A 57,671-nucleotide genomic window follows, 5' to 3' on the forward strand; every position below is an offset into this window, starting at 1 on the left:
ATGAACCTTAGCATGTTGCGACAACAAGAACGTTTGCAGGAAAAAAGCGACGGCCTTTTGCCTGAGGATCAAGAACTGATTTTTCGACATCCACAGGAAAGTGTCCAGCAGCTGATGACAGTCGGTGTGAAAGATGAGCATTGGCTGACTTGGATATTGCATCATCATGAGAACGAAGATGGTACTGGGTACCCTCTGAAAAAAAAGAGTGCGGAGATCCCCCAAAATTCGAAAATCATTTCGATTGCGGATCGTTACTGCGCCAGGGTATGTTCTCGCAGCTATCGTAAATCGATGTTACCAAACGCGGCGCTACGTGACATTCTTATCGGCGGAAAAACGACTGTTGACCTAATGTTGGTGACCTTGTTCATTCGTGAGCTTGGAACCTACCCGATTGGTACCTTTGTAAAACTAGAGAGTGGTGAAATTGGTGTGGTGACGAGTAAGGGTGCAACGACGACGACACCCAATGTGCACTCGCTGATTGGCCCGCGTGGCGCACCTCTGCTCGCGCCAATAAAACGTGACACTCAAAAAACCTTGCATGCGATTCGAGAAGTATTGCATCGAGATCAAGTTCAGATTCGATTCAGTATGCGGCAGCTTTGGGGTGATGTTGCATCACAATAATAGAGTGTCACTACGTTAAATTCACTTAAATCGAGAATTCAATGAATCAAGACATGGAAAATCTACAGGCGCCCGATGAGCCTGAGCGAGACGAAGCAAATGGGAAGACATTTACTAAGAACCCTGAATTAGTTTATGTGTATTCTGCGGATTTGCTATTGGGCAAAGAATTGACCCATGCTCTGCGTTTTTACAATCACGAAGTCATATGTTTCAGTGATTTGGCAGAGTTTAGATCCGCCATTATCGTAAGGCTCCCTGCTGCGGTGATATTGGATATAGATTCTCCGGAAGGGCAACGTGCAAAAAAAGCAATGGCAGAACGCATTTTAGTGAATTTCCCGGCGATCTATGTGTCGGCGAATGACAACTTCAAAGATCGCTTAGAAGCCGCACGTGAAGGGGCTGAAGGCTATTTCATTAAGCCACTTGACATACAAGCACTGAGCACCCGCATTGATGAAAAAATTGCTAAAAATACGGTGCATTCCTATCGCATTTTGGTTGTTGACGATGACGAGTTTTTTTTGGATTTCTTTAATGCAGTCCTTAGTAGTGCGGGCATGCATGTGAGAACACTAATTGATCCGACACATATTTTGGATGAGATGAAAAAATTCAAACCAGAATTGGTTTTGACGGACTTCCATATGCCGCAATGTAATGGTGTTGAGATGTCGAAAGTGCTTCGTCAAAACAATCATTATCTTGATATTCCCATTGTTTTTCTCTCATCGGAAATCGATATGCAGAAACAACTAGGTGCATTGGAAATTGGTGCGGATGATTTTCTGACCAAACCCATCGATCCAGAAAAATTAATAACATCTATCTCAAGTCGGGCAGAGCGTTATCGTAACTTGCGCAACAAAATTTAGCGATTTAGTCCATTCCTCTATTCTGCATTTACAAATTGCTTGGGAGGCTTCCTGGAGTTGCAATTCATTAGCATGTCCTATTTTGGGCTTAAGAAACTCAGCACATTGACGCGCGCTTTTTTAATATCATGCATCTCGCTGCACCCCATACCCGACATAAAACTCTCTGCAGGGAGTTGAACCTCACGGAAAGTTTAATTTAGGTTGAAATCAAAACGCCTGATTTTACTCTATGCTAAGCTTCGCTGATCCCCACAATAAGCAAGGCACCGCCATGTTAGAACTACGCCCCAGCTGCGAACACTGTAACAAAAGTTTAGCGCCAGACGCGACCGATGCGCAAATTTGTTCTTACGAATGCACCTTTTGTGCCAACTGTGTAGAACATGTATTGCACAATGTATGCCCCAACTGTGGCGGTGGATTTACGCCTCGTCCGGTTCGCCCAGCACAAAATAGACGGAACGAAAACTATCTTGGCAAAAATCCTGCCAGTACTAAGCGCGTATTCAAACCGGTCGATCCAGAAGTACACGCGGCCTTTATCAAAGACCTGGTAACAATTCCAGCACACTTACGCTAAATATTGCCCCAAGCTTGCAATGACCATGAGCCAAACCCAACTTAGTCCTCGCCACATACTGACCGCCCTCGTCGTCATTGTTTTGTGGGGTATGAATTTTGTCGTCATTAAAGTAGGTTTGAAGGGAATGCCACCGTTGTTACTAGGCGCCTTACGTTTTGTCTTTGTCGCTTTTCCTGCCATCTTTTTTTTAGCTAGACCTAAGGTCGAACTCAAGTGGTTGATCGCCTATGCCGCGACCATCAGTTTTGCACAATTCGCATTTCTATTTTCCGCGATTGCCGTCGGTATGCCGGCTGGATTGGCTTCGCTAGTCTTACAAGCCCAGGCTTTTTTCACAGTAGGTTTATCCGCACTGGTATTCGGTGACAAACTCAGAACCAGCAATGTACTTGGTATGCTCTTAGCTAGTGTTGGGTTAGCTTTACTCGGCAGTGCAAGCATAGGCGTTCAAGCAAACGCAAGTCACGTTAGCCTGGCTGGATTCGTCCTAACCTTATGCGCAGCCTTATCTTGGGCTTGCGGCAATATCATCAGTAAAAAAATGGGTCAAGTCGGCATACTCAATCTCGTAGCGTGGAGCGCCCTACTCCCCATCATTCCTTTTGTAATCATGTCCTGCTTGATTGATGGTAGTGACGTCGTAATGAACAGTCTGCGCAATATCAACTTAAACTCAATATTGGCGATTCTCTACCTATCAGGCGCTGCCAGCTTAATTGGTTACACGCTTTGGGGGAAATTACTCACCACCCTACCGACTCATGTGGTGGCACCGATGACTTTATTGGTGCCAGTAGTTGGCTTGTCTTCTGCGTGGATACTGTTGGGTGAAGCACTGAACCATATCCAGATCGCTGGTGCCCTTGTTGTCATGGCCGGATTATTATTGAATGTATTTGGCTACAAAATATCTATTTGGTTTCGCGAAATGATCGCTAGCAACAAAACCTAAACAAGACATTCGATTTTGCATTCACCTTATGACAGCTACTGCATTAGCTGCAGCAACTGACACAATTAAATACGTACGCCATCACTTCAATAATTAATTCGTAAGATTCATCTTTAAAACACTGTATTCAGAGCTGATATACAAGGTATTTGGCGCTACAAATTGAATGTCATTGATGCGGCCTAAAGTGTTCGGGAAGGTACTTAGTCCAATTCCAAATTTGCCTGCGACGCCAGCGATAGTTGTTACGACGCCTGTTGGGCTAATTTTGCGTACGGTGTGATTTTTGCCGAGCACGTAGGTATTTGTACTATCCAACTTATAAGGTGATGAGTCTGCAACATAGATATTTCCTGACAAATCAGAAGTAATCGATCCAGGCTCATCTAATCTTGCATTCGTACCAGCAGCATCAATCACACCAGCTTCTCCGAATCGCCCGGCAACCGTAGTTACATTGGCAGAAGTATCAATTTTTCTTAAGACGTTTTTATCAGTCACGTAAATGCTGCCATCACGACTCACATGCAGACCATTAATTTGACTAAATCGAGCGGCTGCTCCGTTTGCGTCTATATACTCACTTTTCCCAATCTGACCCGCAATCAGAATTGCTCCAGTCTCTGGGCTGAAACGAAAAACAGCATTAGCAATCGCAAAATACAATCGATCTTGTGCATCGATAGCGAGTTCAACTGGCGCTTCTGAGTAATTCAAAGTCATTAATGCAATCGCTGTACCGGAAGGTCCGATCCGATAAATTTTGTCGATCGATGCTAGATATAAATTTCCTTTTGTATCGGCGACAAATCCTCTTGTTGGAGGATTATCTAAATAATCAAAAGAATCTCCCCGAACTCCCGGCAATCGGGTTAACTCGCCATTTGCAGATATCCGACTAAATATCTTATCGCGTACAACCCCAGCGGGTACTTCGTAGCTAAACAGCTCCCCATTGCTTGCAGCTAACTGCGGCGGATAATAAAACTGAGCATTTACACCAATGCCGTCAAATGGGATCAAGCTTGGTGAGACGAGTGAATTAGGGTTGGGCTTAATTGCGTTATACCAACTCCTAATATGGCCTGCAAATGGTCTCACTTCAGCATAATTGCTTTGTACATTAATAATCATCACACGATGATTTCGTGTGTCTGCAAGAACTATTTGGCCGTTGTCGCCTATCGCAATCTTGGCAAGTCCTATACTCGATAGGTCCATTTGCGTATCCAAGAAGTTTGCCTGCCCATTCTTACTTAGTCGACGCAGCGTTAAGCCTGCCCCACCAACATTCGTGACAAAAACATTCCCCGCGGGATCAATCGCAATTCCGCCCCCCTTAGACCTTGCTGGTGCGAAGTCCAGAGTTGTTACTTGCCCTTCAGGTGTGATTTTACGGATAGCCACGTCATCTAGTACAAAGAGATTATTCTCTTTATCTACAACAATTCCTTCCAGGGAAGTGAATCTGGCGTTGCCCCCTTTTCCATCTAACAAGCCCAATTCGTTTGATTTTCCGGCGAAAACACTTAACTCACCTGACTTAGTAATTCGATGGATCAATTCATTTTCCATCACAAACAAATTACCTAAGCTATCCACTACAAGATCTTTTAACTCGGCGTCTGCTTTCAAGGCGATTTGCGTGGGTAAAGTGCTAATTACGCCTTGAGATGTAATACTACGAATTAGCTTATTTTTACCGTCAATGACATAGAGTTTGCCGTCTCTATCAACCGTCAAAGCGCGTGGTGAATCAAAAGCCGCAAAGGTCGTTACAACACCTGCAGTGGTGATTTTACGTATTAGTCCATTTCCGGTATCGCAGACAAATATAGTCCCATCTTTATCCACGACCAGATTCTTAGGCAGGTTAAAACGTGCTCCCGCTCCAACCCCATCGATGTTACCCATTCCACCGATATCTCCAGCAACAAACTCTATGCGAGCACGTGATTGAATAGGCAAAGTCAGACTTTGACTCACACTGCCTATACTCGCCGTTATGGTGACTGAATTTGCACCACCTAGGCTTTGTGGCGATGGTGGAGTGTATTGGATAGTGTCGCCGCTAGTCGCACTCAAACTACCCAAACTCGAATTATTTAAGCTCCAATTGACCGTGCCGCTACCCTGCGATTTGCTCACGGTCAGTGAGACAGGCACACCGCCCGCATACACTTCATTGCTAGTAGCAGAGATAGTCAGCGACACGGTACTCGTGCCAGGATTAGTGCTCGGTGATGCGGAGCCACTAGAGGACCCACCGCAGCCGCTTAACAAGCTCAGGAGAATTGCCGAAAAGACAAACGTTGGTAGATTTAGTTTAAAAGATGGTCGATAAGCGGAGAACGGTATTTTCATTATTAATCAAGTTTAAATTACATGAAAGCATGCGAAATTGATTACGGAGGATAGCATAATCTCATACTATCAATTTGGGAATTTCTCGCTGACAAGACTAACCAACAGAAATCCAAGCACAACAAAATCTATTCGCGCATGCGAACTAAACCTGACTATTTGGTTTGATCGTCTGGCCTAAATCCCCATTGCGGACTGAGCAAAATTGCCAACACAGCGGCTACAGCAATCAAGACCGAGAGCCAAAAGGCGATAGAACTGTCAGCGACACGGTGCGGATAAATCTTCACCACGGCACCGAGGCCAATGACATTTCCCCCCGCAACCAACACGGCGGACGCATAGTCATGAAAACGTCGCGCCTTATTGGCGCCGATTGCCCATTTTTGATGGGTGTTATAGCTAGGTAAGCTTTCATGGGCATCACCTAATTGCTCTAAAGCCGATAAAAAGCGCCGCAAATTGGTAATCGCCCGCTCCGCTTTGTAATTCAAAAATGCCAGACTGAGTGAGGCAACCGGGAAGCCTAGCATCAGCCATTCGACGGGAACTTCACCACGCGACTCTCCTGATTTGAGTGCGACCAATGCCGCTAATAAGCTAACTACCAAGGTGACATACAAAGCCAGAGCTTGCTGTCGTTGTGTGATACGAGCGTTCACTTCGTTATAGGCGGCGATGAAACGGTAGTTGGCATCAACGGAAGTAGTTTTAGACATGGTCGCGCTTTCAAAAGTGAGAGTGACGGCAGATTAATTAGGCAACGCGAAATTATAAACGTCATAACATCCACGTGCGCTGCTATCCGCATTTTGAGGCGTCGTCAGCAAGATTTTTTCAAACCTTCTATAATTTCAGTAATTCGTGAAAATTCAGTAATACCTGCAATTTAAGCAATTACTAATAAAATAAGGAAAGACTATGGATAGCTTAAGCCCGCTCACCCAACGCTTCATTTTGCACTTCGGTGAAATGGGCAGCCGCTGGGGCATTAATCGGACCGTCGGCCAAATGTATGCCCTGCTCTACGTGCTGGGCAAACCCTTGAACGCAGATGAAATTGCTGAGCATCTCTCTTTTTCACGTTCCAACGTGAGTATGGGCCTTAAAGAATTACAAGCCTGGCGCCTGGTGAAATTGATGCATAAACCGGGTGACAGGCGCGAGTATTTCGAACCGCCCAAAGATATCTGGGATATTTTCAAAGCCTTACTTGAAGAGCGCCGTCGTCGCGAAATCGAACCGACTTTATCCATGCTGCGCGACGCCTTACTCGAAAGCCCAGCTTCCGAGGAGGACAAACTAGCGCAAGAACGCATGCGTGAAATGTATCAATTGATCGAGCTGTCGACTTCTTGGTTTGACGACGTGCAGCGCCTTTCACCGGAAACCTTAGCCTCATTAATGAAGATGGGTTCAAAGGTTGGCAAGCTACTCGACATCCGCGACAAGTTCCGTTTCAGTGACGCTGAAAAAGACGAAAAATAATACAAAACCGCGAGATGAGCATGCTAGCGATCTTAAGAAAAATCACCAACAAAAGTAAACATACCGGGCTTCCACTTTGGTTGGAAATCAGCCTGATTCTTTGCCTGAAACTGTTAGCGATATTTATCTTATGGAAGCTGTTCTTTTCGCAGCCTAGCACCAAAAAAATGCGCTTGCCGACACCCGTGGTTGAGCAACATCTATTATCAAAACCAACACCGCCTGCGCAACAACACCACAAAAAAACAAATTGAAATCCTTTACAGAGAGCCGAGGAAAACCATGAATCCGATAGAGGAAGTCGTCAACCTATCACGACTGCAGTTCGCGATTACCGCCATGTATCACTTCTTATTTGTACCTCTGACACTAGGCCTGTCGTGGATACTCGTGATTATGGAGTCGGTCTACGTGATGACAGGGCGCGAGATTTATCGCGATATGACAAAATTTTGGGGCAAGTTATTCGCCATTAATTTTGCCATGGGTGTCACAACGGGCATTACCTTAGAGTTTCAATTTGGTACCAATTGGTCGTACTACTCGCACTATGTGGGCGACATCTTTGGCACGCCGCTGGCAATCGAAGGCATGATGGCTTTCTTTTTGGAATCTAGTTTCGTTGGACTGATGTTCTTCGGTTGGAACCGTCTGTCTAAACAAGCTCACCTCGGCGTCACCTTTTTGGTCGCGCTCGGCTCCAACCTATCCGCGCTTTGGATATTGATCGCCAATGGCTGGATGAATAATCCTGTCGGTGCCGAATTCAACTATGAAACCATGCGCATGGAACTGGTGAGCATGACGCAAGTTATTTTCAATCCCGTCGCGCAAGTCAAATTTGTTCATACCGTTGCTTCGGGTTATGTAGCGGCATCTCTATTTGTATTAGGCGTTTCTTCATACTACTTACTCAAAGCGCGCGACACTGCATTTGCGATTCGTTCATTTGCTATCGCTGCGGCATTTGGCTTGGCCTCGACCTTGTCAGTGATTGTATTGGGTGACGAGTCTGGCTATACCGCCGGTGAGGTGAATAAAATAAAGCTCGCGGCGATTGAAGCAGAATGGCATACTGAACCTGCACCAGCGGCCTTCACGGTCATCGGACTGCCAAACGACGAAAAGGAACACACTGACTATGCCATCAAAATTCCCTACCTGATGGGCATCATTGCGACCCGCTCTACCGATACGCAAGTCACAGGCATCAAAGATTTGAAACAAGAGAATCGCCTGCGCATCATTAACGGCATGCAAGCCTATGCCAAGTTGACTCAACTAAAATCAGGCGCCCTCACTGGGGAAGCTTTAGAAAAAGCACGCGCCGAGTTCAAAATTTTGAAACCTGATTTGGGCTATGGCTTACTGCTCAAAAAATACACGAACAACGTTGTAGACGCCACGCCAGAACAAATCACAAAAGCTGCAAATGACTCCATCCCCAAAGTCGCGCCGCTGTTCTTAGGATTTCGTCTGATGGTGGGCTTAGGTATCTTGTTTTTGTTCATTTTTAGCGTTTCATTTTATTTCTTAATACGACGTCGTTTAGCCAAGCATCGCTGGCTGCTCAAGTTGGCCTTATTTAGTATTCCTTTACCTTGGGTGGCGATAGAAACGGGTTGGTTGGTCGCTGAGTACGGCAGACAGCCGTGGACGATTGCGGGTGTATTACCAACACATCTTTCCGCCTCAACCCGTACCGTCAATGATCTGTATTTCAGTCTAAGCGGCTTTGTCATTTTCTACACGCTGCTCTTAATCGTGGAACTGTATCTAATGTTCAAGTATGCACGACTTGGACCTAGCGCTTTACATACGGGTAGATATCATTTTGAGCTAGCGCAGAATGCTGACCCCAAATATGAACCTACGGCTAAAACATAAGCGCAAAAAAATAAATTCTAGAAAAAGGACATCGTATGTTTGACTATGAAACGCTCAAAATTATTTGGTGGTGCTTTGTTGCAGTTTTGTTGATCGGATTTGCTTTAATGGATGGCTTCGATTTTGGGGTCGGCATGCTGCTACCCATCATAGGAAAAAGTGACGTAGAAAGACGCATTATGCTCAATAGCATTGGCCCCACCTGGGAAGGTAATCAGACCTGGTTCATCGCTGCGGGTGGTGCCTTATTCGCTGCATGGCCACTTGCGTACGCCGCCGCGTTTTCAGGTTTTTATGTGGCCTTGATGTTGCTCTTGTTTTCGCTATTTTTTCGCCCTGTCGGTTTTGATTACCGTAGCAAGATCGCGGATACTCGTTGGCGTTCGACTTGGGATTGGCTCTTGTTCATAGGCGGTTTCGTGCCACCACTTATTTTCGGTGTGGCTATTGGTAATTTATTACTCGGGGTACCGTTCTTTTATGATGGCGACATGCGTCTTGCTTATGAAGGCGGCCTCATCGAATTACTCAATCCATTTGGCCTACTCGCCGGTGTTTTAAGCTTGGCTATGCTATGTATGCACGGCGCTGCATTCTTGATCACAAAAACAGAAGGCGCTTTAGCTCAACGAGCAAGAAGTAGTCTAATCATTGCCGCTAGCGTAACCGTGGTTTGTTTTGCGATCGGCGGTGTACTGATTGCAAAGCAGGTAGAAGGATTTCGTATTGTGAGTATGCCAGACACTAATTCTGCTTTTATGCCAGTCGCCAAAACAGTGAGTCGTGCCACGGGTGCATGGCTAGATAATTACACACACTGGTCGTGGTTGTGGTGCGTTCCCGCCAGTGCATTTATCGCCGCAATGGCGAGTGTCTTTCTAACGATACGTGGCCATGCTGTAGGCGCGTTTCTTGCCAGTGGTGTAGTCGTCACTGCGATTATTCTTACGGCAGGCTTATCAATATTCCCCTTTGTAATGCCCTCCTCCATCAATCCGAATAGCAGTTTAACTGCGTGGGATGTCGTCGCCAGTCATAAGAGTTTAGGCATCATGTTTTGGGTAGTGGTGATTTTCTTGCCGATTATCGTGATGTACACCGCGTGGATCTACCGCATTATGCGCGGCAAGGTTAATGAGCAGCACATTGCAGATCATCAGCATTCGGCCTATTGATCTAGATCACTTTGCGAATAACAAAAAAGGAGTCACTATGTGGTATTTCAATTGGATATTAGGTATAGGTTTGGCGCTGGCTTTTGGCATTATTAATGTCATGTGGCTAGAGGCAAATTATGCATTTGGCGAGCGCGATGAGGCTGCGACACAAGAGCGATTTGAGTTATCGCGTCAGGACGAAGAACGTCAATAAAAAAGAGCCCGACGAATGGCAATGCGGTTCAATTAAGCTCACGACATCGTGACGTCATCCCTGCGTAGGCAGGGATCTAGTGTCTTTCGACAGTGACGCCGCTGGATTCCCGCCTTCGCGGGAATGACGAAAAATGAGATCAGAGCTTAACTGATCAGTATCTGCCGGCGATTACTTTATGCCAGCTTTACTACGAATATCTGCAGGAATTGCATCCTTATGTACCATGAAGTAGATGGTCTTCATTTTCACGTAATTTTTACTCATGTGCAGGTGGCCTTCGAAAGGGCCGCTGCTAATACCATAGCTATTTTTGGTTAAGAAAAATTGATTACCTTTTTCATCTTTGCTCAAACCAACGATATGCATGCTGTGATCGTCTGTGCTGCGCCAGTCATCAAAGGCTTCTTGACGTGATACCTGAGTCACTTCTTTCGCATCATCTTCTAACATGGCATAGCCTTCTTTCACATTAAAACCTTTTTCACTGGTATCGCCGCCCCAAGAGATACTAAAGCCCTTGTTCAAGGCATTCGTCATAATGCGTTCCATATCGGCCAAAGGCACATTCAAATAGCGATTATCGTGTGACCAGTTGTCGGGAATTTCTAAACGCATACGCTGATAAAAGGGATGATGACTAAAACTCGTCACTTCCACATAATCTTCCGGTTTCAACTTTAAGACCTGATCACGAAACGACTGTGGCGTGTACACCTTACCTTCAAAAATAAAATTCTCAGGCGGCTTACCAATATAAGCATCCAAGATTCCATTAAACGCAGCGCGCCAGGACTTACTTGGGCGCCCCCCCTTAATTACCGCATCCAGAAATGCTTTAGAAGTCAAGGCCAACTCAGCATGATCAAGGCGAGACTCGTCTTCTTTCAGGCCAGTGAAATTAACTTTAGGCACAGCACCATAGAGGCGCAACATTTCCATGGCATCGTGATTATTGCCACCTTCCCAAAACGTCGCTTTTCCCTGCACGCGCAAATAAGCATCCGCTTTGAGTGGGTAAGCGTGACGCACGCCAAATACTTCAGACAATTCAATTAATTTACCACCTAAACGCACTACCTCGCTTTCCATAAAGGACGCTGTTGCAAAATTCCAGCAGGTATTGGTTCTCGCCTGATCTTTCGCAACAGTACGCTGTGACTCAACTTCGATCGCAAAAGTTTTCTTTGCGGTATTCGTAGAAGCATTGTTTGCAGGCACAGCTTGCTGTGACAAGGCCACAACTGAAGTCATACACAATACGCCTATCAAGGCAACTGTCTTCATTTTCTTCATGTCTCTTACTCTTATTGTGAAAGGTGGAAAAACGCTATGATAAAGACATCACACTCAGACGGCTAGTCCACTCAACAGAAAACACTATAGACAAAAATCTCTAGAACCTATCCTAGCCTCCCACAATTACCGAGATCAGCAGCTGTCCGAAACTATTCTGTTGCAAGCATTGATTCCTTGCTAGAATCCGAGATAACATCACCTACCCCGAGTCAAAAAATATGAAAAAAGCTCTTGGATTTTCCTTACTAGAAGCGATGGTCGCTGTCGCTATCATTGCGATCTTAGCGGCGATGGCAGTTCCTTCTTACTTATACAAAATTGTCCGGGAACAAATTGAATCCACCATGCCATTAACTGATGTGGCAAAGACACCTATAGCCATCGCGTGGAAAACCGAACAGATTATGCCTGCCGATAATGCTGCAGCCGGAATTCCGGTGCCCGATAAAATCGTGAGTAACCTAGTTAAAAGCGTAGCGGTAGAAAATGGAGCGATTCACGTCACTTTTGGCAATCGTGCCAACGGCGCTCTAAAAGACAAAATTTTGACGCTGCGCCCAGCTGTCATAGAAGATGCGCCTGTTGTACCTGTGACGTGGGTATGTGGTGAAGCGGAAGCCCCAGAGAAGATGGTAATAAAAGGTTCAAACCGCACTACTTTAGAGAAGCAATATCTGCCACCTATGTGCCGTGCTCGTAGTAATAAGTGACCCCGCAACCGCATCGCGGGTAGCAATTAATATCTAGCCAAATCGCTTTAGGTATCCAAACATAAAAAAATGCCGCAGAACAGACTTAGTCTGTATGCGGCATTTTTGCAGCCTATCTTGAGTCAAATTTCGACTATATAGTAATTAAGCTTAGAACTTATATTCAAAATTAACACGCACAGCCACATTGGTCGGGGTTTTATTAGTACGAACCAGAGAGCCCGTCGCGTCAGTATAGGTGCTGGAAGATACATTATCCTGATGCAAAGCATTGCCCAAAGCGACACGCAAATTAGTCTTAGCATCAAACTTCCACAACGCATAGACATCTACCACGCGTTTTGGAATACCGTAGCTACTTTGATTCACAGAAATACGCACAGGGCCAGCGCTTTGGAAGCTAAGGTTACCGCCCAAAGTCAAAGGCACGTCATCCAATTTGTAATCCATACCAAAGTTTGCACTAACTGGTGTTTGCGCATCTAAGCGGTTATTCGGGCCAGGTACCGAATTCACTGTCGATGAATTGAATGCTAAATTCGCGCGAAAATCGATTGCCGGTGCGTCATCGATCAGTGTACGTAAAGGGAACTTCGCGTCAAATTCAACGCCACGAGTATTTGCCAAACCATCATTGGTTGGCATTGCAACCCAGCGACCATCATTCACAATCGAGGTACGAGTAAAGTCGTCAATACGGCGCAAGAAGAAATTGACACTCAAAATGCCGCCATCCGACAAATAGTGTTCAAATCCGGTATCAATACCCCACGCCAATTCTGGCTTCAGATTTGGGTTACCCATGTTGTCAGGGCTGGTCGCAGAATTGTTCGTAGACAAAAAGCGACGTGGTATCAAGTTACCAGTGTCCGGCGCTTTGTAAGTGCGCGTCAAACCGAAGCGAATCTGGTCGTTTTTACTACCCGGGATTTTATACAAGGTTTGCAAAATCGGGCTCAAGACGCTAGAGCGATTATTAATTTCCGCATAGGTATTACCCTTACTCGTCGTATCAATACCTTCCCAACGCAAGCCCGCATATATTGATAAAGCTTTAGAATAATTCCATTCATCTTGTACGAACAAAGCCACACGATTTACTTTGGCGTCAAAATTTTCATTAGTATTGTAGGGAGTGATCGGACCGATTCCAACTATCGCGTCACGGCGCACATTGTCCTCACCGCGTTTACTAAAACCACCATCCCAACCTGCTACTAAAGCGTGATTTTCGACAAACGGAGCAGTGTATTTACCTCCGTATGTAAAACCATTATCGGTACTGGCGGAATTGTACGAGCGTGCCAAAGTTTGCGAGACACCTTGCGCATTGGAGTTATTTTCACTTTCGCGTTTATTATAGTTAGCGCCAAAACGGACATCGAGTTTGGCACTATCGGCTAGTTTGTGTGCCCACGTTAAATTGGTACGTAATGAAGTACTGTCAGAAACAGTTTTTGCATTTTCTGTCAAAAACAATGGGCGTTCGCCTATTAAGGTCGTTGTATCAGACAGATTGCGACTATTAAAACGATTGGCGTTCAAAAAACTTTGCGATGTCAATATATCGCCATTCTCTAACATCCAATTGACGCGCGGAGAGATACCAACGGAAGAAAAAGCACCGTTACTTTCAGTCTTGGTTTGCCGCGCTAAGGTAATGACACCTTTATTATTGGTGAATACTTCATCACTGACTGAAGGACGCTGAAAATCGCCATGAAGCAAGTTGCCGGAAATTGAATAAGAAATCTTTCCAATTTTGTCTGACAATTGCAGGCTGACATTCCCACCATATCGACCATTTTCTTCGCTACCGCCGAGTTTCAATTCACGCTGTGCGGTCACGATCGCTTTTTTCAAAACGATATTGATCGCGCCAGCAATTGATTGCGTACTCAATTCCGCGGTGGCAGAGCGTATCACTTCGATACGCTCGATATTATCAGGTGACAAAGAATCCAGAGAAAAACCTGGAGGACTAGGCTCACCATTCAACATAATTTGTGTGTAACCAGCGCCCAAACCACGCATACGAATTGCACCGCCACGACCTTGCACACCACCTATCGTGACACCAGGCAAACGCTTTAACACGTCGCCAATATTCGTGTCGCCATAACGCACAATATCTTCTTGCGTGACGACGATTTTACTAGCGGTATCTTGACGACGCTCGTCGTAACCTTTAGCACCACTGATCTCGACTTTTTGCACAGCGACTGGCGCAGCTGGCGTAGTAGCTTTTACAGGCGCTGGTACTGCTTGCTTTGGTTTAGTTTCTGCTTCTGTTGTCGTTTGCTGCGCCATTGCACTTGAACCATACGCCAACATGAGCGCCAGAGGAATTGAAGCTAAACGAAATTGTGTTGATGCTAGGGACATATAAATACCAAAAAATGATTAATGATGGTGCTTCGACTTGGCGCCCGAGAAGAAAGTTCAGCGTGATACCGTAAAGGAAACACTTTGATACAAAAGCGATTGAGATTGCAACAAAGCGGCTAATACCGAAACATAGAATGGCAACAGCTCGCATTATTCATGCGTTTTTTACATTTAGGAAAACACTAACCATGCTTGAATTGAATAACCGCGGCGCGGATTATACCTCGTTCCGAAAAACGCAGTTTTATACGATCAGCTTATTAGCAGACATGATCTAGCTAAGTGCGACTAAGGTAATTGCTTCAAAGCCTGCAATAAAGGAATGCAAGCGTCCGCCACGCGATCAATACTCTGCTCGCGCAAGGCGTTTAAATCGACTGTTATTTCACTCTCCAAGCCCGCCCATTGCAATATGGCTTTGCAAGCTTCAGGATGGTCAAATAAACCATGTAGGTAAGTACCAAGAATTAAGTTATCAGGGGAACGTGTACCCTCTTCCTCGCCATCAACGATAAACGCTGGCAAGGTATCACTACTAGCGTAAGTGACGCCCATATGGATTTCATAGCCACTGACTTTGGCTGCTGGCATATCACCAAAGGCACAAGTACCTGCCACTTGTTGAAGACGCTTTTCCTTCGTCAATTCGGTCGTAATATCAAGTAATCCTAAGGCAACTGAGTCACCCGACTTACCTTCAACACCGTGCGGGTCACTGACGATTTGTCCCAGCATTTGATAGCCGCCACAAATACCAATGACCTTGCCACCATAGCGTAAGTGTTTTTCTAATACTTGTTGCCAGCCGCGTTGCTTTAAGAACGCTAAATCGTCACGGGTATTTTTACTACCCGGCAAAATGATCAGATCGGCAGGCGGAATCGGATGATCCGGGCCGATAAACTGCAAATCAACATCAGGATGCGCGCGCAATGCATCAAAGTCGGTGTGGTTTGCAATTCTAGGGATAGCTGGAACGATGATACGAAATTTTCCTGTACTGTTTTGCTTAAGTTGTATCGCATCTTCCGCATCTAACATCAGTCCGTGTAAATACGGCAGCACTGCTAACACGGGCTTCCCCGTTTTTTGCTCCAACCATTCCAAGCCTGGCTCCAACAAACTGATATCGCCGCGGAAGCGATTAATGACAAAGCCGATAATTCGGTTTTGCTCCGACTCAGACAAGCAAGCCAAGGTACCAATAAAATGGGCGAATACACCGCCACGATCTATATCCGCCACCAAAATTACTGGACAATCGACCGCTTCGGCGAAACCCATATTCGCAATATCACGCGCACGTAAATTCACCTCGGCTGGGCTACCCGCGCCTTCAACAATAATGGCATCGTATTGCGCTTGCAATCGGGCATAAGATTCCAATACTGCCGACATAGCGACAGTTTTGTATTGATCATAATCGCGGGCATCCATATCTGCGCGGACTTTGCCATGCACGATGATCTGCGCCCCCGTATCAGATGAGGGCTTGATCAACACCGGATTCATATCGGTATGGGGCGCTACACCTGCAGCTTGAGCTTGCAAGGCTTGTGCTCGTCCTATTTCACCACCGTCTTCGGTGACTGCGCTGTTGAGTGCCATGTTCTGGGGTTTCATTGGAACCACTTTACGAGCTTCTCGCTGCAACAATCGACACAAAGCTGCCACTACAGTGCTTTTACCAGCGTCAGAAGTCGTACCTTGCACCATCAGGGTTTGAATTTTCATACGGAAATCGCTTGATTAATTGAACTAATACTGTGGCAAAAAGAAAGCTGCGCTGGCAGCCGGATTGGAAGGGAAATAAGCATGAAAATACGAAGCATGTAAGCCATTTTTGCGATAGATTGCCTCACCTCGTTCTTGATTACGTTGACGAACAGTCCAATCTGCTGCGGGGAGATCTGATTCAAGTTTAGAGTAATGAAACGTATGGCCACGCAACTCACCCGCTGGCGAATTCATCGACTGCATACCCAGCGCGGCCAAACGCTTTTGCATCGTAATTTTACCTGGCAACAATCCCGCCATCGCCCAAGTTTGCTCGGCACTATCACTAAGAATCTCAACCAAGCTCAACATACCACCACATTCTGCATAAATTGGTTTTTGTGCAGCGTGAAAAGCCTGTATCGAGGCTATCCATTGCTGCGCCTCGCTTAAGCATTTTCCGTGCAATTCAGGATAACCACCGGGCAGATATACTGCATCAGCCTGATCAGGAATTGGCTCGTTAGCCAAAGGAGAAAAATACACAAGACGCCCACCCATCTCTTGCAGACAAGTTAGATTTGCAGGATACAAAAACGCAAATGCAGCATCCCGCGCAATCGCGATCACCTTGTTCTCTAATAAGCGTGGCAAGGCAAGCGCCTGCATTTCCTCTTCGGCGAAACGGCTCACCGGTAATTGCGTCCAAATATTATCCTGTAACAGCACTTGAGCCGCCAACTCGTCCAATATGTCATCGATATGTGCGACTTCACTTGGCAACACCAAACCGAGATGTCGCTCAGGTAAAACTTTTTCTTGGCGCGGCAAACTGGCCAATAAAGGAATATCACCCAAGGCACTCTTGATCATCTGCAAATGCCCGTCCGAAGCAACCCGATTAGCAATCACGCCCGCCATCTTGACTGGACCAAAATCGCGTAAGCCCATCACCACGGCACCCAGGGTTTGTGCCATCGAAGAAGCATCCACCACCGCCATCACAGGTACGCCAAAGGCGTTTGCCAAATCGGCCGAAGATGGTGTGCCATCATACAAACCCATGACGCCTTCTATCAAGACGATATCGGATTCAGCAGCAGCTTGTGCCAGCAAGCGACGGCAAGCGGGCAAGCCCAATAGCCATAAATCTAAAGACAAGACAGGAGCGCCGCATGCCTGTGCCAAGATCATAGGGTCGATAAAATCAGCGCCGGTTTTAAAGACACGGACGCGCTTACCTCGATTAAGCAGATGTCGCGCCAATGCAGCGGTCACTGTGGTTTTACCTTGACCTGAGGCAATGGCTGACACCATCACTATCGGTGCTGAAATAGGTGTTGAGACTGCGTTATCTGCCATAAAAATTATTCATAAATTCTTCTATCTATTCTTTATGTCACTTTGGCTTACTTCACGCTCGGCAAATACAAAGTTTGATCACCATGCACAAAACTTTCTATAGGGTGACCGAGACAGAGACTCAAATTCTGCGCTGTCATAACCTGTTCTTTAACACCAGAAATATACGCACCACCTGGCATCATTAACAAGGCGTGGGTTGCAATGCCGTATGACAAATTCAAATCATGGCTAACCATCACGACAGCCTTATTTTTTTCAACACACTCGCCGGCTAGCAATCGCATCACACTAACTTGATGGCTAAGATCTAGCGCATTCGCAGGTTCATCTAACAGCATCAAGCTAGCATCTTGTGCCAACAACGCCGCGATTGCCACACGCTGCCTTTCTCCTCCAGACAAACTGCGCACATCACGTTGCGCCAACTCTTCCACGTCTAATAGACGCAAAGCCTGCATAGCAATATCTTGATCTTGCACTGACTCCCAGTAATGGGTGTCATGATAAGGATGGCGTGCGCTCAATACGGTTTCTATTACGCGGTAAGCAAAAGCATCTACACGCGATTGCGATAAAAACGAACGTTCGCGCGCCAGCTCCTCTATGCCCCACGCTTGCAAATCTTTGCCGTCTAGTTGTATTGATCCACTATCGCTATCGCGTAGATTGGCAATACATCGCAGCAAACTACTTTTACCAGCACCATTGCGACCAATCACACACCAGCACTCACCTGCCAGGACTTGCCAATTCAGATTCGCCAATAAGATTTTGTCACCTGCTTTTAAGCTTAAAGCATGGGTACTTAGCACATTGCGCACAATCATCAACGCCTCCGCAACTGATGCAACTGCATCAAAAACACCGGCACACCAATCAAGGCTGTGATAACACCGACTGGCAATTGATGTGGCGCAACGACAGTACGAGCTAAGGTGTCCGCAATGACCAGAAAGCTGCCGCCTGCCAAACTCGCAACGGGCACTAATAGTCGATGATCAGGTCCCAATGCAAAACGACAGGCATGCGGAATAATTAATCCCACAAAGCCTATGCTACCGGCGGCACTGACCGCACTGGCAGTCAATAAGGCCGCGGAGATAAAAAGTAATTGACGCAAACGCCCAATATGAATGCCTAGTGTCGAAGCATTATCCGCATGCATCGCTGCGATATTAATCGAACGCGCATGCTTCATCACCACAACTAGAATCACTACCAAAATCACCCAGGACAAATAACGCGGTTGAGTGTTAGACAGATCACCTATCATCCAAAACACCATACCACGCAAACTGCTATCTGGCGCGATAGACAAAAGCAAAGTGACGACGGCACCGCAGCCGGCGGCGACGATCACCCCAGTCAATAAAAGCAAGGGCGCGCTTCCTTCAGAACTACCGGAACCGCGCAGATCGCGATAGGCCAATATAAATAGCAAGAGCGCTACTGCAGTCGCACCACCGAAAGCGGCAATATCGACCCAGATTCCAAGTCCGAAAAACAAGATCGTAGCCAAAGCGCCAACAGAAGCGCCGCCGGACAATCCCAGAACATAAGGGTCGGCCAAAGGATTACGCAATAAAGCTTGCATCAACACGCCGGAGAGCGCCAGACTTGCTCCCGTCACAAAACCGGATAAAGCACGCGACAAGCGTAGATCCAGCACACTACTCGCGAGCGTGCTGGTTTGTCCTTGAACTACATCAAGCAATGCCTGCCCTAGCTCAGCAAAAGACAAAGCAACTGAGCCAATCATGCAGGCAAAAATTAAACTCGCCAACGACAGCAATCCCATCCCTACGATCAGAGATACTGCGCGCTTTTGAGCATTTGCAATTGCCATCGTTGTCCTTAGTTTAGGTAAGTCTCATTACCGCAAAAAACAAACCGCAGGCACAGCATCATGCCTTGCGTTCATTTAGAAACGGACAACGATCTTATTTAAAGCCGTAATTCAAACCCAAATAGAAGTTAGAGCCGGGCGTGCGGTAATTTCTAGCCAACTCATAGTCTTTGTTAGCCATGTTATTCCAACGACCCAAAACCGACCAATTTGCTGCTACTTGATAAGTTGCGACAAGATTGACAATGCCGTAACCAGGCAAACGGTTTTTATTCGCTGCGTCGTCAAAGCGCTCATCCGACAAGACCGTTTCCAAACCTAAAGTCAAATCAGACAAACGATAATCGATACCAAAACTCGCATGCTGTTTCGCACGACGCGCCAAACGCTTGCCAGTGGTTTCATCTTTAGGATCTTGAACATCGACGGTAGCGCGCAAACTAAATTGCGCGATTTTGGTTGAAGCACCGAATGTAAAACCAGACAAACGCGCCTTGTTCACATTAAATGCGCAGCCATACAAATGAGTCGTTTTTTCAACCGGACATGGGTTTGTGTTGACCAGCAAATCGGTGATTTTATTATCGTAGTACACGGCGCTGATCTGCGTCACAGCATCGTCGTAGTACAAACCGATCTCCGCATTTTTTCCAATTTCAGGCTTGTTGGACGACACTCCAAAACCAGGGTAATACAGTTCATTAAAAGTCGGCGCACGGAAACTAGTACCGTAGCTGGCATTTACACGCAGCAAATCACTCAAATGATAACCATAAGCGATACTGCCAGTTTCATGTTTGCCATATTGTGAGCTATCGTCCAGACGGGCACTGATGCTGGCCTGATGTGCGTCATATCTCGTCACATAAGCCAAAGCGTACGACAAGGTGTCGCGCTTGCCACCAAGACCTTTGGTAGTCGTACTTACGTCTTCTTTTCTATCTTCAACCACAAATTGCAAAACGTCTTTGCCGAAGCTGACATCGTTTTGCCAAGTCCAGCCAGTTTGCTTAGTATCTGCCTGACTCTTACCGTAGGAAGCATCGCTAAATACACGATCATTGGTACGGGCGAACTGTAAGCTAGAATTCCAGTTACTAGTAGGTTTAGTCCTGATAAAGCTTACCGCGTTATCAAACTTTTGCTGGCCCCGATCTCTGTAATTTAAGCCAGCATCAAAATCTACATCCAAGGTACTCTGTACAAAATTGACGCCGACGCTAACATCAGGCGCGACTTTCCAAGACAAATTACCGTTGAAACTTTTTTGTGAGTAGCCATCACGATCAGGATTGTAAGTAAAGCTACCTGCACCTGGTTTAGATGCAGAGAAGCCATCACTACTTTCTTTTGCGACATTCAAACCATATTGAAAATCATTGGTGTTGGAACCAAAAACACCTGCTTCCCATTTACGCAAACCTTCACTACCCACGCCAACACTTAAGCTGGTGTGTGCTTTAGAACCCGATTTTTTTGTGAACAACTGAATTACACCACCCATGGCATCCGCGCCATACAGGCTTGATAAAGGACCGTAGACGATTTCTATACGTTCGATCTGACTTAGAGGAATGCTGCTCCAGGTAGCGCCGCCCGTCGTTGAAGAACCGATACGTACACCATCGACGAACACCACACTTTGTGCATTGGCGGCGCCGCGAATGAAAATAGAAGACACCGAGCCTGCACCACCGGTACGGGAGATTTCAATACCACGTTGCTGTTGCAGTAAATCGACGATGCTGGTCGCACCCGATTTCATAATTTGTTCTGCGGTAATGACAACATTGTCTGCGAGCACATCTTTGGCTGCCTGCACTTGGCGCGTTGCCGTGATCAAAACATCACTAGCATTTGTTTCATTATTGTCGCCAGCGATAGCAACAGTGGTTACAGAAGAAAAGCAAGAAGCTACAGCTATGCTGAGCATAAGAGGTTTGTATTGTTGGATCATGATTGAATTCAAAAAGCTAAGCTGGCCGCAAGGCGCAAAAAAATCGCCCATGAAAAATGTGCACAGCTAAACGCAAGCTACCGACGTCCCCGTTGGCTACTTGAATACAAAGTATGATGAAACCGGAAAACCGGATTTAAAAAAACTGAATCAATAAACTGAAGCTACACGCAGTCCATTGTTAAGCTGTTTTCAAGCGATTTTATGTTGGCTATTTGCTTTAATTGAGAAAACCAATGTCAGAAAATCATAGCCGAACTTCCCCGTTCGCCATACTTCACTTATTTTGGCCGGTATCCGGGCTGACAAACTTCACCATTACACCTTCCCATGCAGTAGCACAGTGGTTATGAAGAATGGTTAATGATCAAAACTGAGACCAGGCGTTTGTACACCGTTGCGGGGGCAGCACACGTATGCAAAAGCATCATGTTTCCCGTTTAACCGCCGACATGATTATGTCCGCGAGCACCAAAACTCCGGCATTTTAACGTCTATCAGACCAAGGAACAAGAAAAAGCATATCGCCGCCGCAAATTAACTCTATGCAATGAGTTTAATCAGGCACGTTTATTCATAAGGCCAAGCTCTGAACAATGATTTAATGACGAGACAGTTTTGTTTATAGTTCAAGCTATTTAGGATCAAACTTGCTCACTAGCGATACCCAAGCATTAATTAAATCGCGATGAATACTAGCGATGTTCACGAACTTCACACCGACACGGAAATGCTCACCGCTCAACACACTATGTGTTTGTATCACCGTGCAGTTAACTTGGTGCATCGCATTAGGTAGGTTATCAATATTTGGTACTTCTAATATTAGCTGATATTCACAATCAGCCAATAGTGCCTTAGGGCATAGAAGCAAAAGACCATTATTGCTAATATTAATAATACGTATAGGGACAAGTTTTGCGTGATCAAATTTAACAGCGCCACGCCAAGTCACATTAATTCTAGGAGCCTTACGAAGTTCAAACATAGCAAATTAGCATCCAAGTAAATATCAGTGTTTCAAGAAGAGAATTGATACTTATCTTGACGCTTTCATAGTATTAAAATTAATGCCACATTTTACGATACTTTGCCACGTTTTCCCCATTTACATGCACTTATTAAAGCCAAAACCAACAAATTGGTTTCGTCAATTGCTAGTAAGTTTTCCACCGACCATAAATCAAACCTGCCACACCAGCTATGAAAGCCATCTCGAATTGCAAAGAGATACTACTCAAACTCGCTACACAGTTAAAGCCAAGTAGGTCTAACATCGGGACCGTTGTCGCTTGAGTCGCGAGATAAAGCGTGAATAAGTATAAAGACATAAAAAGTTTTTGAAGTATTAGAGGTTTTCCCTAAAAAATTAGCGGCCACACTGATACTGACAACAGCACGATTAACATCGCCATTTTTTCCCATTAGATACGGCGTATTTTCAAACAAAATAGCAGCACCAACAGCGAAGAGAATCATCGGGCATAATTAATAGCAACATATAGACAAGAGCACCAAGCCAGCAACTCAATGGGAATAGGCCATTTCTGACTGGCGTCGCCGTTATGACATGTCCAATACCACTACGAATATCTTCAACGATACGTCCACGTAAAAAATAAAACCCGATCAGCGCCAACAGAAAGCTCAACAAACTCGCGCTTCCCATTGCCAAAGCCGAACTGGTATAGAGTACCTATACTGCGTTAAGACAAACTGCAAAAAAGACGGTTTAGCTCGACAAAATGATGATTGGAAAATCACAGCGCACAGGTTTCCCATATTAAAAAACACAATGCATTGGCAGGTACACTGACATCTCAAGCAAGCCTAAGTACTAATTCAGAAAAAGCAAGCACCGATACAACATTTCATTCAATAATCATCAAGAAAAATAGACGCATGCGGGACAAAACAAGCCGAGTATGATTGAATCGAATAAATTTCCCAGAGCGTTACACCATGCCTAATGCCACATCTCGCTTTTTTGAACACGATTTTTTTGGACGACGCTTACTCGGACGGATGTTGCCTCTGATCGTATTCATCGGCACTGGTATTGCCACTGAACTGATCCTATTTGAAGAACAACGTCGTCAGACCAGCGTTCATCAATTACAATTAATCAGTGCATCAGGTGAAATTCGCGCCATCATAGAATCGGAATTGAACGCCACGATCCACCTCGCATCAGGTTTAGTCTCCTTCATTCAAACAAAAAATGGTCACTATCAAAACAGCGATATTGTCCCTTGGTTAAGCAGACTCCAAGTGCAAGAACGTAGCATCCGTAATATCACGTTGGCCCCAAATAATCGTATTCAGACTATCGTACCGCTACAAGGAAATGAATCAGCCATAGGCATTTATTTCCCTGACATGCCAGAACAATGGCCCGCCATCGAACAAATCATCATCAGTCAACGCCCTGCTTTAGTCGGCCCCTTCCAACTTAAACAAGGTGGTTTAGCGCTGGCCTATCGTGTGCCGGTATTTTTAGATAACAATGACTATTGGGGTCTGGTCACCACAATTCTTGATGCCGAATTGGTGTTCCGACTCGCGAAACAAAGAGCAAATGAATTAAGACTTGATTTTGCCATTTTTGATCTCGACCGAGTTGAATCGGGCACCGCTATCTATGGCAAGCAAGACCTCGGGCGTCAGCCCACGGCTGCTCTAAGCGTCAATATCCCGGGACGTCATATTGAACTACATACCAGAATTCAGGAGGACAATGCATTTCCTGTTTTTAGTTCGGCGCAACGGGCCATAGGCTGGCTATTTGCCGCACTCTTAAGCTTTTTATTGGCGCGCACTTTTGCAGCTTATCGTCGGCAAGCCAAGACCTACTTTGCTTTGAACGAGAGCCAACAGCGTTTCTTGAGTGCTTTCAATACCGCACCACAAGGTATGGCATTGATCAATGATGAAGGTCACTGGATCAGTATAAACCCTATGCTGTGCGATATTTTAGGCTATGACGAATACACCTTATTGAAAATTCCTGTGATTCAATTGGCTGAGAATTTGGCCATTGATCTTTTACACAAACGTTGGGTGGAGCAAGGCGAAGATAGCCTACAGTTTGAACTTGCCTTACGCCATTCAGCGGGCCACCACGTTACGTGTCTGATCAGCCTTGCGCACGTCGCACATGAACGACCAGAAAAAACTTATTGGATCTTTCAGGTAATCGACATTAGTCGTCGTATCGCGGCAGAGAAAAAATTACAGGCCAGCGCAGAATATACGCAAACAATATTGGACAACGTCGCAGAAGGCATCGTGAGCACCACACTAGATGGCACACTGCGTTCTATCAATCCAGCGGCAATCGCCATTTGGAAACAAAACGGACATATTTTCCGCAACACCAACTTCTTTCATCTGTTGGGCGGACAAAGCATCGCAAAAGAGATTGAAGAATTTGTACACGATGTCAAAGACTATGGCGCTAGTCAACTACCTTGCATGATACGAGAAAGCAGTATCCTCGACCAAGAAGGCAATAATGTCGCAATAGAGTTTCGTATCTCTGCGACGGAACAAAAAGGTGAGATAGAACTGATTATCGTCATACGTGATATCAATGAACGTAAACGTTTAGAGCAAATGCAAAGTGAATTCGTCTCTATTGTCAGTCATGAGCTAAGGACGCCGCTTACCTCGATTATTGGCTCCTTAAAGTTGATAGAAGGCGGTGTGTTTGGGGCACTTCCAGACTCACTGGGAAGAATGATACGCATTGCGCTACAGAATAGTCAGCAGTTAGCGCTGATTATTAATGACATACTCGATATGGACAAACTAGTCGCCGGAAAAATGTCTTTCAAGATTGAAGCCCTACCGATTATGCCTTTGATAGAACAAGCCGTGGAAAGCAATCTTAGCTTCGCCAAACAGCATCAGGTCGAGATCGTCGTCATAGATGAATTGACTGAATGTACAGTAATGACCGATGCTATGCGTCTCCAACAAATTTTATCGAATTTACTTTCCAATGCTGCCAAATACTCTCGCGCAAAAAGTAAAATCGAGATTCATTTAGATCAATCAATGAGCCACGTAAAAATCTCCGTACAAGATTTTGGAGAAGGCGTTCCTAAGGAATTTCAATCTCGTTTATTTAAGAAGTTTTCGCAAGTCGATAGTAGCAGCACGCGGCGCAAAGGTGGCACTGGATTAGGGCTATTCATTTGTAAAGAAATGGTAGAGCATATGAATGGAGAAATAGGATTCGAATCAACCGAAGGTGCAGGGTCACTATTTTATTTCACGATGCCTTTGTCATCTGAAGCCGAAAGCACAGCAAGTGATCCGACTGAAAACCCAGAATAGCAATAGACCTAAAAAACAAAAGGCACTTCAAAAAACATTCTGAAGTGCCTTTTCGCAGTAGCTTCTTTAAAAATCGATATTAAGAGAGACTTTACAAACCCGTGTGTTTGACAATATAGGCTTTCATTGTCTCCACATTCGTGCTCATGACTTCAAAACGTTGCGCCAAGGTCTCAATGTTTTCAAAACCTGCTGGACGCTCAGCATCTCGTCCCAGTGCCTCTTGAATAGTTTCATTGAATTTTGCAGGTAAGGCAGTTTCCAGAACGATCATGGTGACATTTTCTTGCCAATGTTCGAGCGCAACTTTGATGCCGTCGGCAGTGTGCGTATCGACCGTAATACCGTATTGTTTCTCAACTTGACGTATCGTTTGCAAACGATCTGCATGGACTGATTTACCGGAAGCGAAACCGAATTGTGAGATCTTTTTAAACTCATTACCATCACTACCTGGCGCACCGGACAGATCAAAACCGCCTTCAGTTTCCACCTTTTTAAACAGCAATTTGACGCGCGCAGTATCGCCATCTAACAAATCACAGATGAAACGTTCAAAATTTGACGCTTTAGAAATATCCATCGATGGACTGGTGGTGTGGTAGGTCTCAGCTGATTTGCGAACACGATAAACGCCAGTTCGGAAAAATTCATCGAGCACATCATTTTCATTCGTCGCCACCACCAACTGTGCAATCGGCAACCCCATCATACGTGCGATATGACCAGCACAGATATTGCCAAAATTACCGGACGGCACAGTGAAAGAGACCTTTTCATCATTGCTACTGGTCGCTGCCAGATAACCACGGAAATAATAAACCACCTGTGCTACCACGCGTGCCCAATTGATTGAATTAACAGTACCAATCTTTTGACGATTCTTAAATTCCAGATCATTCGACACGGCTTTTACCATGTCTTGACAATCATCAAATACGCCTTCTACCGCAATATTGAAAATATTCGGATCTTGCAGGCTAAACATTTGCGCCGTTTGAAATGCGCTCATTTTTTTATGCGGAGACAACATAAAGACACGAATTCCTTTTTTGCCACGCATCGCATATTCAGCAGCACTACCTGTGTCACCAGACGTTGCACCAAAAATATTTAATTCCGCACTATTTTTCGCCAATGCATACTCAAACAAATTACCCAGCAATTGCATCGCCATATCTTTAAATGCCAACGTCGGGCCATTCGACAAGGCCTGTAAAACCAACTTCTTGCTATTCTTCTCTTCTAAAGTACGCAAAGGTGTAATCGCCTGAGCCGACTCATCGCTACGCGCGTTTTTATAAACATCCGCCGTGTAAGTTTTAGCGGTAATCGCTTTTAGATCCGCTTCTGGAATATCCGTCGCAAATTTGCGTAAAACTTCAAACGCTAAATCGGCATAACTTAAAGAACGCCATGCATTCAATTCCGCTGGCGTTACTTGTGGGTAGGTTTTAGGCAAATACAAACCACCATCGGGCGCTAAACCACCTAGTAAAATTTCAGAAAATTGAATGGAAGAATCAGAGGATGCTGCGTAACCACGGGTAGACAGGTAATGCATGATTGAGAATGAAAGATAAAGTGAAGATAAATAAGAAAAGTCGAAATTCTTCTTAATTATATCTTGCAATGCAGCAGAAATTTCAGAGAGAACCGAATTATTACGAAACTTCAGGCGAATTTTCAATGGGGAAATCGTTTTTCAGCGTTTTCTTGCTTTGCACCAATCTGAATACTCGGCGTTAAGGCAAGACTATTGCACTATCTACAAATTTAGCTCATGTTATTAGATAAATTACTTATTAACTATCAATTCATAAAGCCCTAAGCGATCATGCTGAGTATTTCAGGCTCAAATGGCACTCCCTCGGCTTTAAACTGATCAAAATAACGCCTCGCATCGGCTTTCCCCATCTCAATTAGTTCTGCGTGCGTTGTACTGCCAGTATATAAAGCGGTATCGAGTGGCAATGGCCGTGCCGGTTTAATCAGATGCAAGGTGATGGGCTTATTGTGGCCATAAACAATTTCACCCTTGGCAATACGTGCATTGATTTCTTTTATTTGCAGCAGCTCTTTAATTAAGGCGCCATTGGCACTCATTTCTAGCATTTGCACGTATAAATTGATCGGATTTTTTCGATATTGTTTGATATTGCCCATAATCCAAATCAACCATAATTCATTCGCTCCACGCTTCACGGCATCCAGCAAATTCACATCTTGAATAAATCCGGAATCGAGAAAAACTTCGTCATTGATTGTGACTGGTGGCAAAGTGCCTGGCAAGGACATACCTGCCAACAAAAAATCCTCGGTAATATCTTGATGCAAAATCAACTGATTCATTTTTTTGCCAAAATTACAGACATTAAAGCTACCCTGCACACCGGTCGCCGCGCGGATCTTATCGAAATCAATACCCAAATGTGGGTAGACTTTTTGTCTGAAGCCTTTGGCAGAACTGGATGCCACGAATTGAGGCGGCCATAGATAATTCAGAATGGGCATGAACGAAATCGTATTGCGCATCTTCATACTACGCCAGCGTTCACACATCTCATCGACATTTAGGCCCGATAGCAGCATCGCTAAATTCAAAGAGCCGCCCGACGTCCCGTCCATCAATTGAAACTTTAAATCATGCGCAAAAATCTCAGTCAAGGCGCCAGCTGCGTAAGATAAACGTAAACCACCGCCAGGCAGTAATAAAGCTCGGGGAGTAGTCAAAGACTGATCTCCTGCAGCGCCCTGCGGAATATGTGCTAATGCCATGAATTTTCTCTTTTTCTTTTCTTTTATTGCGGTGGGATTGGGGCGTCTGGCGGCGACAACCAAGCTTCACTCTGCGTCAGATTGATGACCGATTCAAAGCCTTCAGGCACCTTCTTGGGCAACTCATCAAAAGTCAAAAACCAGCTTTCAATACGATCATCCAATATTGCCGTGATTGAAGGTAAGTAAACCGTTGCCATCGCGGCCCCTATATTCAATTCCTTCATCGCTTGCAATCGTGGATGGTCACCAATCACAAAACGCGCTTTGGCTTTACTAAACAAATTAAAACCAAAATTCGTATTTAAAAAAATGTCTGACTTCATTAACATACCGCGAAACGAACAGTAATTCGATGCTTGCATCTTGATCGGCCACGACGTGCTTGTGGGCTTGTCGATTTCTACATAGGTCACTAACTTTCCATCTAAGTCATACTGACTACTGACGGTGCGCTCGTTGATCTTAAAATTCAAATGACCTTGATGTTTAGGCATACCCCAAATACCTTTGCCTCCCTTCACGGAGACCTCAGAAGACACAGGCAGATCAACGACGTACTGACCGGTGTTAAACCATTTCATAAAAATTGCGGGTAACAATCTTGGTGCAGGCTTGGCGCCATGGGTACAGGCGATAGCAATACTGTATTCAATGTACTTACCGATCGGCGTTTCGCGATAATCAATCACCGTCACCACTAATAATCCCTTGCTCCACAAACGCATAGGATGTATGCCCGTAGGTAAAAAATCTTTGGCTTTTTCTGCATCAATAGGAAAAACCGCCATCAATGCCGGTGAATTCACAGCACCTACGGGCAGTTTAAATGGAATACCATCCACCAAAGCAAAACGTCCCATGTAGTCTTTAATGCGCTTTGGAATACCAAACATAAATAGCTCCTAGTTTTTTTCTAACTCAGCAAGAATTAAGGGATAGGTGTCGATAGCCGCCCGCTTACCAATAAACACATCCAGGTGACCGTAGTTAGGTAAGACATGTAGACTGTGGAAATTACTTAGTAATCCATCAAAGTAAGCATGCGTTTTGATTTGACTATCAGGTAAAAAACACAAATTATCCGCACCGGCAAAAAACGCAAATCGTGCTTTTGTTTTAGGTGCTTGCGCGACGAAGCTGACAGGTAAATCCGGTAAGTTTTGTACCGATAACAGATGTCCTGCGCGGACGCAGCGTGTGATCTGTTTAAAGAATGTCAGAGGCACCGCCGCGAACTCATGTACAAGCCAATCCCCGTGTGTCGCCTCATTTAGGTTTTCGTGACTCCACAAAGCAGGAAAACCACTCCCATAAGTAAAACTGACTTGCTTACATACTGGCCGATCGCATTCATGATGCGTGAGACTAATCAGCCCAGAAATGAGTTTCGCAGGAACAGTAGGCGCATCAATACCCCAGTGCGGATTGAGGTACTTGGTCATCGCTGCCACCATAGGCAGCATCCAATTAAGTTTAAATGCTGACCATGTGGGAACGACAGGATGTAAGGACACTGCGTTACTCACAATCACATTCACTTCGGGTACCAGGCCAGCGACGGCCGACATCATAAAACTGGTCGATCCCTGGCAATGGATAATCGCCTTAATGCTACTAGCACCAGTTTCTGTAATGACCTTTTTCACGGCCTGCGGATGATCGTACAAAGCCGCCTGATCAAGCGTCCATTCATTTTCAGGAAAATCAATACTGGCGCGCCAATTTTCTAACCAGACGTCATAGCCATCCGCGACTAAAGCGTCAACAAGATTAGTCTCAACGGGCGCACGAAAAATATTGGCTCTCACACCAGCACCATGTACCAGCAGAACTGGACCTTTGGTGGGCGCCTGACTAGCATGTCGGACATTGATTAAATTGAGCGGAAAACCGTCACCTGCATTAAATGGGATCACTCGTTCATGATAGTTTCTTGACTCGTTCTTCACTTGCGTCGTCATAAAGCATCCTTGGTTCAAATATCAACTGAAATTTCTTAGGATTTAAGCCCGCCAACGCACGCTGCCGTCTTCACCTAACAGTGCCTCGTTTATATCAGCGCCATCTAGAGTTACGACCGCATAACCATTCAAAACGCGTTCAGGATAATTGGGATCGCCAGCGAGTTCAGTTTCATACCAAACCACGCCCTCATCCGCCTCAAGTTCACTTGCTACACCACAGGGAATCGCTCCATGACCAACGCAACGACCTTTGAAATTACCTACCGTTTGATAGCAGATACCATTATGCAAATGTCCCCAATACCAATAGTCAGGCTCTCGCCCCAATGCTTGCTCGACTTGTTGATACAAGGCAGTTTTATCGTTACCGAGTGCTGAATACGCTTCGTGATGGCTCAGCACGAGTACCCGCTTATCCTTAGGAAGTTGTGCCAACCAGGCCAGTTGCCCGGCATCCAAGACGCCCTCCATATACATGTCTGCGCATTTTGAAAAATAGGCGCTGTCTAACCCTACCACCATCCAAGAGTCATTTTCCAAGGCAAAATAGCTACAGCCATTTTGCAAAGGAAAACTACGCGCTAGCTCCGCAAAGTAACCAAACGCGCCGTTATACATTTCATGATTTGAGTTCAAAGTAAAACTACCGCGTGTTCCCTGAGGCCAATCGCGCATATTGTTTTGCTCTTGTTCATCCGTTCCGGCGTAATAGACATCGCCCAAGTGAATACTAAAATCAGGCTGTAGTTGCGCAACTAAGTTTGCGATTTTGCTGGAAGGTGCATTCGTTTCGAAAGAACCTGTACCCCAGTCACCGACGATGGCCAACTTCAATTGATTTGGCACTTTCAGCACGGTCGGCTTATGCGAAAATGGTGCCCGGCACAACCAATGCTCTAGCCACTCGACCAAAGCTTCAGCCCAACGCGGATCAAGCAACTCCCATTGTCTGCAACCTAGTAAAGTGCCGTCAGAACGAACGATAGTGGGAAATTCTTCAGGTGTTTTAGGTAGCGCCTTAGCGCCATTTAACAGACCTAATGCATCTAAGCCATGCACCATTTCCCAAGGTAGTTCGTTTTTCTCACGCACTGCATTTGGCAGCATTGCCCTCTCTGCTTGCTGGTGCGCTCTTTGCAATAAATCCAATATCGCCGCCCTCTGAGTGATATCTTGTCTAAGATCGTTGCTCACATCAGTTCTAAGTTTATCCAAGGCTGTGCGCGCTCTTTGCTGCAATCCAAACAAGTGCGACTCCAAACCAAAAGCAATACTTTTCAGTTCTGAGAATGACATGATTACTCCGAAAGAATTAGATTATTGGATAAAAATACAGCGTTCAAAATCAAGATTTCTCATCCTGCTTGCCAGCCAAAATGCCACCATAGTTTTCCCAAAGGACACCGGCAAAATACTTGCCAAAACGCGCAATCGCGGCGATGCGCTCTTGTTCATTCTTTGCATTCGACACTTTCATGGTCGTCATTTGCTTCACGAAATCGCTAGGCTGTATATGCAAGACGCCCGAACCAAGCACTTCACCACGTTTATCGATACCACGATAAACCGTGACATATAAAGTACTAGTGTCATGCCAAATTTTGAACGGGCTATGATCACTAGGAACTGACTTAAATGCGCTGAAATAATAGTTGTTGCCATCTTCGGCAATCGCGCGCATGTTGTAGTTCATGTGTCGCACACCAACTTGTTCTGGGTAGACTTCAAATAAATTAAACACACCATGCGTCACGGTCATGGGTTTGGCTGATAGAGCTGGCGCCGTTAAAGTGCCCGCCATCGTGGCTGGATGCTTAGGATCGCTAATCAACTTCTCCAAGTCATCCGAATCGACAGTAATCGTAAAGCTCATCGCGGAGTCATCCGATTTACCACGTTGATAGGCTTGCTCATACAAAGGCAAATTCGTACTCGCCGCTTGTGTGAAGGCAGTCGAGAAATAGCCGGTCATGGTTTCAGTAAACTGTATGCCCAATTTATCTTCAACAACCGAACGTTTGGGTGCAGACGGCAAGGTGTAATCAATTGCCCACCCTCGATCTTGTGCCAGCAATTGCATTGCACGTTCTGAAATGGCAGAGATGGTGAGCAAGGGATTGACCGCCAACGACGTCGGAATCACGGAACCATCGGTGACATACAAATTATTGTAAACCGCAGTACCGCTCTTTCCAGAAAACACCTGTCCTTTATGATTGACGACTGCTTGAGCTGCATCCTCACCCATAACACAGCCGCCCAAAGGATGAACTGAGACGATCGCGTGTTTAAATAAATCGCTCCAGATTGGGTTCGGCACATAGATCCCATCCAATGCTTTCGTCGCCGCATTCAGACGTGCATTGCCTACCTCTACATTTTCTGCTGTGCCGACACCAGGCCAGTCTATTCGCAGTTGGTTTTTAGCATCTAACACCATGCGACCTTTAGAATCGTCATGGCTCATAATCAGATAAGTTTGTGTGTTTTGAATTGCGCCAAAATAAGGTCCACGCCATAAACTGGCCCAAGAGCGGGCTTTTTGTTTGACCCTATCCATAAAACTAGGTGCATCATTTTTTCCGATCAAGTCGCCCGTCGTAGACAACATCGGCAACATGATCTTACCAATCGCCCCCGGAATAGAACCTTCTTCGATCACCATGCGATGTTCATATTTGGTCTGGTCTCGCAGATCTATAACAGAAGTAATACAGGGACCAACAGGCAAGCGATCCGCTGGCTTACTGTCGCCAAAACCTATGCCATTGATTTTTTGTGTCGTATTAAAACCAAACCCTAAAATATCGCCATTGCCACTAAAGTGATGTCCAAGCTGATCGGATAAAGGCAGCCCCTTCTGTTGAGAACGCAGCATAATTTCGGTGGATCCCAAAGTTCCGGCCGAAACAATGACGATATCCGCTTTAACAAACTGCGTCGGCGCATCAAATTTTTCACGCCCTGTACCCACGTACTGATAATGCACAAGCCAACCATCTGCCGCTTTTTCTATATGACTGACCGCAGTCTGGCAAAAGATCTCGGCGCCGTGGTTCCATGCATCTGGCAGATAATTCATTAAAGTCGTATTTTTAGCTTTGTTATTACAGCCGGAGACACAGTCACCACAATTATTACAAGGGAGCTGTTCGACGCCGACATGATTTTTATTGTTTGGAAGAGACTCAAAATTGACGTTAATCGGTGTGCGATAGAATTCTTTCACTTGTCCCATTTTGTTGGCGGAATGTTGGTGTGCTGCCATTTTCGCTAGAGGAGCATTCGTTTCCGGATACGGATTAGGTTTCAGCATTTCACGCGCTCGGGCGTAACCGTCTCTCAGTAAAGTATCGCGGTGTTCACGAATAGAAAGTGGCCAACGAGTATCGTCAAACACATCAGGCTTGGCTTCTAATGAGACGTTGGCATTGATCAAGGAGGTGCCGCCCAAGCCACAACCCACCAACACGTTTTGCTGTTCATTCACGTGAAAATCAAACAGACCAGTACGTGAACCTATATGTCCATTCGGCTCGTGCAGTTGAAATTGTTCCGCGGCTTGGACCAAAGTATTAGGATAGTCTCCAGGCAGAATTTCTTTACCACGCTCTAACAGACCAACACGACGACCCGCACGTGCCATACGTGAAGCGGCAATGCCACCACCATAACCGGAGCCAATTACAAGCACCTCGTAATGTTGGGCAATTTGGTCTATAGGCGAGGCAATTCTACTCATATCGATCTCCGTTCGTTGTGGCAATTGTTTTTTTTAAAAAAACATTAGTAATTTTAAGTTACAAAAAAAGAATAACTTTGAAAGAATACCACTTTAATATTACAAATACTTAGTTGTTAATATTTTTACGATTAAAAGACAACACTCTATTCAGAAATAAAAAATAGCACTAGTCAATAAGTAAAATGTTTACAATACTTAAAACTCAAACAAATCTGGCAAAGGAAAGCTAAGGATGAAACCAACATTACAATTCGATCAACTGTATATCGTCTCGGATCTGCATTTTGGTGGTGAGCCTGGTTTCCAGATTTTTGGTTCGCAGGCAGAAATGATTTGGCTGATTCAACATTTAACTCAGCTCGATAGCGACCAGCAAATTGGTTTAGTAATTAATGGCGACTTTATTGACTTCCTAGCAGAAGCGCCGTCTCGGCATTTTGACCCTGATGGTGCGATTAAGAAATTGGAAAGAGTCGCGCTACAAGATCCTACATTCGGGCCCATTTTCAAGGAACTCAAAATCTTTTTGAGTACCCCCAATCGTAAGTTAATCATCAATTTGGGCAATCATGATTTAGAGCTAACCCTACCGTGGGTACGTGAACGATTGATTGAAATATTGACCGATAATAATGAGCAGGCACGAGCAAGACTCAATATGATATTTGACGGATCCGGTGTGTTTGCCAACGTTGGTAACAAATCTGTGCTCTGTGTACATGGAAACGAAGTCGATGCATGGAATCCAGCTGATTTTGAAAAACTCCGACAGATAAGTCGTGACTACCAGTTTGGTCGTCCAGTAGAAAATTGGATCCCGAATGCGGGCTCGAAAATGGTCATTGACGTCATGAATCCAGTCAAGCGTAATTACCCTTTTGTCGATCTGCTCAAGCCTGAAGCCGAGGGCGTGGTACCCACCCTGCTCGCCTGCGACCCAAAACAATTAAGTAATCTCGACAGCGTATTGGGACTAGCGGGTGCAGCGGGCTCGTGGCTACAAACTAAAATATCAAAACCAAGGGGTATGCTTGGAGAAGAAAGAGAAAACGTAGCTGCAGCTGGAAGTGTCGCTGGTAATTCCACTGGTCTGACGCAAGCACTGATCAATCGTAATTTTCCTAGCAATGGCAGAAGCATTAGTACCGGCAATATAGCTGGCAGCGATGCGGCAAACATGTTGCTCGCGGCAGAACAACAAACGCTAAGCGGCGTCAATCCCTTAAATTTGGTACAAGGCAAACAGGCTGAACAGCTCGGTGGTTTGGGCGCCTTTATCAGTTGGCTCAAAGACAAATCGCCTTCCGAAGTACTACGCGAAGCCTTGGACAAACTCGATGAAGACAGAAGTTTTGACCCAACGGCAATCGACGAGACTTTTACCAGCTTAGACAAAGAAGTCCAAGGCAATATCGACTACCTCATCGCCGGGCACACGCATCTGGAACGAGCATTGAAACGACAGAAAGGAAACGGCTACTACTTTAATAGTGGCACTTGGGCACGCTTGATTAAGATAGAGCCAGCGACTCGACAAAGCCCTGAAAAATTCAAAGCGCTCTTCGACATATTGAAGAGCGGCACCATGGCAAAATTGGATGCAACACCGGGGCTCATTTCTAAATTTTGCACTGTCGTCGCTATCGTCAATGATGGGCATGGCGTGCTCGGTGAATTACGTCATGTCACAAGCAATGCGTCGGGAGCAGCAGGATTTAGTGCCGTCGCTGGCAGTCAATTGAGGAGTAACTAATGCGTACCATCACCTTGGAATTGCTACGACACGGTCCGGCACACAATCAATTATTGTCGCCTTTAACCGACTATCTTGCGTTGTGCGGAAACCATTCTGCCGTATCATTTCAAGTTCCCTCGGAACACAATCAAATGATGTATCGCCTGCGGGCATTGAGCTATATCTTGAGTCAAGAATCACGAGGCTTCCAGCTAAACGATACCGCACGCATGATGGGCGATTTGTTTGGCAAGATTCCGGGATTGACAGCAAACTTAAATCGCGATTGCAAAGATCATCCTGAAAATACGGAAAACGTGACCCACCTGCGTTTAATTCTTTCCTCATCAGAATTAGCGTTATTGCCTTTCGAACTGGCCATCGCACCAAGCGGATTTCCCGGTGCGGGTCAGCATCTCTCTTTGCAACCCCAGGCGCCGATTTGCATCACTCGTGAAACACGGCGCATTCCAGAAGAATGTCTGGTATGGCCAAAGCGTCCTAAAATACTCTTCGTGTTCGCATCACCTCCGGGGTTAGACACAGTACCTGCACAATCCCACTTATTGGCATTGCGCCAGGCAATTACTCCCTGGTTAGCGCTAGCCGACGATCTCTCTGGTGACGAACGCAGTCGCATTGTTGCGGAGCATTTAGGCGTGATCGCCAATGCTACCGTACAAACTTTGGAACAGGCTTGCGCTTCTGGCAGCTATACGCATATCCACATTCTGGCGCACGGAGTCAGCCTCGATACTGATTACGACCAACGTTATGGACTTGCATTCCATTCCGATAGCACTGAAGATGGACGCGAAATCGTTTCAGGCGAGCGCTTAGCCACCATATTGCGCGCACCACGACTAGCCGAACCAGGTAGTTTCAATCGCCCAGCTGTAGTCACCCTGGCGAGTTGCAACGGCGGCAACGTTGGCAGCGTTGCTGGTGTAGGGGCGAGTATTGCCCATGCACTGCATGATGCAGGCATTCCTATGGTCATCGCCAGCCAGTTCCCACTATCCTTCGGCGGCTCGGTTATGATGGTGCAAGACTTGTATAGGGGACTACTATGGGGTGAAGATCCACGCAAACTCTTGATCAGCTTACGCCGCCGCTTGCATTCATTTTTTCAAGAAACTCATGATTGGGCAAGCATCACAGCCTATACCTCTCTACCTCCAGATTTTGACAAGCAATTGCTAGAAGCCAGTATTTCCCAAGCAAATAGCGCTATCGATGCGTCTCTACGCAATGCTGATCGGGTTTTGCATATCTATTTGGCGCAAAGTAAACGCGCAGAGAAACGTTCTGTAAATTCCTTCACCGACAATTTGAATGCGGCGAAACAACAAATCGTGAATGCCAAGCAACGCCTACTCAGTTTGATCGATACTAACCCAGAGCAGGAAGCACAAATACAAGGACAGCTAGCCAGTACACAAAAACGTGAAGCTCAGTTGCGCTTTCACGCAATTCCAGATTGGCAACTTGCCGATGAAACGGAGAGAAATCAGGTCATACATGATTTAGATTTGGCTCGCAGTCGCTATCTAAAGGCAGATCAACTTGATAAGGAGAGTGTCTGGGCGCAGGTTCAATACCTGTCATTGAGCTTACTATTGGCCTCTGTGAAAAACCAAACTGCGATTCCAGCATTAGCAGCACACGACATATTAGCTATCTGGCTCATGGCAGAAGTTCGCATAAAAAATGCAATTACCACCCAAGAAAACGATAGTAAGGCATGGTCATATGGCTATCTGGCAGAATTATATTTATTGGCGCCACTGATTCCACAATTACGTGAAATACGTCCTGCGGATACGTTTCAAGCGATGGCCATTGACGCCGCTAAAATGGTATCGACATTGATGGGGCGCGACTCTATACATATCTACTCTACGCGTCGCCAAATATCTCGCTACATCAACTGGCTTGGTGTCATTTCGAACGATTTTAGTCAATTGGAAGCCACTGCAAAGAACATCATCGCAGCACTGCCGGGTAGCGATAGACTGAGCAGTTTCTATTAATACGTATCATACTGACCGACTTGGATCGTGCCATAAGACCTTAAAAACTTGCCGCGTCAGCGCCGCGCGGCAAGACTTAGAAAGACTACCTATCTTAACGGTGAATCACCACCATTAAGGCTTTGGCCTCGGTCTTACCAATATTTCGTATCGCATGCGACCGGTCTGCTTCATAACGCGCAGTACCGCCGATCTTCAATTTTTTCTTATTTCCGTCGACTTCAACTTCTATGCTACCGCTGACTAAAGTCAGATGCTCAGACGTTCCTGGATCATGTGCATTCGACACTAAAGCGCCGCCTGCAGCCAAAATCAATTCATACCACTCAAAGCGCCCTGCCAGCTCCATAGGGCCAAGTATCTTCAACACATAACCGGAATGCTCACCTGGCAAAGTGGGGGTTTCGTGCGGCTCTAGCATACGAATCGAATCAACTTTAGGTGCTTCGGAAGTCAGTAACTCTGCTATCCCTATCCCAAGCGCATTCGCCAGACGCCATGCCACAGCAATCGTTGGATTGGCTTTTTCACGTTCTATCTGTGACAGCATGGATTTCGAGACTCCCGCAGTGCGGGATAAGTCTTCCAAAGTTAAGCCTCTTTCCAGCCGTAAACGCTGTAAGGTAGCTCCAACTTCAGGCGGTGCTGCTGGCGTTGCCAAAGGTGCAATCACTTTTTTCATAGTTTCGCTTGCAAAAGTAAATAAGCATGGATAATATTCGTTATATTGAATTTTAGTTCGATATATCGAATATTTCAAAGAAATAAAAAATTTCTAAAATTCAGGTGTAGCAGTGAATCGCTAATCAAAATTCAAAAATTTTTCCATCATACCAGAAGCCCCTTTCCTATAAGGAGATAAACATGAGCACAAACGTGAGCGCCAAGAAGAATTCTTTTTTCACCGGCTTAGCCAGCAATCTGGATAGTTTGCGTGAGCAAGGTCTTTATAAACCTGAACGTGTGATTTCATCCCGTCAGGGTTCTTTAGTCCAGTGCGATGATGGTCGCCAGTTAATCAACCTGTGCGCGAATAACTATCTGGGTTTATCCGGTGATGAAGAGACAGTACAAGCCTCGATCAAAGCAACAGAACAATATGGTTATGGCTTATCTTCAGTCCGTTTCATCTGCGGCACACAAACTGTGCATAAACAATTAGAACGCGCCATTGCGGACTTTCTCGGGATGGAAGACACCATTTTGTATGCAGCCGCTTTTGATGCCAACGGTGGCGTGTTTGAACCTTTGTTTGATGAAAATGACGCGATCATTTCTGATGCATTAAACCACGCATCCATTATTGACGGCATCCGTCTGTGCAAAGCGGCGCGTTTCCGCTATACCCACAACGACATGACCGATCTGGAAAAGCAATTACAAGCCGCGGCGGACAAACGTCATCGCGTGATCGTCACGGATGGAGCATTTTCTATGGATGGGACGATTGCTCAACTCGACAAAATCTGCGATCTGGCAGACAAGTATGATGCATTAGTGATGATCGATGAATGTCATGCTTCTGGATTCCTCGGCAAAACTGGCCGCGGCACACATGAACATCACAATGTCATGGGTCGCATCGACATCATTACTGGTACTCTCGGTAAAGCTTTGGGCGGCGCAATGGGTGGATTTACCGCAGCACGTAAAGAAGTGATTGACACTTTGCGTCAAAAATCACGCCCGTATTTGTTCTCAAATACTTTGGCGCCATCAATTGCTGGCGCGTCTTTAGCGGTACTGGAACGTCTATCTAAATCCACAGAATTGCGTGATCGTTTGCACGAGAACACAGCATTCTTCCGTAAAGAAATTGAAGCGCTTGGTTTCACTATTAAACCTGGCACTCATCCGGTTGTTCCCGTGATGTTATTTGATGCGCCAGTCGCACAAAAATTTGCAGCACGCATGTATGAACTGGGCGTGTTGGTGACAGGCTTCTTCTATCCAGTAGTGCCTATGGGGCAAGCGCGTGTGAGAGTGCAGTTATCTGCTGCGCATACCAGAGAACAGTTAGAAACAGCGCTCGCTGCGTTTGCGCAGGCTGGTTGTGAATTGGGTCTAATTAATTTAAGTAAAGAATAAAAATTTTCGCTGCAGAGGCGCAGAAGTCACAGAGGTATAAATCAAGACTTTCTCTACCTACTTAGCGCCTTTGCGGCGAAAAAAATCAGTCAATTGAATAGTAAGGAATGCAAATGGAACGTATTTTAGTCATCGGTGCAAACGGTCAAATTGGTAGCGAACTTGTCGATGCTCTAGCCGCCAAGCATGGCGCTGAGAATGTGATTGCAGCCGACATTAGTCCTACGAGTTTGTACGGTGCAAAAATCTACGAAGTCGTGGATGTGTTAGACAACGAACTGCTAGCGAAAATTCACGACAAGTACGAAATTACCCAGGTCTACCAACTCGCAGCCTTGTTGTCCGCAACGGGTGAAAAAGCACCATTGAAAGCGTGGACATTGAACATGGATGGCTTGCTAAATATCTTAGAATTAGCACGCATTAGAGGTGAAGCGGGTAAACCGTTAAAAATTTTCTGGCCGTCTTCTATTGCAGCATTTGGGCCAAATTCCGAAGCCATCAATACGCCGCAATATACGGTAATGGACCCCAACACAATTTACGGCATTAGCAAGCTGGCTGGCGAACGTTTATGTGAATACTACTTCCAGAAATACAATGTGGACGTACGCAGCATTCGCTACCCTGGAATCATCAGTTACAAATCGCCGCCAGGTGGTGGTACGACCGACTATGCGATCGCGATTTTCCACTCTGCGTTGAAAGGCGAAGTTTATTCTTGCTTCCTCGAAGCAAAACAATCTTTGCCGATGATTTACATGCCTGATGCAATCCGTGCGACGATTAGTTTGATGGAAGCACCTGCAGAAAATATCAAAATCCGTTCTTCGTATAACGTCAGCGGCATGAGTTTTAACCCACAAGAACTCACAAGTGAAATTACTAAAAACTTACCAAACTTTCAGGTACACTACGCGCCGGATAGCCGCCAAGCAATCGCTGCAAGTTGGCCACAGAGTTTGAATGATGGTGCTGCTTACCAAGATTGGGGCTGGAAGGCAGAAATCGATCTCGCTGCATTAGTCGTTGACATGTTAAAGAACGTCAAAGTAGCTAACTAATTAGATTGTAGTTAGTCTTAAGACCGCCTGATACTGAGATCGCTTTATTAGAAAATTAGAAAAATACTTTTTACTTTGGTCTCAAGAATAAGGAATATTGGCATGGATATGCGTGTGTTTGATCTGTTTAAAATTGGTGTCGGTCCTTCTAGCTCTCATACAGTTGGACCGATGATTGCGGCACGTCGTTTTTTGCTGGAATGTCCCAATCTGGATCAAGCACAAAAAGTGCAAGTAGCCTTATACGGCTCACTTGCGCTGACTGGCTTAGGTCATGCCACCGACAAAGCAGTATTACTTGGCCTGATGGGCGAAACGCCACAAGACGTCGCTCCCGATACCGTCGATGACAAACTGGCGGAGCTGGCACAAACTGGTGCCATGCATTTGCTTGGCAAAGTGAAAGTTGATTTTGATATTTTAGATGATGTGCTCTGGCACAAAAAAGAGGTACTACCAGGCCATCCTAACGGTCTGCGCTTCAGCTTGACACGCACTGACGGCAGCGTGCACGAACAAACCTTTTATTCCACTGGCGGCGGCTTCATTTACACTGAAGAAGAACTCAATAGCAATGCCAGTACCGTGGCGATTCCCGCGGTCAGCGTGCCCTATCCTTTTGGCACCATGGCAGAGTTATTGGCACATGGCAAGAGCACAGGACTGTCCTTAGCAGCATTGTTACGTGCGAACGAACTTAGTCATTGTAGCGAATCAGAACTTGACGCCGGACTAGATAAAATCTGGTCGGTCATGAATTCCTGCATAGAGCGCGGTTTAAAAATCACTGGCGAATTACCAGGTGGATTGCATGTGCAACGTCGCGCAGCCAAACTCTGGCTGACTGCCAATGAAACGCATAACAGCCTGCCACACGATGGCATGCACAAAGTCAGTTTGTATGCGATGGCGGTGAATGAGGAAAATGCCGCCGGCGGACGTGTCGTCACTGCACCGACCAATGGTGCTGCGGGCATTATTCCGGCTATCATTAAATACTACTCTCAAGACTGCCGCCCGATTGATCCGGTCAAAGGAATACGTGAATTCATGTTGGTGGCTGCCGCGATCGGGATGCTTTGCAAGAAAAATGCTTCTATCTCCGGTGCGGAAATAGGCTGTCAAGGCGAAGTCGGCGTCGCTTGTGCAATGGCTGCTGCTGGTTTGACTGCCGCATTGGGTGGCACCAATGAACAAATCGAATCGGCGGCTGAAATTGGTATCGAACATCACCTAGGCATGACCTGTGATCCAATTGGTGGCTTAGTCCAAATCCCTTGCATTGAACGAAATGGTATGGGTGCTGTCAAAGCGATTACTGCGGCATCTTTAGCCTTAAAGAGCGATGGTACGCATCATGTCAGTCTGGATCAGGTCATCGAAACTATGCGAGTAACTGGTTTCGATATGCAAGCGAAGTACAAAGAAACTTCATTGGGTGGTTTAGCGATTCACGTCGTAACAGTCAATCACGCGGCCTGCTAAGTTATCTTATCGTGCATTGACTGCTATCTCACCGCTAGCAGTCAGTGGTATCTCAATACAAAACTCCGTTCCGACACCAAGTTCACTCTTCACTTCAATACGCCCACCCAGCATCGCTGTGACTATATTGTAGGAAATACTCAGACCCAGTCCAGAGCCACCTTGCCCCAACTTGGTGGTGAAAAACGGGTCGAATATCTTTTGCAAATTTTGCTCAGCGATACCAACACCATTATCAGAAAACACTATTCTTACCCATTGATCAGGCAGTAATTCGGCAGTCAAATGCATTTTCCCATGATCACGTCCATCAAATGCATGACGCAATGCGTTAGTCGTCAAATTCATCAACACTTGTTCCAACGGACCTGGAAAACTGTCCAATTGAATATCCTGCGGCACGTCGCTCACTAGGCTATGCGTGGTTTTCCGCAAACTCGGACTCAAAGTGACGACTACTTCATGTGCAACTTCGTGCAAATTAAATCGCCGACGCTGTTCGCTGGTCTGATCCACCGCAACTTGTTTAAAGCTATTAATTAAATCCGCAGTACGTCTGAGATTTCTATCTAAGATATCCGCCGAGTCCCGCACGGACATCAAAAAGTGATTGAGCTGGGAACGCGAAAGACTGTGCTCCAAGCCAGATTCGAATAATTTTTGTTGGTCAGACAAAGTACTTGCCACCATCAAGGCATTGCCAATAGGTGTATTTAACTCGTGGGCAATACCCGCAACCATAGATCCTAACGAAGCTAGTTTTTCAGAGCGAACCAATTCACTTTGAGTTCGCTGCAAATTTTCTAACGCCACACTCAGTTCAGCAGTACGTGTTGCAACTCTTCTCTCTAACTCGGAATTTAAAGTGGTTTGCGCTTTTTCTGCTGCGAGTCTATCAGTCTGGTCTAAAAACAAAGCGACAAAACGCCAGCCCTCAGGCAATTCAAATGCAGCAGTACTCACCAAAAAATTGCGAATCTCTCCATCTGCTAAACACATCGTCACCGGATGACCAACGACGCCTTTCCCTAACGTTTGGGTAGCAACGACGCGTCTGTCATGGTCGTTTGCAAACAAATTCAGATCTAAAACCGTGTGCCCAATCAACTGCTCCCGCTTGAATCCAAAATCACTAATAAAAGCGTGATTCACATCAATCAAGCGCCCCTCACTATCGCCGGAAATAGAGGGTAATGGATTCGATAAAAATAGCGCAGAAAAAGAGGCTTCGGACTGTTCAAGCGCGAGTGCCTTCACTTCCAAAGAACCCGCAAGTTGATTCACTCGTGCAAATTCTACGCGCAAAATGCGTACAGCAAGCAAGCCTAGCAGGAATGCGATGACGATCATACCAACCAAGAATATCAGACGTACTAATAAAAGCGGTTCAACTGGCGTCAAATACCCTCTTGAAATCAGGACATAAAAAATGACGCAGGCGCCGCAAGCGAACATAGTCATAATCACAGAGTGTCGCAGCGATAATGCCCAGCTTGCAGCCATCACAGAAATAGGCACGCAAATAATACCCGGCGCACTAAATCCGAACGTCCAAAAACCGAAACAAATAGGAACCAGGGCAAAGCCCCACAAGATACAGAGCAAAGCCCATTTAACTTTTTGAAGGCGCAGCATTTGCACAATCAATGCAGTGACGAACAATCCTGCAACGGCACCGCCGCTCCCTTCGCCTCCGTTCGCATAAAGATTAAAAAAAAACGCAAAGAGGCAAATTGTCATCCCGGCTAAGGCAACACCATACAAGAGCTTGACTCCTGTATCATTGATACGGATTTTGTCCTTGCTTTCTTGAATGCTAAGCTCTTCACTTGAACGCTTTTGAGCTGACATGCCGCATCTCTCTTCTGATTTTAGATTTTGAAATCTTTACCTGACGAGCGCTTTGATGGCCGGCCATTGCCGACGCGAGATAGGTAAGCGCTCAGCAGAGTCTCGCACAATAACTTGCCATGAATCTGAATTCTTCTCGTGTTCATGCTCATTATCAACCGCATGAATTGCACGTTCGACCCCCATAATCGCATCACGGGCAACCAATGCGTTTCGATGCGCGCGAACAAAAACCTCTCCCAATTCTGCCTCAATAGAGACCAGAGATTCTTCCGTCAAATAAGCACGTGTTCTGGTTTGTATAGTGACATATTTTTGTTCCGCTTTTAAGAACAAGACATCCCGCACTGGAATCAATAGAACACGATTTTTTTCTAATACAGAAAAATTCTGGCGCGTTTTTGTGATCGGTTTCAACGCATCCAACAATAGATTTTGTGAGTGACTCTGTGTTTGGTCTTGAGTCAGACGCAATTGTGTTTGCATCCTTAACATTGCAACCCTTAGCAAAGCTTCAGACAGACGTGTCGCCCGGACTGGTTTTAACAAATAGTCCATGGCATGCACTTCAAACGCCTTTAAAGCGTAATCATCGTATGCAGTAACAAAAATAATTGCAGGTGACTTTTCTAACTTAGCGTGAATTATGTGCTGCGCTAACTCAATACCTGTCATCCCAGGCATCTGGACATCGAGCAAAACGATATCTGGATTTTTTTCCATCAATAAGTCTAAGGCTGTCTGCGCGTCTGCTGCCTCCCCTACTAGGTCGCATGGACAAGAATCTTGGATATCAGAGATCAGGGTTGTCATACGCGCTCTGGCCGGCGCTTCGTCATCCACAATTAAAATAGCTGGTCGAGTCATAATCGTCCTGTTTAAGTCTTTTCTGGAAACAATAATTTCACTTCGAATTTAGTATCGACAATCTCGCTGTAAAGCTGTGCTTCGATATCGTAAAGTAATTTTAATCTCTGACGAATATTTTCAAGCGCCATATGATTTCCAGAGGACAATTGTGCATGAGGATGATAGACGTTTATGACTTTGATTTCAATTTTATCCAAGCTTTTTTGCAGGAAGATTTGTATTGGTGCTGGGCTAGTCGCTGGCTCCACACCGTAATGCACGGCATTCTCCAATAAGGGCTGCAATAGCAAGCTAGGAATTTTTGTAGTACTTAGTTCAATCGAGTTTAAATGCGTGACCCGCCATTCAACGTCTAACCTATCGCCGAGACGTATCTTTTCGATGGCCAGATATTGTTTGCACAGCGTAATCTCTTCTTGCAAAGTCGTCATATCACGTGTGTCACGCATGAGTACACGAAACAAATCTGCCAAATCTTCCAGCGCGTTTTCCGCACGACGAGGATCGGTGCGGATTAAAGATAATACCGCGTTCAAACTATTAAATAGAAAATGCGGCCTAATTCTCGCTTGCAAAGCCTGCAAGCGCGCTTCACCCAAAGCAGGGGAAAAAGCGCGAGTACGCAATTCAAAATAATGCTGAAAACCGAGTCCAAATAAAAAACACAACAAGGTAGAAAAACCTAAATGCAAATTCGGAAAACTATAGGCGAACCAGTCTACTCCTAGAAACACCGCCAACACAAAAAAACAAACGATGGCGGGTACCGTGCCACATACAATTCGCTGCATCCAATTCGCTGCAGTTTGCTTTTCAAGCAAACGACGAAACCCACACAAAATACTCATGGATAGAAGACTTATCAATTCCACTAGCATGGAAGTATCAACAAAATCTTGAAAATTCTGGGCAAAACCGTTGCCACGGGCTAAAAAACATAACAATACAAGCATATTCACAGACAGCAAAACGCGAATTAATATGCCTAAATTACAATAATCTGGTATTAAGATTTCCTGTGCCAATTGCGTTGTGGCCCCTTGCTTGTCTTGCATTAAAGATGTTTTCATCATGTTCCAAATTTAACAGAAATCAGCACTGTCTCGAATTTCGAGCCAACCCACGCAAGCATGAGCTAGCTTTACCCAAGGTACATGCACAGCATTTCAATTTATGTCCAACGTATGCTCAAAATAGGGCTAAATTCGGCAAAAATCGCTTAAGCAGAGACGACTCGCGGTATAATCTGCGGCGTTTTTACACTACAAGCTAAGGCCGACAAATGTAATTACATCAATGCTGGCGGGCTGTGACAAAATCACAAGAAAATCAATAGTAAGGCGCCAACCGCGCAACTGACTCCAGCATAAAAATTCAAAGTTGCCGATTGTAGTTTCACTTTTTATCTTAAATTATTCCACTATGACATCACAATTTTCCAAAAAAAGCGAGGCTTGGTCTGCACGTTTCTCAGAACCTGTCTCTGATTTGGTGAAACGTTACACCGCCTCGGTGTTTTTTGACAACCGTATGGCAAGTTTCGATATTCAAGGCTCTTTAGCTCACGCTGAAATGCTTCAGGCTCAAGATATTATTTCCAAACAAGATTATGCAGACATACAGCGCGGAATGGCGCAGATCGGTGCAGAAATTGAAGCCGGTAAGTTCGAGTGGTTATTGGATTTAGAGGACGTACATTTAAATATCGAAAAGCGTCTCACCGAATTGGTTGGCGATGCAGGTAAGCGTTTGCATACCGGCCGTTCACGTAATGATCAGGTCGCGACCGATATCCGGCTCTATATGCGCGCGGCGATCGACACTATCTTGGATTTGTTAGCGGCTTTCCGTTTGGCGTTGTTAGACTTAGCTGAAAAACATAGCGACACAATATTGCCGGGCTTCACTCACATGCAAGTGGCGCAACCTATCACTTTTGGCCATCATATTCTGGCCTATGTAGAAATGTTTGGTCGTGATGCAGAGCGATTGGCCGATTGCCGCAAACGCGTCAATCGCTTACCTCTCGGCGCTGCTGCATTGGCTGGCACCACCTTCCCGATTGATCGTCAACGTGTTGCTCGTACTTTGGGATTTGACGATGTTTGTCATAATTCTTTGGACGCGGTATCTGATCGTGATTTCGCTATTGAATTTTGCGCAGCGGCATCTCTGATCATGACTCACATATCACGCATGTCCGAAGAATTGATCATTTGGATGAGCCCACGCATCGGTTTTATCGATATTGCAGACCGTTTCTGCACTGGCTCCTCGATCATGCCGCAGAAGAAAAATCCTGACGTACCAGAATTGGCGCGTGGAAAAACGGGACGTGTCAATGGCAATTTGATTGCATTACTGACTTTAATGAAAGGCCAGCCATTAGCCTACAACAAAGACAATCAGGAAGACAAAGAACCACTGTTTGATACTGCAGACACAGTCATCGACACCTTACGCATTTTCGCGGATATGGCGACTGGCATTACGGTAAAGCCAGAAGCGATGCGTGCGGCAGCATTGCAAGGATATGCAACTGCCACTGATTTAGCCGACTATCTGGTAAAAAAAGGCTTACCTTTCCGTGATGCGCACGAAGCGGTTGCACTTGCGGTGCGTACTTGTGTTGATAAAGCATGCGATTTAAGCGATATGAGTCTTAATGATTTACAAGCTTTCTCTAACTTGATTGAAGCAGATGTGTTCCAAGTGTTAACTTTAGAAGGCTCAGTTGCGGCTCGTGACCACATTGGAGGCACCGCGCCCAATCAAGTACGTATAGCGATTACTCGCCTGCGTCAGCAGATTACGGTTGCTTAAAGTGTTATTCATTAATTGGCTGCAGAAATTCTAAAAAGTCTTTGCAGCCCAATTTGTTGCAAGTTAATGAGTGTGGCACTTCAATCTGTAAAATTTCAACACAAAACATAAAAACAATAACGCCTACAATGGGGACAAAACATGCAGGCACTACTATTTATTTCGAAAAAAATTGATGCACTCAATGAGGCGATAGGTCAGGCGATTAGCTGGGCGCTATTGGCGGCAGTTTTAATTTGCAGTGGCAATGCACTGGTACGTTATGGCTTGAACAATAGCTCGAATGGTTGGCTAGAAATCCAATGGTATTTATTCGCCGCAGTATTCTTGCTCGGTTCTTCCTACACTTTACGTCGCAATGAGCATGTGCGAATTGACGTGGTGACGGGCCGATTTTCACAACGCACCCAAGTGTGGATAGATCTGTTCGGGTTCATCTTTTTTCTACTTCCTATGGTGGCACTGATACTGTACTTAGGTATCCCATATGCCTTGCACTCCATACAAAGCCAGGAAATGTCTAGCAATGCGGGCGGCCTGATCGTTTGGCCTGCAAAACTACTGATCCCGCTCGGCTTTTTGCTGATGTTGCTTCAAGGCTTCTCAGAAATCATAAAACGTGTAGGTTTTTTGCGTGGCTTGCTTGACGCAAGCGCGTTCGAAAAACAAGTGGTCACGCCCGAAGATGAAATCGCGGCGATCAAAGAAGCCAATCAAATCAAATAAAAAAAGAGACTAGCGATGACCGCCTTTCTGATCGCCAATATGGCACCTATTATGTTCGCTGCCCTAGTGATTTTCTTGCTATCGGGTTTTCCTGTTGCATTTGCCTTAGCGGCTAATGGATTGGTTTTTGGTTTTATCGGGATTGAGTTGGGTTTGTTGAAGCCCGAACTAATGCAAGCTATCCCTAATCGTATTTTCGGCATTATGTCGAATGACACCTTACTCGCGATTCCCTTCTTTACCTTCATGGGCTTGATACTAGAACGATCAGGCATGGCGGAAGACTTACTCGATACGATAGGTCAATTGTTTGGCCCCTTACGTGGAGGTGTCGCTTACGCGGTTATTTTCGTTGGCGCACTGTTAGCAGCCACTACCGGCGTGGTTGCCGCCTCAGTCATTTCCATGGGCTTAATCTCGCTGCCGATTATGCTCAAATATGGTTACGACAAAAAAGTTGCCTCCGGTGTCATCGCTGCATCAGGCACCTTAGCGCAAATTATCCCACCCTCACTAGTCTTGATCGTCATGGCAGATCAATTAGGCCGTTCAGTCGGTGATATGTACCAAGCAGCATTCTTGCCTGGTTTATTACTTACCGCAATGTACGCGCTTTACATCTTTGCTTTGTCAATAATACGCCCCAAATGGGTGCCCGCCTTACCGCTGGAAGCACGTAATTTACGCCAAGCCAATGGCGACAGCGGTGTCATTTCACTCGGATTATTACTGATAGCTGCATCTGGAGCTGGTTTCGCTTTTGCAAGCTACTACCAGACGAAACATCCAGAAATCGCTACTGACGCGCTCGGCATCTACTCTGCAACAATAGGCATAGGTTTTGCATTCGCACTTGCTTACATTAATCGACAATTTAAAATCGGCTTATTATCCCGCATGGCCGAACAGGTTGTATTCGTTTTGATTCCACCTCTCGCCTTAATTTTCTTGGTTTTGGGTACCATCTTTTTAGGGATAGCAACACCGACCGAAGGCGGCGGCATGGGTGCTTGTGGCGCAATTCTTCTTGCACTATTGAACGGTCGCCTAAATCTCAAATTGACTAAGCAAGCATTGGATTCCACCACACGCCTGTCTTGCTTTGTGATGTTTATCTTGATTGGCTCTACCGTCTTTTCACTCGTGTTCCGCGGCATCAATGGTGACCTTTGGGTAGAACATCTACTGACTGGTTTGCCAGGTGGTCAGATCGGCTTTTTAATTGTCGTTAACATTCTATTTTTCGTATTAGCTTTCTTCCTGGACTTCTTTGAGCTGGCATTTATTTTAGTGCCATTAGTGGGTCCGGTTGCCGAGAAATTAGGTATCAATTTAATCTGGTTCGGTGTGCTACTCGGCGTCAATATGCAGACTTCCTTCATGCATCCACCCTTTGGCTTTGCACTGTTCTATTTACGTTCAGTCGCTCCCAAAGCGATACGCACCAGTGACATCTATTGGGGCGCGATACCGTTTGTCCTGATACAAATAATTATGGTTGGTCTGATCATCGCTTTCCCACAACTTGTATCAACAGATAGTGTAGAAGCCAAGAAAGAAGAAATCCAACTAGACATCAGCACGCCGATGGATGACACACCTGCGCCTTCATTTGATTTGCCCAAAGAAGGCGGTGCCGATGAAATGCGCGATACACAGACAACACCGGCGCACGCGTTATGAAAATTTACTAGCTAGTTAAATTACAAAATTTAAAATAGATTTAAAATTTAACCAAAAGAAACAAAAGTAACTAAAATACCGTGCTTAATCGATAATGATCCTTGAACCTACACAAAAAATGAAAAAGCAAGCCATAGTCACCATTGTTTCAAATAACTACCTACACTTTGCGCGCAGCCTAATGCAAAGCGTCGCAAAACATCATCCGAATGCTGATCGCTACTGCGTCATTGTTGATACTGATTTATCGTATGCCAGTGAATTAAAAGAAGAATTCACGACGCTGACCTTGCCGCAATTAAACTTGCCGTTTGGCGACGAGTTCACGTTTCAATACACAATCTTAGAACTCAACACGGCAGTAAAGCCATGGGCTTTGGAGCACTTGCTAGATGCGGGCTACGATCAAGTGCTGTACATCGATCCAGACATCTATCTATATAATCCGCTAACAGAAGTCAATGACTTGCTCTCTGCTGGTGCTAGCATCGTCTTGACGCCCCATTTATTGGCGCCGATGACGGATGAAAAGAATCCAACGGAATTAGATATTCGTATAGCAGGTACGTACAACTTAGGCTTTTGTGCATTGAGCAATCAAGGCAACACGAGAGATTTTTTGCATTGGTGGCAAGGCAAACTAAAACGCGATTGCGTCGTAGATTTTAAGCGCGGCGTTTTCGTTGACCAAAGCTGGATAGACCTAGTTCCAACAATCTTTGAGCACGTAAAAATTTTACGTCACCACGGCTACAACGTCGCCTACTGGAACATGGCGCAAAGGGAGATTACCGAAAATGTCGATGGAGACATATTGGTCAACGGTGACCCTCTGACGTTTTTTCATTTCAGCGGCCTTAACCCATCAAATCCACAGCCTTTCTCCAAACATCAGAACCGCTTCAGAATGGATAGCTTAGATCCATTAACAAGCCGTCTGGCAATGGACTATTGCGAAACCGTGCGTGCCAACGGAATAGAAAAATATCGCGCCGTCCCCTACGGGTTTGGCTTTTTCCAAGACGGGCGCCCTATTCCTGACACGGCACGTCGCGATTTTCGTGAAAATGAGACTTTCAGAAAAACACTCAAACAAAGCCCATTTGCCCAAAAGGCTGATATTGTTGTTGACGACAGTCCTGCTACCAATGCGCGCATAGAAAGAGTTTACGATTACTTTCTGTGGCGCAAACCGGAACCAGATGCATTAAAACGCTATCACGTGATCGTGGGTACCACTCGCGGCTACTATACTTTACTGCTGGGCGTTGCACTTTCACCTGAAAGTAGAAAACAGCCGCGCTGGATACGACGCGTCTTATTCTGGCCGCTTTGGCGCCTTTTACAAAACACCTTGGCAAGAACCGACTCTTTAGCAATTGCAGAAAAGCCAGCATCAACAGCTAAGCCTAGTAAACCGACCAAACAAATAACCGCATTAAACAGCAAACCGATCACCACTCGCGGCATCAATTTAATTGGCTACATTGCTGCTGAACTGGGCATAGGCGAAGCTACACGCTCTTTGGCACGCGCATGCTCTGCCGTCAATGTGCCCTATTCTGTGGTCGATGTCGGTTTCCAGTCGTCCAATTTACAGCGAGATACGCAAGCTTTAAAAAACGCCTCGAAAGAACATTTCGCAATCGATCTGGTGTACGTGAATGCAGATCAAACCGAAAGCACGATCAAACATTTGCAAGATTTGAAGCACGAAAGCACTTATAAAATTGGTTTTTGGCACTGGGAGCAGCCGCAGATCCCTGCTACGCACATCGCCGCTTTTGCCGATCTAGATGAAGTATGGGTGCCATCCAATTTTGTCCGTGATGCAGTGGCAGCCGTGTCGCCTGTTCCTGTCATTGTTATTCCGCATGCTTTGCAATTTGAAGCGACACCCGCTGTGCAGCGCAGTAGTTTCGGTTTACCAGAGAATAAAGTCTTGGCCTTGGTGATGTACGACTTCCACTCGTATCAGCATCGTAAGAATCCTAAGGCGGCGATTGCAGCCTTCCGGTTAGCGACCCAAAATCGCGACGATGCGGTACTCGTCGTCAAAACCATCAATCGCGACAAGCATCCGGAAGCATCGCAAGAATTAGCGGATTATCTGGCCGATTTACCCAATACCGTCATCATCGATGACTTCTTAACGCGACAACAGACTTGGGATTTACAATATTGCTGCGACCTACTGATTTCATTACATCGTGCTGAAGGCTTTGGTTTAGCTCCCGCGGAAATGATGTATTTGGGCAAAGCGGTAGTGGCAACTGGCTGGTCGGCCAATATGGATTTCATGACAGCAAGTAATTCCATGCCAGTCGACTTCAAGCTAAAGCCTTTAGAACACGCGGTGGGTGCCTACCCGGCAGGTCCATTATGGGCTGAGGCAGATATTGAACACGCGGCTGATTGCATCACTCAATTACTCGACCAGCCCGAATTGCGTAGCCGTTTGGGGAAACAAGCGACACTCGATATTCGCCGCTTACTCAATCCAGAAACCGTCGGACGCACAGTCGCTGCTCGATTGCAAACTATCATCGATTGGCACAATCGCGATCTCTAATTAGTCACCTGATGCAAAAAAAACGCCCGTGATTTTTTCACGAGCGTTTTTATTCTTTGCAAAATTTTAAATCTATATCGCCTATTTTAATTTACGCGCCATATTAAAGCGAGCGAACGACTGTTCGGCGACATTGAACCATTGGGCTTGATTATTACGGAAAGCAACCCAGTCCATATACACTTTGTTGAACTTAGGATTCTTAGCAGCCTCCTCAGTAAAAGTCTCTTGGGCCGCATTAAAACAAGCCTCCATCACTGATTGTGGGAACGGCTTCAAGATGGTCTTATCTTGAATTAAACGAGCCAAAGCAGAAGGGTTGCGTGCATCGTATTTGGCTTGCATATTCACATGCGCTTCCAAACTAGCAGTTTCTATCGCTGCTTGATACAGCTTAGGCAGTTTATCCCATTCCTTCTTACCGACGTAAAAGGAGAGCTGCGCACCACCTTCCCACCAGCCTGGATAGTGATAGAATTTCGCGACCTTATTGAAGCCAAGTTTTTCGTCATCATAAGGACCGACCCACTCTGCTGCATCAATCGCGCCTTTTTCTAAGGATGTATAAATCTCACCACCCGCGACTTGAACTGGAATTGTACCTAGTTTCGCCAACACCTTCCCTGCAAAACCACCGACACGAAACTTCAAACCTTTAAGATCTTCGGGGCTCTTGATTTCTTTGCGGAACCAACCACCCATTTGCGTACCAGTATTGCCGCCCAAAAAATTCACTACATTATGTTCGGCAAAAAATTCACGCATCAACTTCATACCATTGCCATGCATCATCCAAGCAGTTTGCTGGCGTGAAGTCAATCCAAACGGCACCGCACAATCGAAAGCAAAGGTCGCATCTTTACCATAGTAGTAATAGGAAGCAGTGTGCCCTATTTCGACCGTGCCATCTTTCACTGCGTCTAGCACAGCATTAAAGGGGACGATCTCCGGTGCGGCATAAGGACGGATATTGAATTTCCCATCAGTCAATTCTTTAATACGATTGCAAAAAGTCTCTGCTGCACCATAAATGGTATCGAGATTTTTAGGAAAACTCGATGCCAGACGCCAGTTAAGCGTAGGTAAGTCGGCAGCCAGACTTGGGGCTGCAATAGCACCTGCAGCACCACCTACCGCTGCTTTTTTTAGAAATGAACGACGTTCCATGCGATCTCCGTTTTTAAGTATAGGGTTAAAGGCTGAAGCCCGGGGCAAGCTTAGATAAATCACACTAAAAATACAAATATGCGTAGCAGATTAACTGCCCTACGCGTAAACGATACTGACGCTTAAAACTAACTACCTGCAACAGTCATACTTTCAATCAAAATCGAACCGGTTGTCTTAGTGCCGCGCGTCAAGGTGTCGTTTCCTATCGCGACGATTTGTTCAAACATCTCACGCATATTGCCAGCGATAGTGATCTCCTCTACAGGATATTGAATCACACCGTTTTCCACCCAAAAGCCAGATGCACCACGAGAATAATCACCTGTTACATAATTCACGCCCTGCCCCATCAATTCGGTAACCAACAAGCCCGTACCCATTTTCTTTAGCATTTGCGCAAAATTATCGCCGCGCTTGGTCAAGTTTGAAGTCAGATTCAGGTTGTGCGAACCGCCAGCATTGCCTGTCGTTTGCATGCCTAATTTGCGCGCCGAATAAGTTGAGAGGAAATAGCCATTCAATACACCATTCGTAACGACTTCACGCTTCAATGTCTTGACACCTTCGTCATCGAATGGAGAAGAACCAACCGCACCTAAGACATGCGGGTCTTCCAATACTTGGATGTGATTCGGAAAAACTTGCTTACCCAAAGTATCGAGTAAAAACGTTGACTTGCGATACAAAGCACCACCCGAAACCGCCTGTACAAAAGCACCCAATAGGCCAGCAGCTAGAGGCGCTTCAAACAAAACCGGACACTTGCGCGTATCAATGGTACGCGCATTCAAACGCGCCAAAGCACGTTTCGCGGCGTAGCCACCGATGGATTCTGGTGTGGCGATTTTCTTGTGATTGCGATGCGAGCTGTACCAGTCGTCTCGCTGCATCTTAGAGCCCTTGCCCGCAATTGGCGCCACAGAAATCGTATGACGGGAAAAAGGATAACCACCAACAAAACCTCGAGAATTAGCCGCCACAAAATGGGATTGCTGCGCATGCACGCTAGCACCCTCGCAATTGCTAATGCGTTTATCTACTGCGTAAGCCGCTGCTTCAGTACGACAAGCCAGATCAATTGCTTCTTCGGCGGTAACTAACCAAGGGTGAAATAACTTTAAATCCTGGGGATGCATTTCTAACATCTCGGCATCAGGCAACCCAGCGCAATCATCTTCGGCAGTAAAACGTGCGATGTTATAAGCTGCCTCGACAGTGTCCTCCAAAGATTTCTTGGAAAAATCAGAAGTGCTGGCATTTCCACGCTTCTTGCCGACATAAACCGTGATTCCTATGCCTTTGTCGCGATTCTGCTCTATGGTCTCGACCTTGCCCTTACGTACACTAATGGATAATCCACCGCCTTCACTGACTTCTACCGCTGCATCTGTTGCACCTTTGTCACGGGCAATGCGCAGCATATCCTGGGTAATTTGTTTAAATTGATCCTGAGTATGGGTAAAAACTGGTTTAGACATAGCTTCTGTTTCTTTAGCTGAAAGGATAAAGAGAGTATCATAGCAGTCGTTGTGCGACACGATGCCCTTCGTGATTAAAAAAAAGGGGCAAAAGCTTTATTTATCATTGTTCGATTCAGCCAGTTGCAAGACTTGTTGAATAGTGAACCTGTTATACGGCTAACAGTAGCCTACGGAGACATGCGTTGCTGGTAACGGCTGCGTGTGAAGCTCTCCTGACAATGTATCTCCCCCAGTGATGGGCGTGCTTTTATCGTGAGGTAAAACATGGAAACTCCTAGCAGTGATGGGGTTGAGAGGCTAGGCTGGCTGGTATGGGTAACATATGTGAATTGTCGTTAAACTTCGTAACTATGGATATGCCAAAACTGCTGTTAGGCATTAACCAAAAGGTGTATGGTCGGATATCCTGTTAGCGACTCAGGATACGTCGTCATCAGACCATCGGAGAAAAGACAGACCCTAACCCAGTCGTGTGATAAGTAAGGAACGTGGAAAACCCAAATCGTCGCCCAAGTTGTTGTAGTCGGGCAGGTGAACCGTAAGGAACACTGTAGGCGGTGTGGGCATGGGAGGATAGAGAAAGCGAATGCCGAGTTGTAATGATTCGGATAGGGATTGAAACATCATTCCACGCGAAAGCGGGCAGACTTCTATCTGGTCTATCGTCGCAAGACGGCTGACCAACCCTTTATCTTGGATGAGATGAAGGGTAAGTATCAAGATATGGTACTTACCGAACGGATATTTTTACTTGTGGGAGCTATGGACGCTCCCACAAGGAGCGTTATGAGTTTTCACTTGGAAAATTGAAGTTCTAATTTCAATTTACAAGGAGGAAAGCAGCATGAAAGTGCATATCCATACGGATGTGTCTGCGCTTTCTCATGTACCGCAAGACTGGCACGCTGTAAATTGGCGGCGGGTTGAACGGAATGTGAAAGGGATGCAGATACGAATTGCGAAGGCAACACGGGAAAGCAAATGGCGCAAGGTGAAAGCCTTGCAACGAATGTTGACCCGCACGTTATCCGCAAAGTTATTAGCGGTGAAGCGTGTTACTGAAAATCAAGGTAAACGCACGGCAGGTGTAGATGGTGAGCTGTGGGAGTCACCTGAAACGAAATGGTTAGCAGTTAGCAGGATGCAGCAGCGTGGATATAGACCTTTGCCATTGCGAAGAATCTATATACCGAAAGCAAATGGGAAAAAACGCCCCTTAGGGATACCCACTATGCGAGATCGGGCTATGCAGGCTTTATTTTTGTTAGCGTTGGAACCTGTATCTGAATCGACGAGCGATCCGAATTCTTATGGATTTAGGAGCAATCGTTCAACCGCAGATGCAATGTCTCAACTATTTGTCTCTTTATCCAAGAAGACTTCGGCTCCTTGGGTATTGGAAGCAGATATAGCAGGCTGTTTCGATAACATTAATCATGGATGGTTGACTGCGAATGTCCCTATGGATAGGTCAGTTCTTCAAAAATGGTTAAAGTCTGGCTTGATTTATCAAAGTCAGTTTCAGGAGACAGAGGCTGGTACGCCACAAGGAGGAATTATTTCTCCTACATTGGCGAATGTGACACTGAATGGTTTGGAGTCAGGCCTGACTAGTTACTTAGGTAAAAAGTTGGGTGTGACGGTAACTAGTAAGCTAAAAGTAAATGTAGTTCGGTATGCGGATGATTTTGTTATTACAGGAAGCTCGAAAGAGATACTGGAAAACGAAATTAAGCCTTGGATAGAAAATTTCCTTGCAGTTCGAGGGTTACGACTTTCTGAGGAAAAGACGCGCATTGTTCACATAGATCAAGGCTTT

General features: G+C 45.6%; 44 protein-coding genes and 1 riboswitch (2 of these 45 cut by a window edge). Of the genes, 21 read left to right on the forward strand and 23 right to left on the reverse strand.

The genetic code is table 11. The annotated features are described in order from the left end of the window. From ACO0KZ_RS15655 to ACO0KZ_RS15670, 4 genes are all read left to right on the forward strand, one after another. On the forward strand, nt 1–633 hold the 3' portion of the coding sequence (locus ACO0KZ_RS15655; protein ID WP_422996854.1) for an HD-GYP domain-containing protein. The gene continues 504 nt to the left of window position 1, outside the view; 633 of the gene's 1,137 nt are visible here — the last part of the coding sequence; its start codon lies off the left edge, out of view; its stop codon occupies nt 631–633. A 41-nt stretch (nt 634–674) separates the two neighbouring features. Next, nucleotides 675–1,511 carry a response regulator gene (locus tag ACO0KZ_RS15660; RefSeq protein ID WP_422996856.1) on the forward strand — a complete coding sequence of 279 codons (837 nt, stop codon included), beginning with the start codon at nt 675–677 and terminating at the stop codon, nt 1,509–1,511. A gap of 274 nt (nt 1,512–1,785) precedes the next feature. Beyond that, nucleotides 1,786–2,094, forward strand: a complete 309-nt coding sequence (locus ACO0KZ_RS15665) for a DUF1272 domain-containing protein (RefSeq protein ID WP_422996858.1) — start codon at nt 1,786–1,788, stop codon at nt 2,092–2,094. 25 nt (nt 2,095–2,119) lie between these two features. Next, nucleotides 2,120–3,049: an EamA family transporter gene (locus tag ACO0KZ_RS15670; RefSeq protein WP_422996860.1), complete on the forward strand. Its 930-nt coding sequence runs from the start codon at nt 2,120–2,122 to the stop codon at nt 3,047–3,049. A gap of 93 nt (nt 3,050–3,142) precedes the next feature. On the opposite strand, the gene ACO0KZ_RS15675 is transcribed toward ACO0KZ_RS15670, so the two are convergent. Both ACO0KZ_RS15675 and ACO0KZ_RS15680 read right to left on the reverse strand, forming a co-directional pair. Continuing rightward, complete coding sequence (locus ACO0KZ_RS15675; protein WP_422996862.1) at nt 3,143–5,413, reverse strand: hypothetical protein; 2,271 nt, start codon at nt 5,411–5,413, stop codon at nt 3,143–3,145. A 155-nt stretch (nt 5,414–5,568) separates the two neighbouring features. Then, a complete protein-coding gene (locus ACO0KZ_RS15680) occupies nt 5,569–6,132 on the reverse strand; it encodes a hypothetical protein (protein ID WP_422996864.1) in 564 nt (187 codons plus the stop codon). Nucleotides 6,133–6,334: 202 nt separating this feature from the next. Here ACO0KZ_RS15680 and ACO0KZ_RS15685 point away from each other — a divergent pair, with 202 nt between their 5' ends. Genes ACO0KZ_RS15685 through cydX form a run of 5 tightly spaced genes read left to right on the forward strand, consistent with a single transcriptional unit; the run spans nt 6,335 to nt 10,159 of the window. Then, nucleotides 6,335–6,901: a GbsR/MarR family transcriptional regulator gene (locus ACO0KZ_RS15685; RefSeq protein ID WP_422996866.1), complete on the forward strand. Its 567-nt coding sequence runs from the start codon at nt 6,335–6,337 to the stop codon at nt 6,899–6,901. Nucleotides 6,902–6,921: 20 nt separating this feature from the next. Then, nucleotides 6,922–7,155 carry a cytochrome oxidase putative small subunit CydP gene (gene cydP / locus ACO0KZ_RS15690; protein ID WP_422996868.1) on the forward strand — a complete coding sequence of 78 codons (234 nt, stop codon included), beginning with the start codon at nt 6,922–6,924 and terminating at the stop codon, nt 7,153–7,155. A gap of 28 nt (nt 7,156–7,183) precedes the next feature. Continuing rightward, complete coding sequence (locus ACO0KZ_RS15695; protein ID WP_422996870.1) at nt 7,184–8,788, forward strand: cytochrome ubiquinol oxidase subunit I; 1,605 nt, start codon at nt 7,184–7,186, stop codon at nt 8,786–8,788. A 35-nt stretch (nt 8,789–8,823) separates the two neighbouring features. Continuing rightward, nucleotides 8,824–9,963: a cytochrome d ubiquinol oxidase subunit II gene (cydB, locus tag ACO0KZ_RS15700; RefSeq protein WP_422996872.1), complete on the forward strand. Its 1,140-nt coding sequence runs from the start codon at nt 8,824–8,826 to the stop codon at nt 9,961–9,963. Between the two features lie 37 nt (nt 9,964–10,000). Next, nucleotides 10,001–10,159, forward strand: a complete 159-nt coding sequence (gene cydX, locus ACO0KZ_RS15705) for a cytochrome bd-I oxidase subunit CydX (RefSeq protein ID WP_422996874.1) — start codon at nt 10,001–10,003, stop codon at nt 10,157–10,159. Nucleotides 10,160–10,330: 171 nt separating this feature from the next. On the opposite strand, the gene ACO0KZ_RS15710 is transcribed toward cydX, so the two are convergent. Further along, on the reverse strand, nt 10,331–11,455 hold the full coding sequence (locus tag ACO0KZ_RS15710) for a C1 family peptidase (RefSeq protein WP_422996875.1): 1,125 nt from the start codon (nt 11,453–11,455) through the stop codon (nt 10,331–10,333). A 221-nt stretch (nt 11,456–11,676) separates the two neighbouring features. Between ACO0KZ_RS15710 and ACO0KZ_RS15715 the strand changes: the two genes are divergently transcribed. Beyond that, nucleotides 11,677–12,168 carry a pilin gene (locus ACO0KZ_RS15715; RefSeq protein WP_422996876.1) on the forward strand — a complete coding sequence of 164 codons (492 nt, stop codon included), beginning with the start codon at nt 11,677–11,679 and terminating at the stop codon, nt 12,166–12,168. Between the two features lie 150 nt (nt 12,169–12,318). On the opposite strand, the gene ACO0KZ_RS15720 is transcribed toward ACO0KZ_RS15715, so the two are convergent. The 8 genes from ACO0KZ_RS15720 to ACO0KZ_RS15755 all read right to left on the reverse strand — a co-directional run bounded on the left by ACO0KZ_RS15720 (nt 12,319) and on the right by ACO0KZ_RS15755 (nt 22,771). Continuing rightward, the gene (locus ACO0KZ_RS15720; protein WP_422996878.1) at nt 12,319–14,553 is read right to left on the reverse strand and encodes a TonB-dependent receptor plug domain-containing protein; all 2,235 of its coding nucleotides are present in this window, start codon (nt 14,551–14,553) and stop codon (nt 12,319–12,321) included. Nucleotides 14,554–14,844: 291 nt separating this feature from the next. Continuing rightward, nucleotides 14,845–16,290, reverse strand: a complete 1,446-nt coding sequence (locus tag ACO0KZ_RS15725) for a cobyric acid synthase (protein ID WP_422996880.1) — start codon at nt 16,288–16,290, stop codon at nt 14,845–14,847. Between the two features lie 24 nt (nt 16,291–16,314). Beyond that, nucleotides 16,315–17,634 carry a cobyrinate a,c-diamide synthase gene (locus ACO0KZ_RS15730; RefSeq protein WP_422996882.1) on the reverse strand — a complete coding sequence of 440 codons (1,320 nt, stop codon included), beginning with the start codon at nt 17,632–17,634 and terminating at the stop codon, nt 16,315–16,317. Nucleotides 17,635–17,681: 47 nt separating this feature from the next. Next, a complete protein-coding gene (locus ACO0KZ_RS15735) occupies nt 17,682–18,464 on the reverse strand; it encodes an ABC transporter ATP-binding protein (protein WP_422996884.1) in 783 nt (260 codons plus the stop codon). Beyond that, nucleotides 18,464–19,483: a FecCD family ABC transporter permease gene (locus ACO0KZ_RS15740; protein WP_422996886.1), complete on the reverse strand. Its 1,020-nt coding sequence runs from the start codon at nt 19,481–19,483 to the stop codon at nt 18,464–18,466. Before ACO0KZ_RS15740 ends, ACO0KZ_RS15735 begins: the two co-directional genes overlap by 1 nt. 94 nt (nt 19,484–19,577) lie before the next feature. Next, complete coding sequence (locus tag ACO0KZ_RS15745) at nt 19,578–21,440, reverse strand: TonB-dependent receptor domain-containing protein (RefSeq protein ID WP_422996888.1); 1,863 nt, start codon at nt 21,438–21,440, stop codon at nt 19,578–19,580. 271 nt (nt 21,441–21,711) lie between these two features. After that, nucleotides 21,712–21,931, reverse strand: a riboswitch (cobalamin riboswitch). Nucleotides 21,932–22,074: 143 nt separating this feature from the next. After that, nucleotides 22,075–22,428: a PilZ domain-containing protein gene (locus tag ACO0KZ_RS15750; RefSeq protein WP_422996890.1), complete on the reverse strand. Its 354-nt coding sequence runs from the start codon at nt 22,426–22,428 to the stop codon at nt 22,075–22,077. 169 nt (nt 22,429–22,597) lie between these two features. Further along, complete coding sequence (locus ACO0KZ_RS15755) at nt 22,598–22,771, reverse strand: hypothetical protein (RefSeq protein ID WP_422996892.1); 174 nt, start codon at nt 22,769–22,771, stop codon at nt 22,598–22,600. Between the two features lie 631 nt (nt 22,772–23,402). Here ACO0KZ_RS15755 and ACO0KZ_RS15760 point away from each other — a divergent pair. After that, entirely contained in the window at nt 23,403–25,781 is a 2,379-nt protein-coding gene (locus ACO0KZ_RS15760) for an ATP-binding protein (RefSeq protein ID WP_422996894.1), read from the forward strand. 91 nt (nt 25,782–25,872) lie between these two features. Here the strand turns inward: ACO0KZ_RS15760 and thrC are convergent, their stop codons facing one another. The 6 genes from thrC to ACO0KZ_RS15790 form a co-directional block, all read right to left on the reverse strand. Beyond that, nucleotides 25,873–27,345 (reverse strand): threonine synthase, encoded by a 1,473-nt coding sequence (gene thrC / locus ACO0KZ_RS15765; RefSeq protein WP_422996896.1) that lies wholly within the window; start codon nt 27,343–27,345, stop codon nt 25,873–25,875. Nucleotides 27,346–27,608: 263 nt separating this feature from the next. Continuing rightward, nucleotides 27,609–28,559 (reverse strand): patatin-like phospholipase family protein, encoded by a 951-nt coding sequence (locus ACO0KZ_RS15770; protein WP_422996898.1) that lies wholly within the window; start codon nt 28,557–28,559, stop codon nt 27,609–27,611. A gap of 23 nt (nt 28,560–28,582) precedes the next feature. Continuing rightward, a complete protein-coding gene (locus ACO0KZ_RS15775) occupies nt 28,583–29,455 on the reverse strand; it encodes an acetoacetate decarboxylase family protein (RefSeq protein ID WP_422996900.1) in 873 nt (290 codons plus the stop codon). Between the two features lie 9 nt (nt 29,456–29,464). Continuing rightward, nucleotides 29,465–30,523 (reverse strand): esterase, encoded by a 1,059-nt coding sequence (locus ACO0KZ_RS15780; protein ID WP_422996902.1) that lies wholly within the window; start codon nt 30,521–30,523, stop codon nt 29,465–29,467. A 42-nt stretch (nt 30,524–30,565) separates the two neighbouring features. Continuing rightward, a complete protein-coding gene (locus ACO0KZ_RS15785; RefSeq protein WP_422996904.1) occupies nt 30,566–31,822 on the reverse strand; it encodes a metallophosphoesterase family protein in 1,257 nt (418 codons plus the stop codon). Nucleotides 31,823–31,871: 49 nt separating this feature from the next. Next, nucleotides 31,872–34,268 carry a GMC family oxidoreductase N-terminal domain-containing protein gene (locus ACO0KZ_RS15790; RefSeq protein ID WP_422996906.1) on the reverse strand — a complete coding sequence of 799 codons (2,397 nt, stop codon included), beginning with the start codon at nt 34,266–34,268 and terminating at the stop codon, nt 31,872–31,874. 235 nt (nt 34,269–34,503) lie between these two features. Here ACO0KZ_RS15790 and ACO0KZ_RS15795 point away from each other — a divergent pair, with 235 nt between their 5' ends. Next, entirely contained in the window at nt 34,504–36,024 is a 1,521-nt protein-coding gene (locus ACO0KZ_RS15795) for a metallophosphoesterase (RefSeq protein ID WP_422996908.1), read from the forward strand. Continuing rightward, complete coding sequence (locus ACO0KZ_RS15800; RefSeq protein ID WP_422996910.1) at nt 36,024–38,039, forward strand: CHAT domain-containing protein; 2,016 nt, start codon at nt 36,024–36,026, stop codon at nt 38,037–38,039. The genes ACO0KZ_RS15795 and ACO0KZ_RS15800 overlap by 1 nt, the downstream gene beginning before the upstream one ends. A gap of 94 nt (nt 38,040–38,133) precedes the next feature. Here ACO0KZ_RS15800 and ACO0KZ_RS15805 read toward each other — a convergent pair whose 3' ends face one another. Next, nucleotides 38,134–38,721, reverse strand: a complete 588-nt coding sequence (locus ACO0KZ_RS15805) for a helix-turn-helix domain-containing protein (protein WP_422996912.1) — start codon at nt 38,719–38,721, stop codon at nt 38,134–38,136. Between the two features lie 182 nt (nt 38,722–38,903). Between ACO0KZ_RS15805 and kbl the strand changes: the two genes are divergently transcribed. From kbl to ACO0KZ_RS15820, 3 genes are all read left to right on the forward strand, one after another. Next, nucleotides 38,904–40,127, forward strand: a complete 1,224-nt coding sequence (gene kbl / locus ACO0KZ_RS15810; protein WP_422996914.1) for a glycine C-acetyltransferase — start codon at nt 38,904–38,906, stop codon at nt 40,125–40,127. A gap of 113 nt (nt 40,128–40,240) precedes the next feature. Further along, nucleotides 40,241–41,191: an NAD-dependent epimerase/dehydratase family protein gene (locus ACO0KZ_RS15815; protein WP_422996916.1), complete on the forward strand. Its 951-nt coding sequence runs from the start codon at nt 40,241–40,243 to the stop codon at nt 41,189–41,191. 102 nt (nt 41,192–41,293) lie between these two features. Beyond that, nucleotides 41,294–42,676 (forward strand): L-serine ammonia-lyase, encoded by a 1,383-nt coding sequence (locus tag ACO0KZ_RS15820; RefSeq protein WP_422996918.1) that lies wholly within the window; start codon nt 41,294–41,296, stop codon nt 42,674–42,676. Between the two features lie 6 nt (nt 42,677–42,682). Here ACO0KZ_RS15820 and ACO0KZ_RS15825 read toward each other — a convergent pair whose 3' ends face one another. From ACO0KZ_RS15825 to ACO0KZ_RS15835, 3 genes are read right to left on the reverse strand one after another with little or no spacing between them, the layout of a single operon-like run. Then, nucleotides 42,683–44,527 carry an ATP-binding protein gene (locus ACO0KZ_RS15825; RefSeq protein WP_422996920.1) on the reverse strand — a complete coding sequence of 615 codons (1,845 nt, stop codon included), beginning with the start codon at nt 44,525–44,527 and terminating at the stop codon, nt 42,683–42,685. A gap of 36 nt (nt 44,528–44,563) precedes the next feature. Further along, nucleotides 44,564–45,394: a LytR/AlgR family response regulator transcription factor gene (locus ACO0KZ_RS15830; RefSeq protein WP_422996922.1), complete on the reverse strand. Its 831-nt coding sequence runs from the start codon at nt 45,392–45,394 to the stop codon at nt 44,564–44,566. A gap of 11 nt (nt 45,395–45,405) precedes the next feature. Then, complete coding sequence (locus tag ACO0KZ_RS15835; protein ID WP_422996924.1) at nt 45,406–46,470, reverse strand: sensor histidine kinase; 1,065 nt, start codon at nt 46,468–46,470, stop codon at nt 45,406–45,408. Nucleotides 46,471–46,819: 349 nt separating this feature from the next. Between ACO0KZ_RS15835 and argH the strand changes: the two genes are divergently transcribed. The 4 genes from argH (at nt 46,820) to ACO0KZ_RS15855 (ending at nt 53,201) form a co-directional block, all read left to right on the forward strand. Continuing rightward, on the forward strand, nt 46,820–48,220 hold the full coding sequence (gene argH / locus ACO0KZ_RS15840) for an argininosuccinate lyase (protein WP_422996926.1): 1,401 nt from the start codon (nt 46,820–46,822) through the stop codon (nt 48,218–48,220). A 141-nt stretch (nt 48,221–48,361) separates the two neighbouring features. Next, nucleotides 48,362–48,946 (forward strand): TRAP transporter small permease subunit, encoded by a 585-nt coding sequence (locus ACO0KZ_RS15845; protein WP_422996928.1) that lies wholly within the window; start codon nt 48,362–48,364, stop codon nt 48,944–48,946. A 15-nt stretch (nt 48,947–48,961) separates the two neighbouring features. After that, a complete protein-coding gene (locus tag ACO0KZ_RS15850; RefSeq protein ID WP_422996930.1) occupies nt 48,962–50,629 on the forward strand; it encodes a TRAP transporter large permease in 1,668 nt (555 codons plus the stop codon). A gap of 181 nt (nt 50,630–50,810) precedes the next feature. Beyond that, nucleotides 50,811–53,201 (forward strand): glycosyltransferase family 4 protein, encoded by a 2,391-nt coding sequence (locus ACO0KZ_RS15855; RefSeq protein WP_422996932.1) that lies wholly within the window; start codon nt 50,811–50,813, stop codon nt 53,199–53,201. An 81-nt stretch (nt 53,202–53,282) separates the two neighbouring features. On the opposite strand, the gene ACO0KZ_RS15860 is transcribed toward ACO0KZ_RS15855, so the two are convergent. Together ACO0KZ_RS15860 and pmbA are read right to left on the reverse strand one after the other, a co-directional pair. After that, entirely contained in the window at nt 53,283–54,368 is a 1,086-nt protein-coding gene (locus ACO0KZ_RS15860; RefSeq protein WP_422996934.1) for a TRAP transporter substrate-binding protein, read from the reverse strand. Between the two features lie 128 nt (nt 54,369–54,496). Continuing rightward, nucleotides 54,497–55,849 carry a metalloprotease PmbA gene (gene pmbA / locus ACO0KZ_RS15865; RefSeq protein ID WP_422996936.1) on the reverse strand — a complete coding sequence of 451 codons (1,353 nt, stop codon included), beginning with the start codon at nt 55,847–55,849 and terminating at the stop codon, nt 54,497–54,499. Between the two features lie 847 nt (nt 55,850–56,696). Here pmbA and ltrA point away from each other — a divergent pair. Further along, nucleotides 56,697–57,671, forward strand: the 5' portion of a protein-coding gene (gene ltrA / locus ACO0KZ_RS15870) for a group II intron reverse transcriptase/maturase (protein WP_422996938.1). Its footprint extends 726 nt past the window's final position; the window shows 975 of its 1,701 coding nt (coding positions 1–975); the start codon lies at nt 56,697–56,699; its stop codon lies beyond the right edge, outside the window.

It is taken from the genome of Undibacterium sp. Di24W, from assembly GCF_049340325.1.
Taxonomy (GTDB): Bacteria; Pseudomonadota; Gammaproteobacteria; order Burkholderiales; family Burkholderiaceae_D; genus Undibacterium.

What these genes read in the sequence shown, in the direction of transcription:
- thrC (WP_422996896.1), bottom strand. Translation starts at nt 27,345, where the DNA reads ATGCATTACCTGTCTACCCGTGGTTACGCAGCATCCTCTGATTCTTCC.
- ACO0KZ_RS15675 (WP_422996862.1), bottom strand. Translation starts at nt 5,413, where the DNA reads ATGAAAATACCGTTCTCCGCTTATCGACCATCTTTTAAACTAAATCTA.
- ACO0KZ_RS15770 (WP_422996898.1), bottom strand. Translation starts at nt 28,559, where the DNA reads ATGGCATTAGCACATATTCCGCAGGGCGCTGCAGGAGATCAGTCTTTG.
- argH (WP_422996926.1), top strand. Translation starts at nt 46,820, where the DNA reads ATGACATCACAATTTTCCAAAAAAAGCGAGGCTTGGTCTGCACGTTTC.
- ACO0KZ_RS15860 (WP_422996934.1), bottom strand. Translation starts at nt 54,368, where the DNA reads ATGGAACGTCGTTCATTTCTAAAAAAAGCAGCGGTAGGTGGTGCTGCA.
- ACO0KZ_RS15715 (WP_422996876.1), top strand. Translation starts at nt 11,677, where the DNA reads ATGAAAAAAGCTCTTGGATTTTCCTTACTAGAAGCGATGGTCGCTGTC.
- cydX (WP_422996874.1), top strand. Translation starts at nt 10,001, where the DNA reads ATGTGGTATTTCAATTGGATATTAGGTATAGGTTTGGCGCTGGCTTTT.
- ACO0KZ_RS15730 (WP_422996882.1), bottom strand. Translation starts at nt 17,634, where the DNA reads ATGGCAGATAACGCAGTCTCAACACCTATTTCAGCACCGATAGTGATG.
- ACO0KZ_RS15785 (WP_422996904.1), bottom strand. Translation starts at nt 31,822, where the DNA reads ATGTCATTCTCAGAACTGAAAAGTATTGCTTTTGGTTTGGAGTCGCAC.
- ACO0KZ_RS15820 (WP_422996918.1), top strand. Translation starts at nt 41,294, where the DNA reads ATGGATATGCGTGTGTTTGATCTGTTTAAAATTGGTGTCGGTCCTTCT.
- ACO0KZ_RS15780 (WP_422996902.1), bottom strand. Translation starts at nt 30,523, where the DNA reads ATGACGACGCAAGTGAAGAACGAGTCAAGAAACTATCATGAACGAGTG.
- ACO0KZ_RS15855 (WP_422996932.1), top strand. Translation starts at nt 50,811, where the DNA reads ATGCAAAGCGTCGCAAAACATCATCCGAATGCTGATCGCTACTGCGTC.
- ACO0KZ_RS15695 (WP_422996870.1), top strand. Translation starts at nt 7,184, where the DNA reads ATGAATCCGATAGAGGAAGTCGTCAACCTATCACGACTGCAGTTCGCG.
- ACO0KZ_RS15760 (WP_422996894.1), top strand. Translation starts at nt 23,403, where the DNA reads ATGCCTAATGCCACATCTCGCTTTTTTGAACACGATTTTTTTGGACGA.
- ACO0KZ_RS15850 (WP_422996930.1), top strand. Translation starts at nt 48,962, where the DNA reads ATGACCGCCTTTCTGATCGCCAATATGGCACCTATTATGTTCGCTGCC.
- pmbA (WP_422996936.1), bottom strand. Translation starts at nt 55,849, where the DNA reads ATGTCTAAACCAGTTTTTACCCATACTCAGGATCAATTTAAACAAATT.
- ACO0KZ_RS15660 (WP_422996856.1), top strand. Translation starts at nt 675, where the DNA reads ATGAATCAAGACATGGAAAATCTACAGGCGCCCGATGAGCCTGAGCGA.
- ACO0KZ_RS15795 (WP_422996908.1), top strand. Translation starts at nt 34,504, where the DNA reads ATGAAACCAACATTACAATTCGATCAACTGTATATCGTCTCGGATCTG.
- ACO0KZ_RS15685 (WP_422996866.1), top strand. Translation starts at nt 6,335, where the DNA reads ATGGATAGCTTAAGCCCGCTCACCCAACGCTTCATTTTGCACTTCGGT.
- ACO0KZ_RS15805 (WP_422996912.1), bottom strand. Translation starts at nt 38,721, where the DNA reads ATGAAAAAAGTGATTGCACCTTTGGCAACGCCAGCAGCACCGCCTGAA.
- ACO0KZ_RS15680 (WP_422996864.1), bottom strand. Translation starts at nt 6,132, where the DNA reads ATGTCTAAAACTACTTCCGTTGATGCCAACTACCGTTTCATCGCCGCC.
- ACO0KZ_RS15845 (WP_422996928.1), top strand. Translation starts at nt 48,362, where the DNA reads ATGCAGGCACTACTATTTATTTCGAAAAAAATTGATGCACTCAATGAG.
- ACO0KZ_RS15670 (WP_422996860.1), top strand. Translation starts at nt 2,120, where the DNA reads ATGAGCCAAACCCAACTTAGTCCTCGCCACATACTGACCGCCCTCGTC.
- ACO0KZ_RS15665 (WP_422996858.1), top strand. Translation starts at nt 1,786, where the DNA reads ATGTTAGAACTACGCCCCAGCTGCGAACACTGTAACAAAAGTTTAGCG.
- ACO0KZ_RS15755 (WP_422996892.1), bottom strand. Translation starts at nt 22,771, where the DNA reads ATGTCTTTATACTTATTCACGCTTTATCTCGCGACTCAAGCGACAACG.
- ACO0KZ_RS15825 (WP_422996920.1), bottom strand. Translation starts at nt 44,527, where the DNA reads ATGTCAGCTCAAAAGCGTTCAAGTGAAGAGCTTAGCATTCAAGAAAGC.
- ACO0KZ_RS15830 (WP_422996922.1), bottom strand. Translation starts at nt 45,394, where the DNA reads ATGACTCGACCAGCTATTTTAATTGTGGATGACGAAGCGCCGGCCAGA.
- ACO0KZ_RS15740 (WP_422996886.1), bottom strand. Translation starts at nt 19,483, where the DNA reads ATGGCAATTGCAAATGCTCAAAAGCGCGCAGTATCTCTGATCGTAGGG.
- cydB (WP_422996872.1), top strand. Translation starts at nt 8,824, where the DNA reads ATGTTTGACTATGAAACGCTCAAAATTATTTGGTGGTGCTTTGTTGCA.
- ACO0KZ_RS15815 (WP_422996916.1), top strand. Translation starts at nt 40,241, where the DNA reads ATGGAACGTATTTTAGTCATCGGTGCAAACGGTCAAATTGGTAGCGAA.
- cydP (WP_422996868.1), top strand. Translation starts at nt 6,922, where the DNA reads ATGCTAGCGATCTTAAGAAAAATCACCAACAAAAGTAAACATACCGGG.
- ACO0KZ_RS15720 (WP_422996878.1), bottom strand. Translation starts at nt 14,553, where the DNA reads ATGTCCCTAGCATCAACACAATTTCGTTTAGCTTCAATTCCTCTGGCG.
- ACO0KZ_RS15750 (WP_422996890.1), bottom strand. Translation starts at nt 22,428, where the DNA reads ATGTTTGAACTTCGTAAGGCTCCTAGAATTAATGTGACTTGGCGTGGC.
- ACO0KZ_RS15735 (WP_422996884.1), bottom strand. Translation starts at nt 18,464, where the DNA reads ATGATTGTGCGCAATGTGCTAAGTACCCATGCTTTAAGCTTAAAAGCA.
- ACO0KZ_RS15710 (WP_422996875.1), bottom strand. Translation starts at nt 11,455, where the DNA reads ATGAAGAAAATGAAGACAGTTGCCTTGATAGGCGTATTGTGTATGACT.
- ACO0KZ_RS15835 (WP_422996924.1), bottom strand. Translation starts at nt 46,470, where the DNA reads ATGATGAAAACATCTTTAATGCAAGACAAGCAAGGGGCCACAACGCAA.
- ACO0KZ_RS15775 (WP_422996900.1), bottom strand. Translation starts at nt 29,455, where the DNA reads ATGTTTGGTATTCCAAAGCGCATTAAAGACTACATGGGACGTTTTGCT.
- ACO0KZ_RS15790 (WP_422996906.1), bottom strand. Translation starts at nt 34,268, where the DNA reads ATGAGTAGAATTGCCTCGCCTATAGACCAAATTGCCCAACATTACGAG.
- ACO0KZ_RS15800 (WP_422996910.1), top strand. Translation starts at nt 36,024, where the DNA reads ATGCGTACCATCACCTTGGAATTGCTACGACACGGTCCGGCACACAAT.
- kbl (WP_422996914.1), top strand. Translation starts at nt 38,904, where the DNA reads ATGAGCACAAACGTGAGCGCCAAGAAGAATTCTTTTTTCACCGGCTTA.
- ACO0KZ_RS15725 (WP_422996880.1), bottom strand. Translation starts at nt 16,290, where the DNA reads ATGAAAATTCAAACCCTGATGGTGCAAGGTACGACTTCTGACGCTGGT.
- ACO0KZ_RS15745 (WP_422996888.1), bottom strand. Translation starts at nt 21,440, where the DNA reads ATGATCCAACAATACAAACCTCTTATGCTCAGCATAGCTGTAGCTTCT.